Here is a 57,090-nt window from a genome sequence, read left to right as displayed (position 1 = left end):
TACCCGCGGCACACTGGATGCCGCTGCCCCCGACTTTTCCGATATTCTGCTCAGCGGTCTGGCTGGTGATGGCGGGCTCTACATGCCCGATCACTGGCCGCATATCCCCCGCGAGACCCTGACAGGCTGGCGCACCCTCTCCTATGCCGACCTTGCGGCAGAGGTCATCGGCCTGTTCACCGAGGGCAGCATAGACCGTGACACACTCCGTACCATGGCGCACGACGTCTACGGACAATTCGACCATGCCGCCGTAGCACCGCTGGTGGAAGTGGAGGATGGTCTCTTTTCGCTGGAGCTGTTCCACGGCCCGACGCTCGCCTTCAAGGACATGGCCATGCAGATGCTTGGCCGCCTCTTCGAACATGTACTGAAACAGCGCAACCACCATGTGACCATTGTCGGTGCCACATCGGGCGATACAGGATCCGCCGCCATCGAGGCCTTCCGTGGCCGGGAACATGTGTCCATCGTCATTCTCCATCCCCATGGCCGGACGTCGGAAGTCCAGCGCCGCCAGATGACCACAGTGCTGGAGGACAACGTCCTCAACATCGCCGTGGAAGGCGACTTTGATGACTGTCAGGACATGGTCAAAGCCATGTTCGCCGATGAATCCTTCCGTACGGACTGCGCCCTCTCCGCCGTCAACTCCATCAACTGGGCCCGCATTGCAGCCCAGATTCCCTATTATGTCCGCTCCGCCCTCGCTCTTGCTGGGCCGGACCGCCCGGTTTCCTTCGCCGTGCCAACCGGCAACTTCGGCAACATCCTGGCCGCCTGGGTGGCCAGCCAGATGGGGCTGCCTGTCGATCATCTCTGTGTCGGCTCCAACCGGAACGACATCCTGACCCGCTTCCTTCTGAACAACGACATGACGAAGCGGCAGGTGGAGCCGAGCCTCTCCCCCTCCATGGACATTCAGGTTTCGTCCAACTTCGAGCGTCTGCTGTTCGAGATGCTGGGCCGTGATCCCAACCGCTGCCGTGCCATCATGGAAGAATTCCGGCAGACGGGCTGCATGGCCGTGCCACATGACGCCTGGGAGCAGATCCGGGAAACTTTCCACGGCGTTGCCCTGAGTGACGAGCAGACGACCGCCACGATGAAGGCACTTTACGCTGAAAGCCATTATCTGGCAGACCCTCACTCCGCCATCGGCTTGGCAGCGGGGCGGCGCTTCCGTGAAGCAGGCGTGCCGATGGTGGCCGCCGCCACGGCCCACCCGGCCAAGTTCCCCGATGCCGTAAAGAAAGCAACCGGCATCCATCCGGAGTTGCCGCCGCATCTGGCAGACCTCTTCTCCCGCAAGGAACGTTATGAGGTTCTTCCCAACGACCTCGAAAAGGTCAAAGCGGCTGTCCGGGCGCATCGCGGACGCTGAGTCCTCCGCTGGCTGCTACACATGGGCAAAAGGGGATGGCCCTGTCAGGCTGTCCCCTTTTCCGTCTGCCCCGTGGAAAACGGGGACTGGAAAAAGACTCCCGGCACCCCATATTGCAAACACTTTCCGCTTCTTCTCACATCATGGACACGCAGAACTGCATGAGCGAACAGATCAGACGTACGACTCTTGAAAATGGCCTCAACATCGTGACGGAACGGATGGAGCGTGTCGAAACCGTCTCGTTCGGAGCCTATGTGGCTGCTGGCACCCGCCATGAAAGCGAAGCCACCAATGGAGCAGCCCATTTTCTCGAGCATATGGCCTTCAAAGGAACAGGGCGTCGTTCTGCCATCCGCATTGCCGAGGAAATCGAAAATGTGGGCGGTTATCTCAACGCCTACACGGCCAGGGAGAATACAGCCTATTACGTCAAGCTGCTGAAGGATGATCTGCCACTTGGCGTGGACCTCATCGGCGACATCCTCACCCACAGCACCTTTCTGCCGGAAGAAGTGGAGCGGGAACGTGGTGTCATCCTTCAGGAAATCGGTCAGGCGAATGATACGCCTGATGACATCGTCTTTGACCATTTCCAGGAATGTGCCTACCCCGATCAGCCCATGGGCCGCCCCATCCTTGGCACGGAAGATGGCATCGCCAGCATGAGCCGGGAGACGCTCATGGCCTACATGCATGAGCATTACAGCACGCAGAACATGGTCATCGCCGCAGCGGGCAATCTCCACCATGATGAGGTTGTCGACCTCGTCCGTACCCATTTTGCCGACCTGCCCACGCACACGCCACCACAGGCCGTACCGGGCCGGTATGTCGGCGGGATGAAGCAGACGGACCGCAAGCTGGACCAGGTCCACCTCCTGCTGGGTTTCCCCGCCCCCGGCTATCGGGAAAAAGGCTATTACAGTGCCATGATCCTCTCCACCCTGCTGGGAGGTGGCATGTCGTCCCGTCTGTTCCAGGAAATCCGGGAGCGGCGCGGGCTCGTCTACAGCGTCTACACCTTTGCCAGCCCCTTTGCGGACAGCGGCATGTTCGGCCTCTATGCCGGGACCGGGCCAGACAAGACGGACGAACTGATTCCTGCCGCCCTGACTGAGCTCAGCACCCTCCAGAAGGGAATCAGCAAGGAAGAACTGGACCGTGCCCGCACGCAGCTCAAGGCCTCGCTGCTCATGTCGCTGGAGAGCACAGGCAGCCGCTGTGCCCAGATCGCCCGCCAGATCCAGGTCCATGACCGCATCATTTCCACCAGCGACATGATCCGCAAGATTGATGCCGTAACGGAAGAAGACGTCCTGGCCATGGCCCGGACCATCTTCAACGGGGCTCCGACGCTGACCACCATGGGACCAGCCCGCAACATCCCCGGGCCAGATGCCATCCACGCCGCACTGAAATCCGCATGACCGATCTGCTCCCCCATCTTGAGGCCGCCCTGAAGTTTGCCCGCCAGCACGGTGCCGACCATGCCGATGCGGTCATGCTCCGTGGCCGGAGCCGCTCCGCCATGATCCGGCAGGGTCAGGCGGAAGGCCTCCGCCATGCGGAGAGCCTGTCCCTCGGGCTGCGTGTCTTCCATCAGGGCCGTGTGGCCACGGTCTCCGGCAATGACGTAACGCCGGAAGCCCTCTCACAGCTTGCAGAACGGGCCTGTGCCATGGCCAGGGTCGTTCCTCCATCCCCTGATGACGGTCTGGCAGACGAACCGCTCATGCCTGTTCCTGCCAGCACGATTGCAAAGCTCGACCTGCTCGACCCCTCTGGCACGCCGGATACGCCGGCCCTGCTGGACAGAGCCCGTGAGATGGAAGACGCAGCCCTCTCACATGCAGGCATCACCAACAGCAGTGGTGCCTCAACCAGCACGACCCTTCAGGACATCGCCCTGGCCACCAGTGCCGGCTTTGCCGGCCAGTATCAGCGCAGCGGCCACAGCTGTGGCGTCAGCGTCCTGGCGGGAACAGGAACAGGGATGCAACGGGATTATGCCCTGCACAGTGCCGTGCATCAGGCCGACCTAGAAAATCCTGCCCGGCTGGGCCATGAGGCGGCCCGCCGTGCCCTTGCCCGGCTGAACCCTACCCGCCCCAGAACGGGCCTCTATCCGGTCCTGTTCGACCCCCGCGTGTCCGGCTCCCTGCTGGGGCATCTCGCTGGGGCGATCAATGGATCCGCCATCGTGCAGGGGACTTCCTTCCTCAAGGACAGGCTGAATGAAGCGGTATTTGGGTCTGGCGTCACCATCACCGATGACCCGACCCTGCCCCGTCTTGCCGGTTCCCGCCCCTTTGATGGTGAGGGCACGGCCTGCCTGCCGCTGGACCTTGTAAAAGACGGGCAGCTTCGCCACTGGCTGCTGGACAGCCGCTGTGCCCGCAGGCTGGGTCTGCCCGCCAGCAATGGCCGGGCCAACCGGACCAGCGGGGGCAATGTCCACCCCGGTCCGTCCAGCCTGTTCCTTCATGCGGGCCCCCACTCCCCTGAAGAACTGAGACGTGATATCAGGGAGGGTGTGCTCATCACCGAACTGATGGGCAACGCCATCAACATGCTGACAGGCGATTACAGCCGGGGCGGTTCAGGCTTCATGATCCGCAATGGCGAGATTGCCGAGCCTGTATCAGGCATCACGGTGGCAGGTAATCTGCTTGACATGTTTGCGCGGCTCATCCCCGCCAATGACCTCAACCTGATGACGGGCCATCACGCCCCAACCATCCGTATTGACCAGATGAGTCTTGCTGGAGACTGACCAGATTATGCGTATTCGTCTTTTCCCCCTCGCAGCGGCAGCCCTGTGCCTGCCACTCTTTGCCCTTGCTCCGGCTGCCGATGCCAGAGCTGGCATGGGGTCTTCCCTGGGCAGCCGGGGCTCCCGCACCTATAGCCCCCCGCCCCGCACCAGCCTCACCCCCAACTGGACCCGGCCCATGGACCGCAGCATGACGCCCCGCACGCCGTCCTATGCCTCTCCGGCACCGGAGAGCGGCTTCAGTCGGCCAAACTTCGGCAACAGCATGCGACCACCCTTTGCCATGCGGCACCCCTTTCTGACCGGGCTGGCTGGTGGCTTCCTTGGGGCCGGGCTGTTCGGAATGCTGAGCGGGCATGGCTTCTTCAGCGGTTTCAGCGGAGGCGGCGGGTCCTTCTTCGGCTTCCTCATTCAGGTGCTGGTCGTTGCCTTCATCATCAATTTCCTCATCAAACTCTGGCGGAAACGGTCTTCCAACAACACCATGTCCAGCAATGCAGGTGGCTCTGGCCTGTTTGGTGCAGCCGGTGGCGCTTCCTCCCCCTTCACCAGCCAGCCGCAGCAGGCTCCTTCGCAGGGCGTGACCCTGACGCCTGATGATTACAGCACCTTCCAGCAGTTGCTGATAAACGTACAGGCTGCCTGGAGCGCACAGGACATGATGTCCCTCCAGCGCATGGCGACGCCTGAAATGGTCAGTTACTTCAACAACCAGCTTTCCGAGCTGACAAGCCGTGGTGCCCGCAACATCGTCTCTGATATCCAGTTCCTGCGGGGTGACCTTGCCGAAGCCTGGCGGGAAGGCACAATCACCTACGCCACCGTGGCCCTGCAATATTCCGCCATTGATGTCACGACCGACAGCATGGGCAATGTTCTGGACGGCAGCAAAACCGAACGCCAGACCATCACGGAACTCTGGACCTTCCTCCGTGCCGATGGCCGGGGCAACTGGATCCTCTCCGCCATCCAGCAGGCCGGGTGACCACTCCCCTGGGCGAGAGGCAGCCACCCTGCCTCTCAGCCGCCCTCACCTGAATGAAAAAACCCCGCTTGCCTGAACCTTTCATGGACAGGCAGGCGGGGTTTTTCTTTCCCATCTACGAGAAGACGTCACAGTCGGTACAAAGCCACCACGAACAGGGCCAGCGTGAAAAAGGAAAGCCCGAGAACGATGCCGAAGAGACGGCCCTGGCGGCGGGAAGGAGTGTTATGATCGCTCATGCCAGAAGAACCCTGTCAATCAGAAGGCCACAGAAGAGGAAGAACAGATAGGCCAGTGAATAGCGAAACGCATGACGGGCCGGTTTATCTTTCGTCAGGCTGTTCCCCTTCTCATCCTGTTTGTCGAACAGGACCCGCAGGCCGTAATAGATGAAACCGAGGTCCAGCAGGCTGGCACAGACCGTGTAGAACCAGCCACACTGCCCTACCACGCTCGGCACGAGAGACACGGCCCCCAGAATGAAAGTGTAGATGACGATCTGCCAGCGTGTATGGCGTGCGCCCTTCACGACCGGCAGCATGGGGATGCCCGCACTCTCGTAATCCTTGCACGCATAAAGGGAGAGCGACCAGAAATGCGGAGGCGTCCACAGAAAGACGATGGCGAACATCACCACCGGCAGCACGTCCAGCGATCCCATCGTCGCTGCCCAACCGATCATGGGGGGGAAAGCTCCGGCTGCGCCGCCAATCACGATGTTCTGCGGCGTGCTGCGCTTGAGCCACATGGTGTAGATCACACCATAAAAAAAGATGGAAAAAGCCAGAATCCCTGCCGCCAGCAGGTTGGTCGCCAACCAGAGCAGCACAACGGAGGCTACCGACAGCACAACCGCATAAACCAACGCACTCGTCGGTTCGACCCGCCCTCCGGGAACAGGACGGATGCGGGTCCGCTTCATGATCGCATCAATGTCACGATCATACCACATGTTGATGGCACCCGCCGCACCGGCCCCGATGCAGATGCAGGCAATGATAACCAGCCCGACAGGTACGGACGGCCATTTCGGCGCTACGGCCATGCCCGCCAACCCGGTGAAGACCACAAGTGAAATCACTCGTGGTTTGAGCAGCGCCACCCAATCTTGCAGAGCCGTATCACCAGCATGTCCCTCGACACGCAGCGCCCCCAGAAAACGGGCCAGTGGAGAGGCCGAAAGACCGGATGATGCCTGCATGGAAAAACACCTTACTCTTCAGGAAAAAGCCCCATTGTCCCCTGGGTCCGCTCTACCAGCAGGCCATACCAGACCATTCCGGCAGACAGGGCGAACATGAGCAGGCTGCAGCCCATCAACAGCACGGCAGGCACGACCAGCTGCGGCAGAATGGAACAGAGCGCCCCGACAAACGTGATGAAAGCATGAATCATGCCAAAAATGGAGAAAGATCGCCCCCACCGTGCCAGTCTGGCCCCGCACCAGCCATAGAAAGCTGCACTGAGAGCAAGAAGGCTGCCGAACATCACAAGCTGATGCCCTGCCGCCCCCAGAACGAAGGCCCCCGGCGGCACCCCCTGTATGCCCCAGACTGGTTCGGTCAGCATGGCGGCCCAGCCAGCAAGCAGCAATACAAGCCCACCGGAAGCCCAGGCCGCCACTGGCCCCGATGGCAGGGCAGTACGCCATATATCCCTGGCAAAGGCTACGAGAAGAACCAGACAGGGAACCCCTAGCCCGATGCTCAATCCAGCACTGTAAACCGATGACGGAAGCCCGCCGAAGAGATGGTCAGCCCAGAGCAGAACAGGCACCACACCCATGACGCCAAACGCATGGGGAGCACAGCGGGGTACCCACCCCTGCTCCTTCTGCCCGGGCAGAAGAGCAGCCATGATGATGCCAAGCGAAGGCACGCTCAGCAGGGTCATTTCCACACTGCCACGCAGAACCGTCAGAAGGGCTTCAGGCCCGGCACCAGCCAGACCACTCCGCAGCAGAAAAGCCAGCAGAACGGGAGCGATGATGAGCACAGACAGAGCATTGGCCAGAAACGCCCAGACCAGCGGCGGACAATCACGGAAGGGGATGGACCGCATCTCCAGAACCGTGGCCAGCACATTGAAAGCCAGCGCCAGCACGCCAATGCTCCAGAGAGCCAGCCCGACAGACGGCATGACCGGCAGCAGAAAGGCACCTACAGCCAGCACGCCAAAACCGGTACGGACCGCAAACGGCAGAGCCATGCCCTCGCCTTTCAGCAGGTCCGGCAGGAACCAGCGGGCCATCCCGCCCAGAAAAGCCGGACATACAACATAAAATGTCATCAGCACGGCATGGGACACAACGACACCAGGAGACGGATGCACATGCAGGAAAGGCAACCCCATGGCGCCCCCCAACATGCCAGCAAACAACGCCAGCAGAAAAAACGCCCCACCGCTTCTCCCATGACGGGATGAAGATACTGTCTGAAATAACGGCCTTGAAGTCACTCTATTCCGCCAGCCTGTTGCCACCATGAAACATCTGCCTTTCTCGGAGGCAGATGGGTTTCCCCCCTACTTAGTCTTCTCAGGCGGCAATGTCACGAGGGTAAACAGACCCGCCGGAGGGACGGGCACGATGGTCGCCCGGGCCATATCCTCCGGTGGAAGCAGGGATTCAATGGCAAAATCAGGATGCCAGCCCAGCGCACGGGAGGCCCGGGCCATGACCTTCTCCACCTTCAGCCGAAGGCCCCCACGGGCAAGGAAATGGTTGACAAAAAGGATGTGTCCCCCCGGTTTCACCACCCTCTTCAACTCTGCCAGAAGCAGGTCCGGATGAGGCACGACAGAGGCCACGAACATGCCGACGGCGATATCAAAGCTGTTATCGGCAAAGGTGGTATGTTCGGCGTCCATCACCATAAGTTCATCAACATTACGGAGACCTTCCCTCTTCACACGCTCCCGGGCAAGGGCCAGCATGTCTTCCGAGAGGTCGATTCCTGTAATGCGTTTGTCGGACCTGTAGGAAGGAAGGGCCAGCCCGGTTCCAACTCCCACCTCCAGCACACGCGTGCCCGGAAGCGCATTGACAGCCGCCACGGCCCGCCGTCGCCCGAAAGCAGATACACCGCCAAAAACCTTGTCGTACATGCGGGCCCAACGGCGATAGGCATCACGTACGCTGTCAGCATCGAGGGAAGAACGGGGTTTAAGGGAAGACACCATGAAAATGCAGCCTCAACTGTCTGCCCCCAACAAAGCGGGGAGCATTATCGCTACTGATACCGATCAGTCCGCCCCTTTCTTGCCCCCCAACGCCCTTGGCTGACAAGGTATTCTGACGATATTATGCGAAAAAATTTGGTCTACCTGTCCAGAACAGAACCAGAACTCATGACTGGATCACATGATGAAGCATCTCGATCTCATATTGGCCCTTCTCTGCCTGTTTTTCTGGGTGGCCCTTTATGTCGTCTATTACCATGAAAGACTGTTTCCATGGCTCATCAACAGGTTCAGCCGGGACAGACCATCCAGGGACCTGAAGGTGGAAAATGGATATTTCTCTGATGGCGTACCCATTCCATTCCGGGACAATCTCTATCCTTCCGACCCTGAAAAAGATGCCAGGACAGAGGACGGCTCCACATCACCGGAAGAGCCTCCCCACGAGACCGTAACACGGAAAACGGACCAGACACCAAACAGGTGAAAGGCCTGACCATAGGGCTAGGCCGCTTCCATGTTTCCTTTCAGGAAAGACGGGCCTCGATGCAGTCCCAGATCATCCCGGCACTGTTGATGCCATCAAAACGGTCCAGTTCCTGTAGGCCCGTCGGGGAGGTGACGTTGATCTCCGTCAGCCAGTTCCCGATCACGTCAATCCCCGTGAAAATGAGGCCATGTTCCTTCAGGTACGGACCAATGGTCCGGCAGATTTCCCTGTCACGGTCCGTCAGTTCCACACGCTCGGCACGGCCGCCGACATGCATGTTGGACCGGGCATCACCCTGCGCAGGAACACGGTTGATTGCCCCGATCGGCTCGCCATCCACAAGGATGATGCGCTTGTCCCCCAGCCGCACGGCAGGCTCGTAACGCTGCACCATCAGCGGTTCACGGGAGCGGGAGAAGTGCATCTCCAGCAGGGAGGAGAAATTCTCGTCATCCTCCTTCACCCGGAAGATGCCCGCTCCGCCATTGCCATAAAGCGGCTTCAGGATGATGTCCCTGTGCTTCTGCCGGAAAGCGGCAATCGCCTCCCGGTCCCACGTCACCAGCGTTGGCGGCATGAGCTGGGGGAAATGCGTGACCAGCAGCTTCTCCGGTGCATTGCGTACGGATACCGGATCATTCACCACGAGGGCCTGCCCCTCGCCCGTGCCATGAACATGCTCCAGCATGTGGGTGGCCGTGATGTAGCCCATGTCGAAAGGCGGGTCCTGCCGCATGAGCACGACATCACATGAGCCGATGTCCAGAACCTCCTCCGGGCCAAAGGCAGCATGATCGCCTTTCTTCCGCTGTACGGTCACCCTGCGGCTCCGGGCCTGAAGACGGCCTGCCGTGCCCTTTCCTTCCAGCAGGGACAGGGTGGTGGGATGATAGACATGCAGCTCGTGCCCACGACGCTGGGCTTCCAGCATCAGGGCAAAGGTGGAATCACCATCGATGTTGATGTCTTCCAGCGGGTCCATCTGCACGGCAACACGCCGCCGAGAGGAAGAGGACTGGACCATAAGAATAACTCCGCAAAAGCAGTTCAGGACCGAACGGTTTCTTTCAGGCCCCCACCATATCAGGCCGGGTCTGGATAGGCGATGGACAGCACTTCCACAAGGACAGGGCCGGATGGTGTCTGCATGGTGACCTCGTCATGCACGGCAGCTTTCATGAGAGCACGGGCCACCGGAGCCTGCAGGCTGACCTCCCCATGCTCCAGCCGGGACTCATCCACGCCAAGAATCGTCACGGTATAATGACGGTCCTCCTCATCCGCATAGCAGACGGTGGCGCCGAAGAAGACACGGTTCCGGTTGGTCTGGGCTGCCGGGTCCACAATCACGGCCTGATCCAGCCGTTTCGTCAGGAACCGGATGCGCCGGTCGATCTCCCGCAGGCGGCGTTTGCCATACTGGTAGTCCGCATTCTCCGAACGGTCGCCATTACTCGCCGCCCATGAGACGACCTCCACGACCTGCGGCCGCTCCTTCTGGGTCAGCTCTTTCAGCTCAGCCCGCATCCGGGCCGCACCCTGTGGGGAAAGATAACGGTGCAGGGCGATCTTCTCGGCGGCCATGCGGCGTCAGCCTTCCGCCGGACGACGTGAGACATCAGCACGGAAGCGGATCATGCCGCCAAGGCTCTGCCCCGGTGCCAGCACATGCACGCCACGCCCGGCGATCTCCGGCCTGTTGAGGGCATCCGTCATGCTCGTGACCGGCTCGATGGCCACATAGCCCTCCTCCGGCTGGGAGAAGACCACCAGATGCGAGAAAATCCGGTCCGCTTCCACCGTCAGGTCTGGCAGACCCCCGGGCTGCTCCAGCCGGGCCTGACCGGCAAACCCGGCAAACCCGTTATCCAGCTTCAGCTCCTCAAGGGCCTGCCCTGTCGAAAAATCCCACTCACCTTCGCAGGATTTTTTTTCGGTCGGCAGGCCGTGACCGTCCGTCAGCCAGACCGAGTCCGCTGCGAATTTCAGGCGGGATTTGGCCTCCGAATGGAAGAAAGGATGGAACCCCAGACCGACCGGCTGATCGACCGTATCGCTGTTCCGGATCACGATGGAGACATGCAGCCCGTCCGCCCGCAGCTCGTAGGACATGACGGCCCGATAGGCATAGGGCCATTCCCCCGACCGGCTTCATCATCAGAAGGCGTGTGATCGAAAGTCAGGATGGCGTGACTGTCCGTTCTGTGCGCCACCTGCCATTCATGCTCCCAGCCATTGCCATGGATGGGATGCGGGCAGCCCTCCATGTTGGGGACAAGCCTGTGCTCCTCTCCCCCGAAGGCAAAATGGCCGTCTGCAATCCTGTTGACATAGGGCAGCAGAGGATAGGCCCCCACGGCCACGCCCTTCTGGTTCCGCAGGGCCGGATTGGCGACCGGACGGAGCATCTCATGCCCCTGCACCTGCCACTGGCCAAGGGCAGCCCCCGTCTCCGGCAGGATGGTCAGGCTCTGCCCGTCTCTCTTGAGTTCCAGCATGGTCAGTCCTTCTTTTTCCGTCTGGTCGTCTTGCGTTGTCTGGCCTGCGAAGCTGCCGGGGCCGGAGCAATGAGGCCAATGTCGCTGGCCTCCCGCCGGTGAATCTCGTCCCGCAGGGCGGCGGCCTGTTCAAAGTCCAGCTCAGCTGCTGCTTCACGCATTTTCTTGCGCAGATCGTCAATGGTGAGCTGTGGATCAGACTCCGGCGGAGCTTCCTTGCCCGCCAGCTCTTCCTGAAAGAGCGTGTCGCTGATGCGGCTGCGGACCGTCTGCGGCGTGATGCCGTGCGCCTCGTTCCAGGCCATCTGCTTTTCCCGGCGGCGGGCCGTTTCCTCGATGGCGTAACGCAGGCTGTCCGTCTCCTTGTCCGCATAGAGCAGGACACGGCCATTCACGTTGCGAGCGGCTCGGCCGATCGTCTGCACAAGAGAGGTGCGGGACCGCAGGAAGCCTTCCTTGTCTGCATCGAGAATCGCCACAAGGGCACATTCGGGAATGTCCAGCCCCTCCCGCAGCAGGTTGATGCCCACAAGAACATCAAAGGCCCCCAGCCGCAGGTCCCGGATGATCTCCATGCGCTCCAGCGTATCAATGTCGGAATGGAGATACCGCACCTTCACGCCATGTTCGGAAAGATATTCCGTCAGGTCCTCAGCCATGCGCTTGGTCAGGGTCGTGACGAGGACACGGCCATTCTCGGCAATGGTTGCCCTGGCCTCATGCAGCAGGTCGTCCACCTGCCCTTCCACGGGTCGGATGATGGTGATGGGGTCTGTCAGGCCGGTCGGACGGATGATCTGCTCGGCAAACACGCCTTCCGTCTGTTCCATCTCCCACGGCCCCGGCGTGGCGGACACGAAGATGCTCTGCGGCCGGAAGGCATCCCACTCCGAAAAAGACAGGGGCCGGTTATCCAGACAGGAGGGAAGACGGAACCCGAAATCTGCCAGCGTTTCCTTGCGGGCACGGTCCCCCCGTTCCATCCCGCCAATCTGGGGCACGCCGACATGGCTTTCATCCACGATCAACAGGGCATCTTCCGGCAGATACTCAAAGAGGGTTGGCGGCGGATCACCGGGACGGCGACCTGAAAGATAGCGGGAGTAGTTCTCAATTCCCTTGCAGACGCCTGTCGTTTCCAGCATTTCCAGATCAAAATTGGTCCGTTGAAGGATGCGTTCTTCCTCCAGCGGCTTTCCCTTGTCCCTGAAATACTGGATGCGGTCCTGCAGTTCATCCTTGATGCTGACCATCGCCTGATTGAGCGTTGGGCGGGGCGTCACATAATGGGAGCTGGCATAGAGGCTGACCTCTTCCAGATCAGCCGTCTTCTCCCCCGTCAGCGGGTCGAATTCGGTGATGCTTTCCACCTCATCCCCGAAGAGCATGACACGCCACGCCCTGTCCTCGTTCTGGATGGGGAAAATGTCCACCTGCTCCCCCCGCACCCGGAATGACCCACGCTCGAAGGCCAGATCATTCCGCTGGTATTGCAGCTCCACCAGATGGCGGATCAGGTCGTCCCGATCGATGATCTCCCCCGGCACGAGGCGGATTTTCATGCGGGCATAGGATTCGGGCGAGCCGATACCATAAATGCAGGACACGGAGGCCACGATGATGACATCGTTCCTTTCCAGCAGGGCCTGCGTGGCAGCATGGCGCATCCGGTCTATGCGCTCGTTGCGCTGGCTGTCCTTCTCGATGAAGGTATCCGAACGGGGCACATAGGCTTCCGGCTGATAGTAATCATAGTAGGAAACGAAATATTCCACCGCATTGTCGGGGAAGAACTGTTTCATCTCACTATAGAGCTGGGCCGCCAGGGTCTTGTTGGGAGCCATGATGAGCGTGGGCCGCTGCGCCGCCTCGATCACCTTGGCCATGGTGAAGGTCTTGCCCGACCCTGTCACACCCATCAGCACCTGATCCCGCTCCCCGGCCTGCAACCCGTCCAGCAGGGCGGCAATCGCCTGCGGCTGGTCCCCGGAGGGTTCGTAATCCGATTTGACGACAAACCGGTTGGTCTTCGGTTTGGCGGGCTGTTTTTCAGGGAAAAAATCCGTCTGACGGGGCGCGACCGGTTTTTTCTTTTTGCGGGACGACGAAGAAACTGCCATGGCCCCTAGATGGGAGCATGTTCCTGCCACCACAAGATGCCTCTGACGGAATAAATGGAGCCACCCGTTTCCGGCTGTTCATTCCTCATAAAAAGACTGGCAGTTTTTACAGGGTCGTTTACCATCACACCGCCTCTTCACTGCCCAATGGGGCTCCACTTCCACAAAAAGGTCAGAACCTTATGGATATCGAACAGATCGAGCAGAGCTACACGCAGTTCCGCAACACGGCGCAGCAGGCCTTCCAGCTGATTGACCGGCTGATCGGCCAGATGCAGGATGCCTCGCAGAATGGCGACACACAGGCCGGGGAATGGGCTGCGAGCCTCCAGCAGATTTCCTCCATCTTCCAGAATGGCCAGGGCCATGCCGGGGACCTCGTCGGCCAGCTGGCCGGTCTGGTGAGCCATCTCGGCGAGAAAAACGGGGGCGAAAGCTCCGGTGAACAGGGCAGCGGCTTCGCCAGCTTCGGCAAGGCCCTCCAGCAGGACGTGATCCAGGAAATCGGCGGCAACCTGCTGAGCAAATTCTTCCGCTGACAGTTCCCTGCCCATCCTGACAGGCAAGGCCGGACCGGTATGCTCACCCGTCCGGCCTTTCCTTCATCTGGTGGGCTGGACCTGCGCCTTCCGCAAGGCATCCTTCTGCCGGGCCGCCAGAACATCCACATTGAAATCCTGCGTCAGCTCCATGAAGAGCCGGTGCCAGTTCACCCGTGCTCCCAGCCGCAGGAAGGCACTGCCCAGCCCGATGGCCGAGCGGTCCAGCATGACGAATTCCCGTGGCAGAGTGATGCCGCCCGTGCGCTTCAGCCCGTCATAGACATGCTCCAGCACCCGGCGGGCCTCCTGCGGGTTGTTGCTCTCTTCCACATTGCAGATTTCATCCGTCATAAGGGGACGATAGAAGAAGCGTGCCCACTCATTGAGCACGGCAGCCCGCTCCCGTGAAATGTCCCTGAAGCCCCAGTCATGATAGGCCTCGTAGGCCCGTTCCTCATCGCCATCCCGCAGGGCATCGAAGAGAGACAGGACACCACCGACAAACCGGGGCGAGAAAATGCGTACGGAACCGAAATCCAGCAGATTCAGCCCACCATCCTGCCGCACGGTGAAATTGCCCATATGCGGGTCACCATGCACGACGCCATAATGATAGACGGGCCTGTACCAGGCCTTGAACAGCGCAACCGCAATGGCGTTGCGCTCTTCCTGCGGGAGCTGTTCCTCCAGCACGGACTTCATGGAGCGGCCCCCCACCCAGTCCATCGTCAGCAGCCGTTCCGTGACCAGCCCGGGTACGGGGGCAGGCACGGTAACTTCCGGCACGTCCGCCAGCATGAGCCTGTAGAGCCGCAGGTGGCTGGCCTCCCGTGTGTAATCCAGCTCTTCCCGCATCCGTTCGGCCAGTTCGGCATAGACCTCATCCTGCCGGATGGCATTGCCCACGAGGCTGAACACGCCCAGACCCCGCTTCAGCTGCCGGAGGTCCTGCTCCATGGCTCCCGCCATGCCGGGATATTGCAGCTTGCAGGCCACCTCCCGCCCGTCGGCCAGAGCCGCACGATGCACCTGCCCCAGTGACGCCGCCGCCACGGCCTCATGGCTGAAAGACCGGAAGCGGGATTCCCACCCCGCCCCCAGCTCGGCCCTCATCCGCCGCTGGACGAAGTTCCATCCCATCGGCGGCGCATTGGCCTGGAGATGGGCCAGCTCCTCGGCATAGTCATCAGGCAGGGCACCGGGAATGGTCGAGAGAAGCTGGGCAGCCTTCATCATCGGGCCTTTCAGGTTGCCCAGAACGGCCCGCAGCTCCTCCGCATGGCTGGTCGTGTTGCTCCGCAGGCCCAGCTTGTGCCCGGCCATGCGGGCCGCAACACCCCCCACCATGCTGGAGGCCCGGAACATGCGCTGCATGTTATCGACAAAGCCCGTCCTGTCGATGTCACGTTCACGTGCCATGATCTCAACCCTTACCTGTTGCCCTGTCAGGCAGTGTGCCAGCCTGCATGGCGTGCAGGCCGGCTTTCATCCTCATGCAGCCGGTTCAGCCTCAAGCTGGTCGATCAGCCCGGAAATGACATCCAGACCACGGTTCCAGAAGGACGGATCACCGGCATTCAGCCCGAACGGTGCGAGCAGCTCCTGATGGCGCAACGTGCCACCGGCGGCAAGCATCTCCTTGTATTTTTCCGCAAAGCCTGCCGGGCTGTCCTGATACACGCCATAAAGCGCATTCACCAGACAGTCGCCAAAGGCATAGGCGTACACATAGAAGGGCGAGTGGATGAAATGCGGAATGTATGACCAGTAGAGGTCATAATCCGGGGTGAAGCTGAAGGCCGGGCCAAGGCTGCGTGTCTGCACGTCCCGCCAGATTTCACCAAGACGCTCGGCAGGGATTTCTCCCCTGCGGCGTTCATCATGCACCTGCACCTCGAACTGGTAGAAGGCGATCTGCCGCACGACCGTGTTCAGCATGTCCTCCACCTTGGAGGCCAGCAGATGATGACGGCGTTTCGGATCGCTCTCCGCATCCAGCAGGGACTGGAAGGTCAGCATCTCCCCGAAGACAGAGGCCGTCTCGGCCAGCGTCAGCGGCGTGTCGGAACGGAGATAGCCCTGCTTCTTCCCGGCCAGCATCTGATGGATGCCGTGCCCCATCTCATGGGCCAGCGTCATGACGTCACGGGGACGGCCATGATAGTTCATCAGCAGGTAAGGATGCACGGAGGGCACGACCGGATGGGCAAACGCCCCGGAAGACTTGCCCGGTACGGCTGCCGCATCGATCCACGGGCTGTTGAGGAACGTGCTGGCATGGCGGCCCATCTCCTCATCAAAATCCTGATAGGCACGCTGGACGATCGCCTTGCCCTCATCCCAGCTCAGCCGCCTGTCCTGCACATCGGGCAGCGGGGCATTGCGGTCCCAGTGTTCCAGCTTGTCCAGCCCCAGCCAGCGGGCCTTCATGCCGTAATAACGGTGGGAGAGACGGGAGAAGGACGACTGCACGGCATCCACCAGCGCATCCACCACCTCGTCTTCCACCATGTTCGCCCGGTTGCGACTGCTGACAGGCCGGGGGTAACCCCGCATGGTATCAATCGTGGCCTTGTCCTTGGCCAGCGTGTTGGTGATGCCCACCAGCAGCTTGTTGTTGGCTGCCAGCGTGGCACTGATGGCCCTGGCCGCCCCTTCCCGCTTTTTCCGGTCGCTGTCCGTCATGTAATTGAACACGTCGCCCAGCGGCTGCTCTTTCCCCTCGAAGGAGACCATCAGCCCGGCCATGGTCTCGTCAAACAGCCGCACCCACGCATTCCGGCCAGAGACGGCCATGTCCATCAGAACACGCTCAACCTCATCGGAAAGCTGATAGGGGCGGAAGACCCGCAGGTCCCGCAGATAAGGCTTCCATGAGGCCAGCTCCGCATTCTCGCTGAAGCCTTTTTCAAGGGCTGCATCATCCAGCCGGTTCAGCTCCAGCGGGAAGAACAGCAGGAAAGCTGAAATGGCGGTCAGACGTTCCCGCACGCTCTGGGCGAAACGGCCACAGGCAGGGTCGGTCGTGTGGGCTGCAAAGAGAAGCTGGGAATAGGAACCGATCTTCCCCAGCCCTTCCTCGATCACCTCATAGCCCTGGAGGGCATGGGCCAGATCGGCCGGAGAGGCCTTGCCCAGCGTACCCTTCCAGCGGCTTTCAAATGTCCGGGCCTCATGGTCCAGCCGGACGAAATCCGATTCAATGGCCGGGTCCTCCGGGGAGGCATAGAGGTCGGAAAGGTCCCAGCGGGGGGCAGCCACGGGCGCAGCCGCCTCACCTTCCGGGGCGGAAACCTGCCTGCCTTCCGGCAGACGGGCAAAGGAGCGTGTCTTGAGAAATGATGTCATCATCCCTGCAGACTAGCCAAGCGAGGAGGCTGTGAAAACTCTCTTTTCTGTCACGGTCCATCCTCCAGCCCCGCAGCCCTGCCCGGGTGGCCCCTGTCAGGCTGACAGGCTTCTGAGATCGGCCTCCTCATACCCGATGATGCGGGCATAATCCTTCGGCACGACATGCCAGAATTTCGGCAGAACCTCCTCCCAGTGGTGAAGAAGATCCGCCGCATAGGCACTGCCCGTCTCACGCTCGTGCCGCTCCACGAGGCCCCGCAGCTCATCTTTCCACCGTCTGGCCGTCACGGGCTGGCACATGACCGTGTCGTGATTCACCCGTTTCGGGAAGTCGCCATCACGGTCCAGCACATAGGCCGTACCACCCGTGAAGCCTGCCCCGAAATTGTCCCCGGCCTTGCCCAGAACAACGACCGTACCGCCTGTCATGTATTCGCAGCCATTGGAGCCACAGCCTTCCACCACGGCCACGGCACCGGAGTTCCGCACGGCGAACCGTTCCCCGGCCTGCCCGGCGGCAAAGAGTGCTCCCGCCGTCGCACCATAAAGCACCGTGTTGCCGATGATGGAATTCTTCTCCGTAGCGCAGGGTGTCGCACTGCTGGGCCGCAGCACCAGAGTGGCCCCGGAGAGCCCCTTGCCGACATAATCGTTGGCATCACCTTCCACCTCGATGCGCAGCCCCTGTACGGCGAAGGCCCCAAGGGACTGACCGGCAGACCCACGCAGGGAGAGCGTCAGATGCCCTTCCGGCAGGCTGGCCATGCCGAAGCGACGGGTGATGAGGGATGACAGCCTCGTCCCCACCGCACGATGCGTGTTGCGGACGATATAGTGCAGATGCAGCTTCTCCCGCCGCTCGAACAGCGGCTGCGCATCAGCGATGATCTGTGCATCCAGCGTGTCCGGGACCTCATTGCGGCCCTCCAGCGTGCAGTGACGGGCAAAGCCGCCCGTATCCGCCTGCACCAGCAGGGCGTTGAGGTCCAGATCATCCAGATAATCCGAGCCACGATAGACCTGATGGAGCAGGTCCGTCCGGCCGATGATCTCCTCAAGAGAGCGGTATCCCAGACGGGCCAGAATGTTGCGGACATCCTCGGCGATCAGCGTGAACAGGTTGATGACCTTCTCCGGCGTGCCCTCGAACTTCTTCCGCAGCTCCTCATCCTGCACGCAGACACCGACAGGGCAGGTATTGGTATGGCACTGCCGCACCATGATGCAGCCCATCGCCACGAGGGCCGCCGTACCAATGCCGAACTCCTCGGCCCCCAGCATGGCGGCGATCACCACGTCACGCCCGGTCTTGATTCCACCATCAACGCGCAGCTTCAGCCGATGACGCAGACGGTTGAGCATCAGCACCTGATGGGTCTCGCTCAGCCCCATTTCCCACGGCAGGCCGGCATAATAGATGGAAGACTGGGCACTGGCCCCCGTCCCACCGGAATGGCCGGAGATCAGGATGGCATCAGCCTTGGCCTTGGCCACACCGGCGGCGATGGTCCCGATGCCCGTCCGGGCCACGAGCTTCACCGTCACGGTCGCCTCCGGATTGATCTGCTTGAGGTCGTAGATCAGCTGGGCAAGGTCCTCGATGGAATAGATGTCATGATGCGGCGGCGGCGAGATCAGCGTGACGCCCGGCGTGGCATGACGGAGACGGGCGATCAGCTCCGTGACCTTGAAGCCCGGAAGCTGGCCTCCCTCACCCGGCTTGGCCCCCTGTGCGACCTTGATCTCCAGCTCCCGGCAATTGTTGAGATATTCCGCCGTCACGCCGAAGCGGCCGGACGCCACCTGTTTGATGGCCGAAGACGCATTGTCCCCGTTGGGCCGTGGTGTGGCCCGGGCCGGGTCCTCGCCTCCCTCGCCGGAATCGGACTTCGCCCCGATGCGGTTCATGGCGATGGCCAGCGTCTCATGCGCTTCCGGACTCAGCGCACCGAGGGAGATGCCCGGGGCAACCAGCCTGCGGCGGATCTGGGTGATGCCTTCCACGTCATCCACGTCAATGGACCGTGCGCTGGAACGGAAATCCAGCAGATCACGCAGGGCGACCGGCTCCTGCGCCTCCAGAGCGTCCGCATAACGGCGGAAGAGCCTGTAGCTGTTGGCCTGCACCGCCGTCTGAAGCATGTGGACCGCACTGGCCGAAAAGGAGTGCGCCTCCCCACCCGGGCGGATCTTGTACCGCCCCCCGATGGGCAGCGGAGACACGTTGGCGGGCTGCCATGCCTGCCTGTGCGCCTTGATGACGTTCCGGGCGATACCGGGCAGGCCGATGCCCGAAATGCGGGACGCCATGCCGGGGAAGAACTCGGCCACAAGCGCACGGGAGAGGCCGATCGCCTCAAAATTGTACCCGCCACGATAGGCCGAGACGACCGAAATCCCCGCCTTGGACATGATCTTGAGCAGCCCCTTGTCCACGGCCTTGCGGTACTGCTCCATGGCCTGCCGCAGGGTCATCTTTCCGAACAGCCCCCGCTGGAGACGGTCGGCAATGCTCTGCTGGGCCAGCCACGGATTGACCGTGGAGGCCCCCACTCCGACCATCACGGCGAGGCTGTGCACGTCCAGCACATCGGAGGCCCGGACATTCACGGAGGTGAAGGTCCGCAGGCTGTGATTGGTGAGATGGACATGCACGGCCGCCACGGCCAGCACCATGGGAACCGCCACACGGTCCTCCGTGGCGTGTTCATCGGTCAGGAAGAGATGGGCACAGCCACCCCGCACGGCATCCTCGGCCTTCTGGCATATCTGCGTCAGGGCCGCCCGCATCCCGTCCTCGCCCTCGGCCAGCGGGAAGGTACAGTCGATGACCTCACCCTGCCTGCCGCACATCTCCTGAAGACGGCTGAATTCGCCATTCGTCAGGATGGGGCTGGAAAGCTGGAGAAGCTGGCACTGGCCCGCTTCCTCGGCAAGGATGTTGCCCAGATTGCCCAGCCTCGTCACCAGGCTCATGGCCCGTGTTTCCCGCAGGCTGTCGATCGGCGGATTCGTCACCTGGCTGAATCCCTGCCGGAAATAGTGGGACAGCCCCCGATAATGCCGGGACAGCACCTGAAGCGGCGTGTCATCCCCCATGGAGGCCAGAGCCTCGCTGCCATTCTCCACCATCGGCTGGAGCGTGGCCTCCATGTCCTCATAGGTCAGGTTGACGGCCAGCTGGCGACGGCGCAGCGTCTCAGCGTCAATGCCGTCCGGTTCCGTCACCTGGGCCATCAGCGGCCCGACATCCTCGATGCCGTCCCTGATCCAGCTCTCATAATCCTGCCGGTTGATAAGCATGTCCAGCACGTCATCCGGCGTGTAGAAACGGGCTTCATCAAGGTCCAGCGCAAGGGTCTGCCCCGGCCCGAGCCGCCCACGCAGGGCGATGGCCTCATCCGGCACACGCACCATGCCCGTCTCGGACCCGACGATCAGCAGCCCGTCCTTCGTGATGCTGTAGCGCAGCGGCCGCAGACCGGCCCTGTCCAGACCGGCGATGATCCAGCGGCCATCCGTCCCGCACAGGGCCGCCGGACCGTCCCACGGCTCGATGACGGCATTGCAGTAGCGGTAGAATGCCTTGGCCCGGGCGGACAGGGAAGAATTCGCCCCCGCCGCTGCCGGGATCAGCAGGGCCTTGGCCGATGGTGCCGTCCGTCCAGCGAAGGTCAGAAGCTCGAAGACATTGTCCAGAGCGGCCGTGTCGGACCCCGCCACCTGCACGACCGGCTTGAGGGCCTCCATGTAGTCATCCAGCACCGGGCTGCTCAGCCGTGTCTCATGCGCCCGCATCCAGTTGACGTTGCCGGAGAGCGTGTTGATCTCCCCGTTATGGGCGATCTTGCGGAAAGGCTGGGCGAGCTTCCATTTCGGGAAGGTGTTGGTGGAATAACGCTGGTGATAGATGGCAAAACGGGAGACAAACCGTTCATCCAGCAGGTCCGGGTAAAAATCCGTCAGATTTTCCGCCAGAAACATGCCCTTGTAGATGAGGGAACGGCAGGACAGGGAGCAGATATACAGCTCCACCTGTGCCCGTGTCGCCGCCTGCTCGATCCGACGACGGATGACGTAGAGGTCCCGTTCCAGCGTTTCCTCATCACGCCCCAGCGTGTTGCGGATCATGATCTGCTCAATCTCGGGGCGGGTCTCGTTGGCCTTCTCGCCAATGCAGGCCGTATCAATCGGCACCTGACGCCAGCCATAGATGCCGTAGCCGAACCGCAGGATTTCCGTCTCGATGATCTGGCGGCAGCGTTCCTGCGCTCCCAGGTCCGTGCGGGGCAGGAAGACCATCCCGACGGAGATGCGTCCCTCGATCCGCAGGTCACCCGCATTATGGATGGCATCCTCAAAGAAATTCTGCGGGATTTCCACATGGATGCCAGCCCCGTCCCCCGTCTTGCCATCAGCATCGACGGCACCACGGTGCCAGATGTTGCCCAGGGCCTCGATGCCCGCCTGCACCACGGCACGGCTGGGCCTGCCATCCATCGCCGCCACAAGCCCCACACCACAGGCATCATGCTCCTGCGCCGGGTCATACAGCCCTTCCAGCCGTTCAACATTGGCCTGATAGGCCTTCACGAAGTCCCGTGCCGTTTCCGGAGCGGATGTCATGGTCGTGGTTTCGTTCATGGTGGTCATCAGGCACACTCCCCGACAGATGTTGCGGTCCGGGCAGCCCCGGCAGACAGATGGTTCATGATGGAATCGGCGGCGTCCCGCCCGTCCCGGATGGCCCAGACGACGAGGCTCGCCCCCCGGACGATGTCCCCACCGGCAAAGACACCCGGCAGGCTGGTTTCATGCCCGCTGCCGGAGACCTCCAGCGTGCCCCACCGTGTCACGGCGAGGTCGGGCCGGTTCCAGAGGTCCGGCAGGTCTTCCGGCTCGAACCCCAGCGCACAGATGACCAGATCGGCCTTCAGTTCACGAGTCGATTCCGTCGGCTCCACGGCCCGGCGGCCCGCCGCATCAGCTGCCCCGAGGCGCATCTCCCGCAGGCGGACGGCCTTCACCCTGTCATCGCCAAGGAAGGCCTCCGGTGTCAGCATCCACTCAAAGCGGGCTCCCTCTTCCTCCGCATTGAGAACCTCCTGACGGGAGCCGGGCATGTTGTCACGGTCCCGACGATAGGCGCAGACCACTTCCTTCGCCCCCTGCCGGATGGCCGTGCGGACGCAGTCCATGGCGGTATCACCGCCCCCCAGCACCACGACACGTTTGCCTTTCGCTGTCAGGCCAGCAGTCTCATGCTCCGTCTGGGAGGCCTTGAGGTAAGGAAGGGCCTCCACCACGTTGGCCAGACCGGCCCCCGGCCCCTTCACCTGCCGGGCACGATACACACCCGTGGCCAGAAACACGGCATCATGCCGCTGACGCAGTTCCTCCAGAGGCAGAGCACCATCGCCATGCCCGACGGACTGCCCCAGGTGGAAGATGATTCCCTGTTCCTCCAGCAGCTTCCAGCGACGTTCCACGACGCTCTTGTCCAGCTTGAAGCCCGGAATCCCGTACATCAGCAGCCCGCCGGGTTTTTCCTGCCGTTCATAGACGTGCACCTCATGCCCTGCGGCCCGCAGACGCTCGGCACAGGCAAGACCGGCCGGGCCGGACCCGACAATCCCCACGCTCTGCCCCGTTTCCTCGGCGGGCAGACGGGGCAGGACCCAGCCTTCCGCAAAGGCCGTCTCGGTAACATACCGCTCCACGGCCCCGATGGTCACGCTGCTGAAACCCGGACGGATGACGCAGTTCCCTTCACAGAGGCGGTCCTGCGGGCAGATGCGGCCACAGATTTCCGGAAAGCTGTTGGTGCTGGAGGAAAGTTCATAGGCTTCCTTCAGCCGCCCTTCCGTCGTCAGGCGCAGCCATTCGGGAATGACATTGCCCAGCGGGCAGTGGACCGTGCAGTACGGAATCCCACACTGGGAACAGCGTGACGCCTGCTCCTGCGCCCTCTGAGGGCTGAACCCGGCGTAAATCTCGCCAAAATCCCTCCGTCTCTCGGCAGCCGAGCGTTTGTCCGGGAGTTTCTGGGAGCAGTTTACGAACCGCAGCATCTGTTCAGCCATTATGACATCAATCCCTGTCTTGCCTGCACCGTGAAGCGCAGAATGGTCCTTGTCGCCCCAGCACTAAACAGCTCAGCCATAAAAGACCAGACAGTACCGCTTACCTAATGAGTGTCATAACATCCTGAAAATGCGCATGATTGTCATTTTCATTTTACAAAATAAGTCCGAAACGGACCTATTATCACCCTGACATCATTCCATTCGTTTTTTTTCAAAAGGATGCATTTTCCTCATTGACGTCCCCCCTCCTGCGCCGTAAAAGCATCTTCAACAGAGCTGAGGCGGCTTCCTCACGGAGACAGCTTCCTCTTACAGCTTTATGCCCAGATGGCGGAATTGGTAGACGCGCAGGCTTCAGGTGCCTGTGTCCGCAAGGACGTGGAAGTTCGAGTCTTCTTCTGGGCACCAAGGCTTTCTCCCCTGACATGCAGGGCAGAATTGTCCCCTCTCAGAAAATCCGGTGAATCTATGAGCACTCCGCGTAACGCCATTCATCTATATGAGGGCGACCTCCCGGACAATCTTGAGCTAGGCTCTTCCATCGCCATTGATACCGAGACCATGGGGCTCAACCCCCACCGGGACCGCCTCTGCCTCGTGCAGATTTCCGCCGGGGATGGTCAGGCGCATCTCGTACAGTTCGTGCCGGAACATCTGGGCGGGCGTGGCTACGGGCACTGCCCCAACCTCAAGGCGCTCCTTCAGGACAGTTCTGTCACCAAGCTGATGCATTTTGCCCGGTTCGACGTGGCCGTTCTCCAGCATTATCTCGGCATCACGCTGAATTCCGTCATCTGCACGAAGATTGCCGCCCGTCTTGTCTATACCTTCACGGACAGGCATGGCCTTGCCTATCTCAGCCGGGAGCTGCTGGGCGTCGAGATGTCCAAACAGCAGCAGAGCTCCGACTGGGGCAGCCCGACCCTGACAGAAGAGCAGCGCCAGTATGCAGCCTCCGATGTGCTGCATCTCCATGCCCTTTGGGAAAAGCTGGAAGCCATGCTCATCCGGGAAGGGCGGCGTGATCTTGCGCAGAGCTGCTATGATTTCCTCCCTGCCCGTGCAAAGCTGGATCTTCTGGGCTATGATGTGTCGGACATTTTCGCCCATCGTGCCTGACATAGCTGCTCCATGACCTCATCTTCCCTCTCGACCGCCTGCCGTGCCCTCCAGACAGAACGTCAGGGGCTTGAGCAGCTCGAGGCGTGCCTGCGTGGCCCCATGCAGGAAGGGTTTGAAGCCGCTCTCACTGCCATACTGTCCATGAAAGGCCGCCTCATCCTGACAGGGATGGGGAAATCCGGCCATATCGGTCGCAAGATCAACGCCACCCTGGCCTCCACGGGAACACCATCACTGTTCCTTCATCCTGCCGAAGCCGCCCACGGGGATCTCGGCATGGTAGAGGCCGATGATGTCATCCTCTATCTCTCCAATTCCGGCGAGACCAACGAGCTGGCGCCAGTCCTGCTTCATGCAGCCCGCCTGAATCTCACGCAGATCGCCTTTACGACACGGGCCTCATCGACACTGGCCCAGTCGGTGCAGATTCCCCTCATCCTCCCTGCCGCGCCGGAAGCCTGCCCGATGGGACTGGCCCCGACGACCTCCTGCCTGCTCCAGCTGGCCCTGGGGGATGCGCTGGCCATCGCCCTGCTGGAACGCCGTGGCTTCAATGCGCATGATTTCGGTCTCCTGCATCCGGCAGGGACGCTGGGTGCCCAGCTCCGCCCCGTCAGCAATTTCATGCATACAGGGCAGGACATGCCACTGGGCCATGAAAACATGTCCCTTCGTGCCGTGATTCTGGAAATCACCCACAAGAGTTTCGGCTGCATCGGCATTCTGGATGACGAAGGCCGCCTTGCCGGGCTCATCAGCGATGGTGACCTCCGCCCCGCTTTGGACCGTGATCTCGACAACACCACGGCCGTGGAGATCATGAACCGCACGCCCCTGACAGGCACGGCAGACATGCGGGCTCAGGACATACGGCACCTCATGAATGACCGCCCTGTCCCGGTGAACAGTCTTTTCATTCTGGATGAAGAGCGTCGCCCTGTCGGGATTCTTCATCTGCATGATCTCCTGCGGGCAGGTCTCTCATGAACGCACCGCAGCCCAACCGGGAAGATTTTGACCCGGACCGTCTGGAAAAGACCCGCCAGCTGGATGCCATGCGACAGGAAAGCATGGCCAGACGGCGCACGCCCCCTTCAGCCGAAGCCATGGCCAGACGGAGCCTGCTGCTGAAGCGGGCCAAATGGGGTCTCCCCGGTCTTGCGATGTTCCTGCTGTTCTCGGTCGCCATATGGCCGGAAATCAATCATCTGATCCACCAGAACAGCGCCATTCTGGCCAGCATGCGTCATGCCCATACGGATAGCGGCATGATGGAACATGCCGCCTACCACGATCTTGATTCGCAGGACCGCCCCTATACCATCACATCCCGCATTGCCCGCCAGAGCGAGCCGGACCGCATCGACATGACCGAGCCTGAAGCTGACATCCTGCTGCACAATCATCAGTGGGTCCATGCCCGGGCGGATAGCGGCATGTATCTCCAGCACGAACAGACGCTGACACTGAACGGCCATGTCGTGATCTACCGCAGTGACGGCGTCCTGCTGAACAGCCCTTCAGCCGATATTGACCTGCCCCAGCAGGTCATCGCCACGCATGACTGGGTCCATGCCGAAGGGCCCTTCGGCACGCAGGATGCAGAAGGCGCCTTCATGGACCAGCAGACAGGGACTCTTCAGTTCCTCGGTGCCGGACGTACGGATCATTTTGAGGATTTATCACCCGCCCCCTCTTCTCCCGCAACGCCGAAAAGCCCATAAAGGAAGCATGATGCGTCTCCCTGTTTTTTCCCGCCCTCATGCTTTTCTTGCCGCTGCCTGTTTTCTTCTGGCCGAGGCCCTGGCCCCCTCTCCCACTGCTCTGGCAGCCGACCCGACACCCGGGGATCAGGCCCATGGGCAGGTCGTCCATCTTTTCTGGAAGAAAGAAGAGATCTACGACCATAACCGCCAGACCGTTACCCTGACGGGAGGTGCCCGTGCCCAGCGGGGCGACATGACTGTCGATGCCGATACACTCATCGGTTATCTGCGCCCGAAAAAGCAGGCCGCAGGCACATCCAGTACTGATGAGAGCCAGAAAAATGGTGGCAGCAGCGACATGGAACTGTACCGTGTTGAGGCCTTCGGCCATGTCCATATCTACAATCTGGAAGATCAGGGCTGGGGCGATCACGGGCTGTACGATGTTGACAGGGCCGTCCTGCTGATGACGGGCAAAGCCATGAAATTCACTACGCCCCGTCAGCTCATGACAGCTCGGGACCTTGTGGAATATCACCCCCAGACCCATACCTCCATTGGCTGGGGAGAAGCGACCGTCAATACCAGTGACGGCAAACGCATCACCGCTGATGTCATGCAGGCTGTGGAACTTTCCGATGCCCAGAAAGCCGCCAACAGGGCCAGCCAGGCTGCTGGTGGGGAAAAATCGAAGAGTGGCAATCTGGACCGGGCCTATGGCTGGGGCCATGTGGTCATCCGTACGGACCGGCAGACCGCCACCGGGGACCGTGGCGTCTATCTGGCCGGACCGGAGCTGGCCCGGCTGATCGGCCATGTCCGTGTCACGCAGGGGCAGAACCAGAACAATGGTTCGCAGGCCATCGTGAACATGAAGACCGGCGTCTCCCATATGCTCTCCGGCTCCAGCGATCCCGTACAGGGGCTGATCGTCCCCAATGAGGCAGGCAAATGACCATGCAGGAAAATCAGGGGAAACCAGGCCTGGCTGCCCGGGGTATCGGCAAAAGCTACAAAAAGCGCACCGTCGTCCATGATGTCTCTCTCCACGTGCAGCGTGGCGAGGCTGTCGGGCTGCTTGGCCCGAATGGTGCAGGAAAAACGACCAGCTTTTACATGATTGTCGGGCTGGTGCAGACAGACATGGGCAGCATCACGCTTGATGGTGCCGACATCACCCCCCTGCCCATGTACCGGCGGGCCAGGCTGGGAGTCGGTTATCTGCCGCAGGAAGCCAGCATTTTCCGAGGGCTCAATGTCGAGCAGAACATCCTTGTTGCTCTGGAAGCCGTCGAGAAGGACCGGGACAGGCGGCAGGCCATGCTGGATGGCCTGCTGGCTGAATTCGGCATCACCCGTCTGCGCCACTCTCCTGCCCTGGCTCTCTCGGGGGGTGAACGCCGCCGTCTCGAGATCGCCCGCGCCCTGGCAAGCCAGCCAAACTACATCCTTCTGGATGAGCCACTGGCCGGGATCGATCCCATTGCCGTCAGCGAGATCCGTGCCCTCGTCTCCCATCTGAAGGACCGTGGCATCGGCGTTCTCATCACGGACCACAACGTGCGTGAAACGCTGGAGGTCATCGACCGGGCTTACATACTTCATGGCGGCCGTGTCCTGATGGAAGGAACACCGGAAGCCATCGTCGCCAACGAGGACGTGCGCCGGGTCTATCTGGGAGAGAATTTCTCCCTGTAAAGAGAAAAAACTCTTTCACACCCCTGCCATAATGAGCTGCCAGTATCTGTCAAGAAAAGTGGATGTGCCCATGTCCACTCCGGATGCTGGGGAGGCCATGAAAAAAATCCTGTTCGAAGGTTCACAGACCTGCTCTTTCGTCACGTGCAGCATGATCTCGGACCGTACCTCCCACCAGCTGAGCCTCTACTGGGGCATCGGACACAGTGACCTCCTCGACCTCGCCTGCATGGTCGTCATAGTCCTTCCCCTATGGCTGCTGTTGGACTGGATTCAGACACGTTGCCGCTCGCAAAACAGACGATGATCCAGCCTTCCCTCCGCCAGGAAAGGGCAGCCCCACGGCTGGCCCTTCATTGCAGGAAGGTCGGCACCATGTCCTGCTCCAGGATGGCATCCACGGCACTGTCCTCATCCTCGGCAATGCCGACCGGGGTGCCGTCCGCTGCATGAATGGCCACCAGCGTGGCCCCCTCATGCGTAATGGTCCGGAAATAGGCGACCTCCTTCATCCCCCAGTCCCGCAGCTCCGCTCCCGTCATCGCCCGGGCACGCTCCTGCATGTCTCCCGCCAGCCTGCCGCTGGCGGAAGCTCCCCTCTCATCATTCCCGGCCAAAAGGCTCCTCCTCTGCGACAGGAGGAAGATCACGGGCCAGCTCCACATCACGGGCTGGTGGTGCCGGGGCCCGTACAGCTCCCCCGGAACTGCCCTGCTGGATGGCAATATGCTTCACCCGCACCTCCGGCTCCGGGCGATGAAGGTCGATGTGCAGCAGGCCGTTATCCAGCCAGGCTCCAGCAATCTCGATTCCCTCTGCCAGAACAAAGGCCTTGTGAAACTGCCGTGCTGCAATCCCACGGTGCAGGAAAACGCGCCCCTGCGTGTCATCCGCCTGCCGCCCACGAATCACGAGCTGGTTGTCTTCCTGGGTGATCTGGAGATCATCCATGACAAAACCTGCAACAGCCAGCGTGATGCGGAGTGCCGTGCGGCTCAGCTGTTCGATATTGTAGGGCGGGTACCCATCCGATGCTGTTTTTGATGCCCGTTCAAGCATTTGTTCCAGATGATCAAACCCCAGAAACATGGGGGAAGTGAAAAGACGTCCAGACGACATGGCTCTAAAATGCCTCCTCAGGGAGCGAGACGTGAATGAAGACGAACGACCCTACACAAGGCATCGCTCGTCCCCGCTGATATGAGGATGGAAAGACGATGATGCAAGGCCCGCCATGCCCCGGCCTGCCGCATCAAAGAACAGGCTGGCATTACACACAGCCAGCCGCTAACATGCCTGCCATGAAAAATTTAGAGTTTCTCGACCGGCTTGATGACATCGCCCCGACATCAATCCTTGTTGCCCCCCAGCCCGTGCTGAGCCAGGTGGCCCATGAGGTCCGCCCGGAAGACATGACGGCCCTCCGTGAGGCCCTGCCGGGCATGTTCTCCGCCATGTACAAGGCCCCCGGCATCGGTCTGGCCGCCCCGCAGGTGGGGCTCAGCCAGCGTTTCGTGCTGGTTGATGTCGCCCGGGAGGATGAACCCCGCCGACCGATGGTCCTCATCAATCCCGAGATCATCGAGTCCACCGAGACCTTGGCCGTGCGGGAGGAAGGCTGCCTCTCCCTCCCCAACCAGTATGCCGAGGTCATCCGGCCGGAGTCCATCCGTGTCCGCTATCGTGACCTGGACGGCCAGACCATCGAGCAGGATGCGGACGGCCTGCTGGCCACCTGTATCCAGCACGAAATCGACCATCTTGATGGCATCCTGTTCGTCGATCATCTGTCCTCCCTGAAGCGCAACATGATCATGCGCCGTCTGGCCAAGGAACAGAAGCGGAGACGATAACCCATGCGCCTCGTTTTCATGGGATCGCCGGATTTTTCCGTCCCGGCCCTGCACGGCCTGATCGAGGCCGGGCATGAGATTGTCGCCGTCTATACGCAGCCCCCCCGTCCCGCAGGCCGGGGCAAGGCCCTGCGGCGTCAGCCCGTTCATGAGGCAGCCGATGCGCTCGGCATTCCCGTGCGGACCCCGGAAAAACTGCGCCACAATGATGAGGAGCTGGCCTTCTTCCAGAGCCTGAAGGCCGATGCCGCCATCGTGGCTGCCTACGGCCTCATCCTGCCGGAAGCCATCCTGAAAGCTCCCCGGCTGGGCTGCCTGAACATCCATGCCAGCCTGCTCCCCCGCTGGCGGGGGGCCTCGCCCATCCAGTCCGCCATCCGGGCCGGAGATGCCGAAAGCGGCGTCTGCATCATGCAGATGGACAAGGGGCTGGATACCGGAGCCGTCCTTCTCTCCGAGGCCACCCCCATCACACCCGAGGACACGGCAGGCAGCCTGCATGACCGGCTGGCTGGGATCGGTGCCCGGCTGGTCGTCCGCACGCTGGAGGAACAGCCAACTGCCGTTCCACAGGATGATTCCCGGAGCTGCTACGCTCCAAGACTGGAACGCAAGGACGGGCAGATCGACTGGGGCCGTTCTGCCGTGGAGATTGAACGTCAGGTACGGGCCTTCATTCCGTGGCCCGGCAGCTACACGCTGCTGGAGGGGCAGACCTACCGCATCGGAGCCGTCAGCCTGCCTGACGAGGCCGAAACTGCCGCCCTCATGGCCTCGGCTCCCGCTCCGGGCACGGTTCTGGATGACAGGCTGACCATTGCCTGCGGGACAGGCTGCCTGCGGATCGAACGCATCCAGAAACCGGGCCGGGCCATGATGGACCGGGAGGCCTTCCTCCGTGGCACGAAACTGGACAAAGGGATGCGCCTTGACTGACGCCGCCCCGCCCGGCATCAGCCGCTGGGCCATCCGCATCGAATTTGACGGGCGGCCCTATGTCGGCTGGCAACGCCAGAAAAGTGGCCTTTCCGTCCAGCAGCTCATCGAGGAAGCCGCCGAACACCTCACGCAGGGCCGCAGGGTCAGCAGCGTGACGGCGGGCCGGACCGATTCAGGCGTCCATGCCGCCGGACTCGTGGCCCATCTGGACTTTCCCGATGATGCCCCCCTCAGCCGCAAGGCCGTGCGGGACGCCATCGGCTACCATCTGAAGCCCCACCCCATTTCCATTCTGGAAGCCGCTCCGGCCCCCGAGGGCTGGAACGCCCGCTTCTCCGCCACATGGCGGCGTTACCGCTATACCATCCTCAACCGTCCGGCCCGTCCGGCCATGCAGGAAGGGTTCGTCTGGCACATCCGTGCCCCGCTGGATGTCGAGGCCATGCAGGAGGGAGCCAACCATCTGCTGGGCGGGCATGACTTCACCTCCTTCCGGGCGGCGGCCTGTCAGGCCCGGGACGCCCTGCGGACGCTGGATGAACTCACCATCACCCGCTCCGGCGACCATGTCCATGTGGACGTGCAGGCCCGGTCCTTCCTGCACCATCAGGTCCGCAACATGGTCGGGACGCTGGCTCTGGTCGGCCATCACCAGTGGCACCCGGACCGTGTGAAAGAAGTACTGGAAGCCCGGGACCGCTGCAAGGCTGGCCCCACGGCTCCCCCCGACGGGCTGTGCCTGATGAATGTCGGCTACCCGGATGATCCTTTCCGGCCATAAACTCTGCTGGTTTTCATATGATCCGTACCGACTTCGGGTTCATGCTTCTGTCCCTCCAGAATGCACCCCCAGCAAGACGGTTCACGACATCGGGTGGCAATATGAGAGGATGCTTCTGGGGCTCCACCTTATGGGCAATTTCATGCAGGCCCGGCGTTTCCAGAGCCTTGTCGTATGCCGTAGGAGGCGTGTAACGGACATTGTTCATGTCGTAAGTTGCAGCAGGAACGTTCAGTTCCTTTTCCAGAAGACGCATGACGGACAGGGGCTGTGTCACCAGGCTGTCATAATCAACCAGTACCAGTTTGGACGAAAACTGTCCGAAAAACGCCTCCTGCAAGGCCTGATACGCAAAACCGAAAGCCCCCACAGGAGACAGCAGATAATTCACCCGCTGATGAAGCGTGGCCCGATGTTCCACGGGCACGAGATAGGATGAAAGCATCGGGTCCCTGCCAATGATGCGCTCAAAGGAGTTGATCACCCAGACAGGATCACGCACACAGCAGATCACTTTTGCATCAGGGTAGAGATAGTCCAGAAGCTGAAGCTTGCTGCACCAGGCCCGGTTATTGTCAATGACCAGATTCGGCCTTGATGGCATGTCGTGATATGTATCCATTGTCTTCTTAAGAAGATTCATGACCTTTTCATCGCTGAATTCAGTTTTATATTCACCTTCTGAAATAACGGAAAGCATCTTTGTCATGAGAGAACAGACAGGCGTTGAATATTCTGCACAGTAAATGTCAGGATGCTGCCCTAAAAGAACACTAAGAAGGGTACTTCCTGAGCGGGGAAGACCGGATATAAAGTGAACATGACGAGACATTACGTACTTCCCGGCCCTGTTTTTTTTGTTTCAGTCTGTATTGCATGAGTATGTGTCATAATTATCACTGTCAACTTCAAAAATGTATAAAAATTTATTTATTATGCCACAGACCCTCTTCCGGGCTGGATAAGACCCTTTCCCTGACGACAGAGTGGTAAAAACATCCTAAACTTTCCTCTCCAGACATGAGGCCACGGACGCTGCCGAACGCCACTCACGGGCAGTGCTGTCTCCTGAAGGGAGGGACGTTTTTTGACTGACACGCTGATTGACGGTGCCATCACCATTCTGGGTGATCTGCTGCTGGACCAGTACATCACCGGGGATGTCACCCGCATCTCGCCGGAAGCCCCCGTCCCTGTCCTGCTGAGCAGCCACCAGCGGTCCACGCCCGGCGGAGCCGCCAACGTGGCCGTGAACGTGGCCGCCCTCGGTCATCCGGTCCATCTGATCGGCGTGGTGGGTACGGACCAGGCGGCCGGGACGCTCCGTCAGGCCCTTTCGGTATGGCAGGAGATCAGGCTGGATGGTCTGGTCGATGATGCCAGCTGGACGACCATCACGAAGACCCGTGTCCTCAGCGGGCGGCAGCAGATCGTCCGGCTGGACAATGAAAAGCTCGTCCCTTTCTCCAGGGCCACCGAGGAGGCCCTCATCGCCTCCACCCTGAAGGCACTAGAAACATCCCGGATTCTCATCTGCTCCGACTATGCCAAAGGTGTCCTCTCCGACCGTGTCCTGCACGCCGTCATGGAGGCCGCCCGCAGCCGGAACATTCCCGTTCTGGTGGACCCCAAGCGGGCCGATCTCTCCGCCTATCGGGGGGCCAGCCTGCTGACACCCAACCGGCAGGAACTCGGCAAGGCCCTTGCCGCCTCCGGCATCGCCCACCCGGCAGGCCGCCCGTGGACACTGACGGATGATACAGAGGTGGAACAGGCCTGCGCCGCCGTCGCCCCGCTGACGGGCGGCGACATTCTCCTCACACGCTCCGAAAAAGGCATGACGCTCTGGCAGCAGAAGGCCGCCCCGCTGCACTGCCGTGCCCATCCTTCAGAAGTCTATGACGTCTCCGGGGCCGGGGACACCGTCATCGCCACGATCGCCTGTGCTCTGGCCAGTGGCCGCTCCCTGGCCAGCGCCGTGACCATGGCCACCACGGCCGCCGCCATTGCCGTCAGCAAGCTGGGCACGGCCTTTGTCACCCGGGACGAACTGCACCAGAAGCTGCTGGAAGAAATCGCCGACAGCGGAGCCTGCCTTCCCCTGCCCGACGCCTGCGCCATCGTGGAGAACTGGAAACGGCACGGAGCCTCCGTCGTCCTGACGAATGGCTGTTTCGACCTGCTCCATCCCGGCCATGTCTCGCTCATCCAGTTTGCCGCCAGCCAGGGTGACAAGCTGATCGTCGCCCTCAACACCGACGCCTCCATCAGGCGGCTGAAAGGCCCCCGCCGCCCGCTCCAGACCGAACAGGCCCGGGCCACGGTCATCCGTGCCCTGCGGCATGTCGATCTGGTCGTCCTCTTTGATGAGGACACGCCACTGGACATCATCTCCGCCCTGAAGCCCCACGTCCTCGTGAAAGGGGCCGATTACCGGGAAGATGAGGTCGTCGGGGGGGATGTCGTCAGGGAACATGGCGGGCGTGTCTGTCTGGCCCCGCTGCTGGACGGACATTCCACAAGCCGCATCGTGCAAACGATGGATGACAGCCACCCGGCAAAGGACACCCAACAATGACATACAGACAGACATGGCAGGACTGGCTGCTCCACAAGGCTCTGCCCCTCTGGTCCCAGGCCGGTTTCGACAGGGATGCAGGCCTCTATCACGAACGGCTGACCTTTGAGGCCACCCCCATCACCCTGCCCCATCGCCGCCTGATGGTGCAGGCCCGGCAGATCGCCACCTACTGTCAGGCCGCCCTGAACGGCCATTACGACGCCGGGGAGCAGGCCCTGACGGTGCTGGACCATGTCACGCAGCGATATCACCGGGCTGATGGCAGCGCAGGCTGGGTCTTCGCCCTTGGGCCTGATCTGGCCCCTTCCGACGCAAAACGGGACCTGTACGGCCACGCCTTCATCCTCTTCGCGCATGGATGGGCCTACCGTCTGGGCAAAGACCCCGCCCTGCTGCACAGGGCAGAGGCCAGCCTAGCCGAAATCGACCAGCTCTTCCCCTCCGCACATGGCGGATACCGGGATGTCCTGCCTGCCACATCGGACCGGCACTCCCAGAACCCCCACATGCATCTGCTGGAAGCCTGTCTGACACTTTTCGAGGTCTCGGGTCGGGAGGTGTTCCTCCATCATGCCGACGCCATCCTGAAACTGGCCCTACAGTCCTTCATCCCGGCCGGAATGGATGCCCTGCTGGAATTCTTCACGCCGGAATGGAAGCCGGAACGGCCTGCGGGCCAGAACCGTGTCGAACCCGGCCATCAGGCGGAATGGTGCTGGCTACTGGGCGAGTATCTCCGTCTTGCCCCCGATGGCAGGCACGCCGCTGCTGCCCGTCAGGCGCAGCAGCGCCTCCATGACCGCCTTCAGCAGACCGCTCCCGGCCCTCTCCTGCCGGATGCCCTGCTGGATGATGGCTCGATGCTGGAAGCCTCCACACGCATCTGGCCCCAGACCGAAATGATGCGCCTTCTGGCCCAGCATGGTCCGGCGGATCTCCAATCCCGGCAGGAACGGCTCGCCACCATGAGCCAGCTCTTCTTCACCCATTATGCCCCGGCCCCGCTCAATGGCGGGTGGATCGACCGGCTGGATGAGCAGGGAAAAACTGCCACGGACCACATGCCCGCCAGCAGCCTCTACCATATCTACAGTGCCGGGCAGGCCATCCTCGGCACCACTCCATAAGTCCGCTTCACCGGGGACGGACCATCACACGGAAAAACGTCCATCCCCGGCAAGGTCCCGGCGGCTGCGCTCCAGCTCCACGGCGTAGCAGCGCAGCGTATGCCGTTCGCTCAGCTGCCCGACAAGCTGGCGGGACTGACGGTCTTCCACCACGGCCAGCACGTCAGCTTCCGCCTCTGCAAACAGGTCGGCTGCCTCACGGATGGTCATGTACGGCTCAAGCATGATGTCCCGATAGCAGGCCAGACTGGAGACAGGCTCCTCGCCTGCGCAGGCCGCCGTGATCTCGGACACCAGGACAATTCCCTGATACCGGCCCTCCTCATCCACCAGCACGAGCCGCTCCTCAATCCCCAGCGTCAGCTGCGCCTGTGCCTGCCGGATGGTCATGGCCGCCGGAAAGCTGCGGACCTGTGCCCGCATCAGCTTCTGCACGGTCAGGGTACGGAAGCGGCCCACATCCACGGCAGAGCGGATGGTCTCTCCCCGCAGGTGAAAACGCCATGTCGCAAAATTGTATCCGAAGAGCCGCCGGACCGTCAGCAGGGACAGGGTGGCCGACAGCACCACGGCACTGCTGAGCGGCATGATCCCCGTCATTTCCAGCACCATGCAGATCATCGTCATGGGGCCTCCAATGATGGCCGTGGCCATGGCCGCCATACCGAGCACGGAGCAAACATGACCATCCACCGGGGCCAGACCGTAAGGAGCCAGCAGAGCCCCGAACGCCTCACCGGCCAGAACACCCAGAAACAGCGAGGCAAAAAACAGCCCGCCCCGGAAGCCCGACCCGATGGACAGGCACGACGCCACCGCCTTGAGGACCAGCAGCAGAAGAGCCAGGGACGGCACGATCTCCCCCTTCAGCACCAGCCCAACCCCACCATGCCCGGCCGACAGGACCGAGGGGAAAGGTGCCGCCAGACAGGCCACGAGCAGACCACCAGCGACAGGCCGCAGCCAGACCGGTGCAAGCAGCTTCTGGAACACCACCTGGGTCTGCGTCACGCAGTACATGATGAGAATGGCCACGAGGGCGCACAGAATGGCCAGCAGGCTGACCCCGGGCACATCAGCCCAGCCCATCTGCCAGCGGGTCACCAGTGGTGGCAGGCCGCCATCCATCCGCATGAGATGCCGGACACCCAGCCCGGCCATGGCCGCCAGCGCAATGGGAAACAGGTTGGCAAGACTGTACGTTCCCAGCACCAGCTCGAACGCATAGAAGGCTCCGGCAATCGGAGCATCAAACCCGGCACTGACAGCCCCGGCCGCCCCGGCCCCCACCAGAATCCGCATGTCCTCCCGCCGGACATGGAAGACCCGCCCCAGCCACGAACCGAAAGCAGCAGATATCTGCACATAGCCAGCCTCCAGCCCGGTGGAGGCCCCCACGCCATTGGACAGGACCGTCTGCACGGCAAGACTGACACTGTCCCGGACTGACATGCGCCCGCCATGCAGGGCATTGGCCTCCACCGGGTCCACCGGGCGCCGCTTCATCCAGCGGCGCAGCAGGGCACTCAGCCCGCCAACCGCCAGACCACCACCGCCCAGCACCAGCAGACAACGCCATAGTGGCAGTGCAGGCAGTTCCGACAGTCTGCCACCGTTATGCAGGCCATAGAACACGACATGCAGGCCGAGGGTCACGACATTGATCAGCAGGACACAGCAGCCCGCCAGTCCCCCCGTCAGCAGGGCCAGCAGGAACAGCCCCAGCCCGTCACGCCGGACGAAGGACCGCAGCATGGCAGGAGCCAGCAGTCTCATCCGTGATGACCCGTTCCCTCTGGACATGCGGGGCTCTCTCCTCTTTCCAGTATCGGCCGTGCTACAGAGTCCCGCCCTGTATACAGAAAACCCGCCTCAGACGGGCGGGGTTTCCCAGACATCCATCATTGTGAAAGAAGCTCAGACACCAAAACGCTGCATGAACTCCAGATAAACCTGTGTCAGCTGCTCCACGGAGGCCAGAGACACATGCTCGTCACGCTTGTGCATGGTGGCCCCCACAAGCCCGAACTCCGCCACGGGGCAGCAATGCGTGATGAAGCGGGCGTCGGATGTTCCCCCGCCCGTGTCGAGCTTTGGCGTCCTCCCCGTCACGGCCTGCACGGCCTGGGAGAGTTTCTCCACCTCGGCACCGGGTTCCGTCAGGAAAGATTCCCCGCTGACAGCCACATCAAGATCAGCCTCCGGCGCATGGCAGGCAACGACATCCTCAATCCAGTTGCGCAGGCTGCCGCTCGTATGAAGGTCATTGAAACGGATGTTCACCCGGGCCTGTGCCGTGGCGGGAATGACGTTGGTGGCCGGATTCCCGACATCCACACTCGTGATCTGCAAGGAAGACGGAGCAAACCAGTCACTGCCGTGATCCAACGTGCGGGATGTCAGATCATGCAGGATCGACACAAGGCGGTGAATGGGATTGTCTGCCAGATGCGGATAGGCCACATGCCCCTGCGTGCCCTTGACGGTAATCACCACATTCATGCTGCCACGGCGGCCGATCTTGATGACCTCGCCCATTTCAGCCGGATTGGTCGGCTCGCCCAGCAGGCAGAAATCCGGGGCCTCGCCCTGTTCTTTCATCCATTCCAGCACGGAACGGGTGCCATACCGGGCCGGTCCTTCCTCATCCCCCGTTATGAGGAAGGCCAGACTGCCCTTCAGCGGTCCGGCCTCCAGCCTGCGGGCTACGGCAGCCAGAGCAGCGGCGACACCGCCCTTCATGTCTGCCGTGCCACGGCCGTAGATATGCCCGTCCCGGATGTCTCCAGCGAAAGGGTCGCAGCTCCAACCCTCACCGGGAGGAACGACATCCGTATGCCCTGCGAAGCAGAGACAGGGACCGCCCTGTCCCAGCCGGGCATAGAGGTTGGGCGTCTGCCCGCCTTCGGGACCGAAGGCAAGGCGTGTGACCTCAAACCCCATCATCTCCAGCGACCGGGCCACGACGCCCAGTGCCCCGTCATCCGCCGGAGTGACGGAGCGGCACCGCAGAAGGTCCTGCAACAGGGCGACGGGATTGGAAGGAGATGATGGATGGCTCATGAGGTCACTCAGTCACGCAGCAGCTCATTGATGGATGTCTTGGAGCGTGTACGCTCGTCAACACGCTTGACGATCACGGCACAGGCCAGGGACGGCCCGCCCGGGGTCTTCGGCGGCAGGGTTCCCGGCACGACCACGGAGTAGGCCGGAACACGCCCCATATGGATCTCACCCGTCGTACGGTCCACGATCTTGGTGGAGGCCCCAAGGAACACGCCCATGGAGAGGACTGAGCCACGCTCCACGACCACGCCCTCGGCCACCTCGGAACGGGCACCGATGAAGCAGTCATCCCCGATGATGACCGGTGCGGCCTGGAGCGGCTCCAGAACACCGCCGATCCCGGCACCACCGCTGATATGGCAGTTCTTGCCGATCTGTGCACAGGAGCCGACCGTGGCCCATGTATCGATCATCGTGCCGCTCTCGACACGGGCACCCAGATTGACGAAGCTCGGCATCAGCACGACACCCGGAGCGATGTAGGCGGAACGGCGGACGACAGCCCCCGGAACGGCCCGGAACCCGGCCTTCTCGAACTCTGCCTTGCCCCAGCCGGCGAATTTCAGCGGCACCTTGTCAAAACCCGGAGCCCCACCGCAGCCATTGGCCATCGGCTCGGATTCATACAGGCGGAAGGACATGAGGACGGCCTTCTTCAGCCATTCATGCACGACACGTCCATCTTCCTGCTGCTCGGCAACGCGGAAGGTCCCGTCATCCAGCCCGGCAAGAGCGGCTTCCACGACATCACGGGCCTGACCCTGCGTCTGCGGGGACAGGCTGGCACGGTCTTCCCAAAGGGTTTCAATCTGCTTGCGAAGCTCTGCGTGATCCATAAAACGCTCCTTATTCTACAACCATAATCCAGGCAGGCTGCCCTGCCCCATCTCTCAGTCCGCCTTGATGAGCGTACCCTGCCCTGCCCTGGTGAAGAGTTCCAGCAGGCAGGTATGTGGCACCCGACCATCCAGAATGACGGCCGCCTTGGCCCCGGCCTGCACGGCCTTGAGGCAGGTCTCCACCTTGGGAATCATGCCGCCCGTGATGTGCCCCTCCCGGATGAGACGGCGGGCTTCCTCGGCTGTCAGCTCCTCGATGCGCTGGCCATTCTCATCCAGCACGCCGGGAACATCCGTCAGCATCAGCAGGCGGGAGGCCCGCACGGCACCGGCAACCGCACCAGCAGCCGTATCCGCATTGATGTTGTAAATCTCACCTTCATCCCCAGCCCCGAGCGGCGCCACGACCGGGATCAGGCCAGCCCCCAGCAGGGCATACAGCACCCGGGGGTCCACATGCTCCGGCTTGCCGACAAAGCCCAGATCGACCGCTTCCCGCCCGTTTCCTTCCGTCCGGTGATAATGGACAAGACGGCTGGCCTGGATCAGACGCCCATCACGCCCCGAAATGCCCACGGCCAGCGCTCCAGCGTGGCTGATGAGATCGGCCACCTGCTTGTTCACCGTGCCGGAGAGAACCATCTCGATCACGTCGATCATCTCACGGTCCGTGACACGAAGGCCATCAATGAAGCGGGACTCAACACCAAGCCGCTTCATCATGCTGTTGATCTGCGGACCACCGCCATGCACCACGATCGGATTGATGCCCACCAGCTTGAGCAGGGCAATATCCCGGCCAAAGGTGGCGGCAAGGCTGTTCTCGACCATGGCGTGACCACCATACTTCACCACGATGGTGTCGCCAGCATAACGGCGCAGATAAGGCAGCGCACCGGCAAGGACGGCAGCCTGCTGCTGGTCGCTCAGCAGGCCACCATGGGCCATCAGGGCATCCGGGAAAGCGGTAGAAGAGGTATCAGAAGAAGACATGGGCATTTCACTATACAGAAAAACTTTTCAGGGCCGTGTACCGGCGGGCTCGGCAAAGCGGGCCATTATGCCACGCAGCTCGGCAATCCCCAATGATGTCGTGCTGCTTGTTGCCACAATATGCGGGAAAGCCGCCGCATGAGTCTTTGCCAAAGCCTCCACCTCTTTCTGCCGTGTGGCCAGAGCGGAAGCCGACAGAGCATCACATTTCGTCAGTACAATCTGGAACACCACAGCGGCCCTGTCCAACAGGTCGCAGACCTCCCTGTCGGAAGCCTTGAGGCCCACACGCCCGTCAATCAGCAGGATCACGCGGGCCAGATTCGGCCTGCCCCGCAGATAGGCGAACATCGTCCTCTGCCAATCTTCCTTCACCGCTTTGGAGGCCTTGGCAAAGCCGTAACCGGGCATGTCCACGAGGGAGAGCCTACCCCCCAGATTGAAGAAATTGAGCTGCTTGGTCCGCCCCGGCTCGGACGAAGCCCGGGCCAGAGCCTTCCGGCCTGTCAGCGCATTGATGAGGCTGGACTTGCCCACATTGGAGCGGCCAGCAAACGCCACCTCCGCCCGGTCGGGCGGGGGCAGCTGCTCGATTGTCTGCGCCCCGAAGAAGAAATCACAGGGACCTGAAAAAAGTCTGCGTCCTTCCTCCAGCTCATCCTCGCTGGGCAGGACTGTCTGCATCTGCTCCATCACGAGCCTTTCTTCTTCTCACCGCCCTTGCGCGGTGCCTTGCCTTTGCGACCGATCAACGGCACGGGCAGGCTGGTCCGACGCTCGATGTAATGCTGCTGAAGGAAAGTCAGCACGTTGTTCCATGTGTAGTAGACCAGCAGGCCCGCCGGGAAGCTGGACATCACGAAGACATACACGATGGGCATGAACTGCATGATGCGGGCCTGGGCCGGGTCCATGCTGACCATGCTGTGCTTCTGGAGCAGCCAGAAGGTGATGCCCAGTGCCGCCCCCCAGATGCTGAGATGCAGGAAGGAGAAGATGTGCGTGGGATCAAACGGCAGCAGTCCGAACAGATTGAACAGATTGGTCGGGTCCGGTACGGAAAGGTCCTTGATCCAGCCAAAGAAGGGCGCATGGCGCTCATCGATGCTGAGATTGAGCATCTTGTACAGGCAAAAGAAGATCGGTGCCTGGATCAGCATGGGCAGACATCCACCTGCCGGGTTGATCTTCTCTTCCTTATACATGGCCATGACCTTCTGGTTCATGGTTGCCGGATCATTCTTGTATTTTTCACGTATCTCCGTGACCTTCGGCGCAATCATGCGCATGCGGGCCGAAGACTGCGCCGCCTTGGAGGCCAGCGGGAACAGGACAATCTTGACGATCAGCGTCATGGCCATCAGCCCAAGGCCGAAATTGCCGATATGCGCATAGAGCCAGTGCAGCAGAAACAGGATCGGCTTCGTCAGGAAGCTGAACCAGCCGAAGTCGATGCTGTCATCAAAACGGGGCAGCCCCAGCTTGCGACCATAATAGCGCAGCAGGCCCGGCTCCTTGGCCCCGGCAAACAGGTAACTGCCCTGCCCGAGGCGGGCCCCGTCCTGAATGACCTGCGGCTCCTGCGAAGTGAAGGTCACACGATAGGACCCGTGCTCTTCCGGCAGGTAGCTGTACCGGATGCGCACGTTGGCAGACGCATCCGCCCCAACGGCTGTCAGCCAGTACTTATCCGTGATGCCACCCCAGCCGCCTTTTCCGGCGTCTGTCCATGACACATGGTCCGGGCCGTTGCCATCAGTCCGCAGGGACTTGTACCCCTTGTCCGCCAGACGGCCATTCATGACGGCGATTGGCCCCTCATAAGCCGTGAAGGAACCGGTATCCTCCGGCAGATAGTCACGCTGGACACGCTGGAACGGATAGACCGACACGGGTTGGCCGGAATGGTTCTCCACCTCCTGCCGCACCGTCACCATGTAGTGGTGGTCCTGCTCCAGATGAATGAGGAAGCGGACCCCTGCCCCATTGTCCCAATGCAGGCTGACCGGGGATTCCGGCGTCAGGCTGGTCTGCTCCCCATCAACCTGCCAGAGGGAATGGTCATTGGGTAGACGGGTGGTGAACCCGGCAGCATTTTCCCAGCCAATGAGCAGATAGGTCGGCTGGGCACTGCCTGCCCTGTCCAGCAGACGGACCAGAGGGCTGTCCTTGGCAATCGTCTCACGATAGCGGGTCAGCTCCAGATCATCCAGCCGTGCACCACGAAGGTTGAAGGAACCCTGCACATCCGATGACGTAACCTTCAGCCGATGTTCCTGGTGATCATCCGCCTCATCCACAGGGCCAGCAGGCGCCGGAGATGCCAGAGCGGGTTGCTGCACGGCAGACGCTGGTGCCGGAGCAGACCCCTGATCCTCCACCGGTTTGTGTCTGTCCGGCGGAAGGAAGATGTTGAAACCGATCAGGATCATGGCCGACAGGATGACGGCCAGAATAATACGTTTGCTACTTTCCATCGGGCTGGAGCCGCTCTTTCTTCATGCTGGAAGGGTAGATTGCCTCTTCACTGGCGTAAAATCGTCCTCAAAACAATAGCCACGCCATTTTTTTTACATTTTCTGCCAGAGCATCAGAGGCGGATCAGGGGGGATAGTCCACGCCACCCGGATGAAAAGGATGGCATCTGCAAATGCGGCAAAGTGTCAGCCACCCACCCCGCACAGGACCATGACGGCGGATGGCTTCCTCGCCATAAACGCTGCAACTGGGATAAAAACGGCACTGCCGTCCCATGAATGGACTGAGGAACAGGCGATAGAGCCTTATCAGCCCCAACAGAAGAAGCGAAAACAGCCCGCTGGCCGCCCTCATTCTGCCTCTTCCCGGCCAAGGGCCTGCAGAACCCGACGCACGTCATGCTTCAGAAGGGGGAAAGGCCGCTTTCTGGTTGCGGCGCGTCCGATCAGGACGAGATCACCAGAGGAAGAACAGCCTTCCTCTTTCACCACCAGGCGGAGAGCCTCCCGCAGGCGGCGACGGGTACGGTTGCGCACGACAGAATTACCGACCTTCTTGGTCACGGTAAAACCGGCCCGTACCGTCACGTCCCCCGGCTCCGGCAGAACCTGGCCAATCAGCCCGGGAGACACGACCTTATGGCCCTTGCGGGCCACACGCAGAAACTGCGACCGCTTCTTCAGGCGGTCAGGCTGTTTCATGCTCAGGCAGAAAGTTTCTTGCGGCCCTTGGCGCGACGGCTTGCCAGAACACGACGACCACCAACAGTAGCGGAACGCGTGCGGAAACCGTGGCGACGCTTACGAACCAGACGGGAAGGCTGATATGTGCGCTTCATCTTTTCAATCCTCTAATCTCAACAACACACCTGTGAAGGCGTGTATCAGAACAGGACGCACCCAGTAACGCCCCTCCACTCAGGGAGTGGCTTTTAAGGGGATGGCCCTGCCCTGTCAATCCTGCAATTCCATCCAGAGCGGACAGATCCCGAAGCTGTACCCGGCTTTTGAGCTCAGGCGTCCTTCTTTTCAATCAGCTCGATCTTGTAGCCATCAGGGTCCTGCACGAAGGCAATGACAATACCCGTATTGCCCATCGGTCCGGCCTCACGGGTGACACGCCCACCGCCCTGGCGGACCACGTCCACGGCTGCTGCGACATCACGCACGCCAACAGCAAAATGCCCGAAGCCTGTCCCGTGTGTGTAATCCTCGGTCTGATCCCAGTTATAGGTCAGTTCGATCTCGGCCTCACCACGGGCATTACCCTCATAACCAATATAAACCAACGTGAAACGCCCCTCCGGCACCTCCAGCCGACGGAGTTCACGCATGCCCAGAAGGTGATAAAAAGCCAGACTGCGATCAAGGTCCCGCACACGGACCATCGTATGAAGATAGATGCTCATATATCTTTATGTCCTTTTGTCAGAAAGGAAGTCTGGTCCCAGCCCGTAGAGAAACAGTCCCAGACGATCCGCCTCCTTTATACAGCGATCTGGCTCCATGACCAAGGTAAGCCGTGCGGGAAAGGCGATCCCCCGCAACCCGGCTGCTGCCGCATTCCTGATAGTGACCGGCCCAATGGCAGGCATGTCCGCCCGCAGCTCCTGTCCTGCCTTTGGCATTTTCACGAGCACCCCACCAGCCACCCCATCCTGCCGCAGACCTCCACAGCGATGCAGCATGGCATCCGTTCCTTCAAGGGCCTCAACAGCCAGTGTCAGGCCATTCTGCACCACACATCCCTGCCCTATGTCCAGAGGCCCCATGACAGACAATATGCGCACGGCCTGATGAATGTCGGCCATGGCCTGACGGTCAGGGGGAACCCTGCCCCATGCTCCCCAACGATTGCTCTCCGTATCCAGGAATTCATGCGCTCCCCGCACCCGGAAGCCTTCTTCTTCCAGCAGCCGGATGATGGATGCCAGCAGGCCGTCATCACCGGCAAACAGGGCACGCCCAAGCCGGGCCAGCAGGCGCACCCCCTCCGCATCTGGCCGCAGAGACCGCCATGAAGGCCGGCGGACAGGTCCTATCAGGACAAGTTCGGAACATCCCTGCCGACGCAGAGACCGAAGGATCGCACCGGCCGCTGCCAGACGGATCATTTCATGAGAATAAGGGGCCAGCAGGGCTTCATCAGCAAAACCCTGGAAGCCTATAAGAAAAGGCTCCCGCCCTCTTTTCCTGAGAGCCTCTGCCACCTGGGCTGGAAGCGGCCCGCCACCGGCCAGGATCCCAACCCGTGCAGGCCTGCTCACCTGTCAACATCCCTGTCACTGCCAGCCTGTCCCGGCCGCGTCAGCCCACGGCGGCTGGGAGCCTCCATGAAGCGTAGCATTTCCCGTACACGCTCAATGTGACCATAACGCTGACGCACCTGGTCCATGCGTTCTCCCAAAAGCGGCCCACCACGGCCAGACCGTGGATAAAGCTCCCGGAACGCCAGACGCATCTGCTGGATCTCACTGGCCTCCACGCCAGACCGCTTGAGACCGATCCAGTTCAACCCAACCAGCCTGGCCCGGTTACCCAGGACGCTGCCGTACGGGATGACATCCATCTCCACACCGCACAGCCCTCCGACAACAGCCCCATGCCCGATGCGGACAAACTGATGCAGGGCCGCAGAGCCCATGATCCTGGCATTGTCCCCGATCAGGACATGCCCCCCCATGACTACGTTGTTGACGATGATGACACCATCACCCAACACACAATCATGAGCGATATGGGCATTGGCCATGAGCAGGCAGCCCCGGCCAATCCGGGTTTCTCCCGTGCCTTGTGCCGTGCCCCGATGGATGGTCACATTCTCCCGTACAACCGTCCCTGCACCAATATGGCACCTGGTCGGCTCTCCAGCATATTTCAGGTCCTGCGGGGGATAGCCTACGGTCGAAAAGGGGTAAACCTCCACCCCATCCTCCAGCACCGTATGCCCGTCCACCATGACAGAAGCGTGCAGCCGGACATGATCTCCCAGCCGCACATCCGCACCGACCATGCACCAGGGACCAATCCTCACTCCCTGACCGAGGGACGCCCGTGGATCCACAAGAGCCGTGGGATGAATCTCGGTTTTTCCAGGGCGCTGTCCCGGTTCTGGCATCAGGATCAGTCCACGATCATGGCGCTGAAAGATGCTTCCGCCACCGTGGTTCCATCAACCTTGGCAACCCCACGGAACCGCCAGACCGTTCCACGGGCGCGTTCCTTGTTGACATGAATGCGCAGCTGATCCCCCGGCCCGACCGGGCGACGGAATTTTGCATTCTCCACCGTCATGAAATAGACCAGCTTGCCCTCGAAGGCCTTGCCCAGTGTCAGCACGACAAGCGTGGCCGCCGTCTGGGCCATGGCCTCAACGATGAGCACACCCGGCATGACAGGGCGTGCCGGGAAATGCCCCTGGAAGAATGGCTCATTGACTGTCACGTTCTTGATGCCAACGGCTGATTCCGCCGCCTTGATCTCTTCCATCCGGTCCAGCAGGAGGAAAGGATAGCGATGAGGAATCGCCTTCATAATCTGCATCACATCTACGCTCTCAGGCACCTGATGTGTCTGCCCAGCAGCATCACCCACTTATCTCATCTCCCGGTTTTTTTTTCAACAAAATGCAACCGTCCGCCCCTGTCCCCGCGGGGAGAGGCAGTCAATGTCTACACCTTATTACCAAAAAAAATCCCGAAACACCAACTGGATCATCTTACTTGCGCGAAAGCTTACGCAAAGTCGCCACATTTCGGAAGAATTCCCTGAACGGCATGGCCGGGCTGCCGATGACATCAGCCCCGGCTTCCACATCATTCATCACGCCACACTGCGCCCCGATACGGGCCTTGCTGCCAATGTGAATATGACCGATGAGCCCAGCCTGGGCTGCAATCGTCACGAAATCCTCAATCTCGGTGGAACCTGAAACACCAGCCTGCGATACCACGATGCAGCACCGACCCAGACGGGCATTGTGACCAATCTGCACCAGATTATCGATCCGGGTCCCGGCCCCGATGACCGTATCCCGCATGGAGCCTCGGTCAATCGTTGAATTGGCACCGATCTCCACACCATCCTCAAGGATGACACGCCCCAGCTGGGGAACGGTCTCAAATCCGTCAGGCCCCACCGCAAAGCCGAAACCATCCTGCCCGATCCGGGCCCCGGGATACAGGATGACCCGCTCCCCCAGCAGAGCATGAGTGAGAGTTACATGCGCCCCGATCCGACAGCCATCTCCCAGCACGACATGGTCCCCCAGCATGGCATGAGGCCCAATGACACAGCCATCACCAATCTGCACGCCATCGCCGATGACCGCAAAAGGACCTATCTCCACCCGGTCACCAATGACGACATTCTCACCAATGACAGCCGTCGGATGCTGGCTGGCCCGTGCAGGCGGAAGAGGATGGAACAGACGGGCAACCCGGGACCATGCCAGATAGGGCTCCCGACTAACCAGAGCGGCACAGCCTTCTGGCACCTTGTCCGCAAAAGCAGGGGCCAGCACGACGGCGCCAGCCTTCGTCTCCTTGAGAAGGGGCAGATAGCGGCGGTTGTCCAGAAAGGAGATGTGCTGCGGGCCAGCAGCATGAAGCGGGGCCACGCCCTCGAAAGACGCCCCCATCTCAGCGCAACCTGCGGCCTCCGCTCCCGTTACTTCCAGAAGGTGCTTCAACGCAAAAGGGCCACACCGCCTGAAAAAACGGGAATCACCCGGGAGCTGGTCCGCCACCATCGCCCTTCCCCTTACTTCTGGCGACGCAGGCTGGACCCCTTGGCCTGTGCCGGAGCCTCGGCAGGCTGCTGCGGAGCCGCCTGATTCATCAGGCGTTCTTCATCAGCCGTTGTCGGCATCTTCCCGGATTTTGCCAGAACCTCCGGGTCCACCCCGTCATCCGGAATGAAGACATGCGGCAGAACCTTGTTCAGACGGTCTGCTACCTCCTCGGTTATGTCCTGACCATCCACATGCAGGACAGCCTGCTCGGCATGCAGAACAAGATTCATGCCATGGGCCGCAGCCACCTTGGCAATGATTCCATCACGCTGCTCCAGCACACGCTCGATCTGATGGAATGCCACCTGATAGGCTTCCTGAATGATCCGGGCCTTGTTGCTGAAATCCCTCTGATCCTTCGCACGCCGCTCCTGCAGATGACGGACACGGAGCTGGAGCTGGTCGGATGTCAGGGTGCGAGCCTGAACCTGAAGCTTCTGCTGCTCTTCCCTCCAGGCGCCCTCTTCCTTCTGCACCGCACGGGCCAGACGGTCACGACGCTCACCAAGCACCTGCTGCATTTCCTGCGCAGCCGTGGAAAGCTGCATCACACCCTGAACGCTGATGAGGCCAAGCACAACCGGCGGCGGGGCATCTTCCTTCGGAACAGCCGGAGAAGACGGTACAGACGGCAGAGGCAGCACGGGCGCTGCCTGCTGCTGGCCTTCCCCATCCGGAGCGCCAGCATCACCACCGTCATCCAGGCCTGCCATGTCCGGTACGGCAGCCGGAGCAGGAGCAGCAGCCGGAGCCGCATGATGATGGGAGACGGCTGGAGCCGATGGCTGGGCCGTTTTCGGAACAAACCAGGCACCGTTTCCATCATTGCCATCAGCAGCCACGGAAGAACCAACCGCCATGAAAGCCAGAGCACTCGCGGTCATCAGGGTCAAAGGCAGTGAAAAACGTGACATGAAAAACCTCTTTATGAAAATGGGCATCCCCCAGGTCACCCTGCCAGCCCGGAATGAAGCCGGCATCGTGGCCTGCACCTTTCCTCAGAACTGCTGCCCGAAGCCAAAGCGAACCGGATAAAGCCTGTCCCCATGCTCACGATGGATCGGGACCGCACCGTCAATATTGACCAGGCCGAAGGGGCTCTTCCAGGAAATACCAAGACCACCAGAGACACGGGGCGTCATGGTGCTGCCGCCAATCGGCGTATAGTACGGGTCGTTCCAGTTACGGTAATGGTTGCGGTCCTTCACACGCTTGCCGGAAAGACTACCGGCATCGATGAAGCCACGCCCGGAGATGCCAAGGCTGTCACCCATCGGCAGCGGGAAATTCAGCTGGACAGATGCCGTGTACATGAAAGTACCACCGATCAGGTCCTCCTGTCCGGCACCCGGGCAGTAGCCATTACGGGCCTGCCCCAGCGGCGTATTGGCGGCACCGCTGTGGCAGGGCGCCTTGTAATGACTGCTGCGGGGCCCGACACCACCCTGGAGGAACCCGCGCAGGTTCTGACCACCGAGGTAGAAGTTGTCGACGATGTTGCGGTCGCCGCTGGAGCTCCAGTCATGCATGTAGCCAACACCGCCCTTGAACTGGAAGCCCCAGCTGTGGCTGCCTGTCAGGTCATCCAGCGGCAGATAATAGCTGCCATTGGCTTTGACACGGTAATATTTCTCGTTGCCACCCAGACCGGCAAAATCACCTCCGACACTGAGAACGTAGCCAGACCGTGGATTCATGCGGTTGTCACGACGGTCATAAGTGATGTTCGTGCCAATCTGGGAAAGGAGCGACCAGCCTGCGGCATCACGCACATAAACGGACGGCGTGTCATCTTCCCACCCCGGATACTGCGACCCCGGCACACCGTTACCCACGTGACGGTCCACGACCGTATAGGTCCAGGACTGGGAAAGATACCGGTTATAGGCATAACCAAGCCGGACAGACGCACCATACTGGCCTTCATTATAGCTCTGATACGTCTGGTAATTGTTCTGGATCGTATAAATGTCGAACCCGGCCACGAAATTGCGCCCGAGGAAGTATGGGTCCGTCACGGACAGGTCGGCCTGTTTCTCATAATAGGCAACCGTACCGGAGAACCCGGCATCAATCCCGGTCCCCAGCAGGTTATGCTGCTTCAACCCGAGATTCCCCATGATACCGGCATCGGTCGAGTACCCACCGCCGAGGGAGAACTCGCCGGTTGGCTTCTCCACCACATTGGCACTGACATTGACCTTGTCCGGCGCAGACCCCTGGGACTGGTCCACATTGGTGCTACTGAAATACCCCATATCCTGAAGGGCCAGCTTGGAATATTTGCGGTTGAACGGCGTATAGGCATCGCCCTCGACCATCGGCAGGTTGCGGCGGATCACATGGTCACGTGTGATCGTATTGCCGTTGATGTCGATCCGCTCCACATAAACATGCGGCCCCTCGACAATATCAAACAGCAGGTCAACGACCTTCTTTTCAGGATTGCGGGCAATCTCAGGCCGGACCATGGCAAACGGGTGCCCGTTGGCCTGGAGCCACTCCTGCATGTCCGTCGCATTGTCCTGCACGGCCGTACCGTCATAATACTGGTTCTTGTAAACCTCGATGTGCCTCTTCATCGTGTCAGCCGTGACATGATGCACATTGGAACGCACACCAATCTTGCCCAGACGGTACCGTGGCCCTTCATGCAGGGTGTAGGTGACGTAGAAGCTCTTGTGGTCCGGAGAGAGCTCACCCGTGGCATCCACCATGTGGAAATCCACAAAGCCGCTATGCAGATAGAAACGTCTCAGCAGTTCCGCATCGTAGCGGATACGCTCCGGGTTATATTCATCCGAGGAAGAAAAAAAACGGTACCAGGCATGTTCCTTGGAAGACACGACATGAGACAGGGCAGCTTCGCTGAAACTGTCATTGCCAACAAAAGCAATCTTCCGGACCAGTGTCTGCTGGGATTCATTGATGTTGAAGATCACATCAACACGATTGTGGGACAGACGGATGACCTGCGGCACCACCGTGGCCCCATAGCGGGCACGGGCCGCATACATGTTCAGGATTTTCTGCCTGTCCACAGCCACGGTCTGGGCCGAAAAGACGGCACGGGTCCGCAGGCTGATCTCCTTCATCAGGTCCTTGTCCTTGAGGGCATGGTTCCCCTCGAAGACAATCCGGTTCACCACGGGATTTTCCGTCAGCTCCACCAGCAGGGTGCTGCCTTCACGCCTCAGCGTCACATCCCTGAAGAGACCTGTAGCGTAAAGTGTCTTCAGCGAACGGTTCAGCGCATCACGGTCAAAACTGTCGCCCGGCTGCACGACCATGTAGGAAAGGACGGTACTGGTCTCGATCCGGGTATTGCCGTGGACTTCGATGGCCTGGATCAGACCACCGGCCGGCGCATAGCCATCCCCCGCAGACCGGCGGGCATGATGGATGCTGCGCCCCTTCTGGGGGGCTGCCTCTGCCGCACAGAGCAAAGCCGGTGCCGTACAGACAGAAGCCAGCAGAGCCAGTCGAACGGCCATCGGCCGGAACCTTTTCGTACGCAATCCTGACAAAACCGGTATTCCTCGTCCCAAATTTCTACGAACGGCCATCCCGCCACACAACCCTGATGCAGGAGGTCCAGACAGTCCCATACGCACAACCGCACCAGACAGACTCCCACGACATCACAATGAAGGGAGCTGCCTGTTTCAGTTATATACTCTACCCTAGAAGGTCTTTTCCATCATTGGAGGGGGAAAGATCAACCCCCATGTGCAAACAACCAGTGAAAAACTCCCAACCCTCTGAGATCATTCACCGTTGAGAAAATGAAAAGCCCCACGACCAGCAGCAGCCCGAACTGGAGGGCATAGCTCTGTGTCCGCTCGGAGAGAGGCCGCCCCAGAACTGCCTCAAAAGCATAGAAAAGCAGATGGCCGCCATCCAGCATCGGCACGGGGAACAGGTTCAGCAGGCCAAGATTGAGCGACAGGAGAGCCACGAACCCCAGCGCACTGGCCACGCCATAATCCACGGCCTGCCCGGACATGTGAATGATGCCGATGGTCCCGGAGAGCTGCCTGGCGCTCCGCTGCCCGCTGATGATCTGCCAGATTCCCTCCAGCATGTTGCCGCACATGTCCCACGTCTGCCCGATGGCCGCCGGAACAGCCTTGTAGACAGGCAGGGGCGCACTGTGGCTGACGGCAAAACCGACCCCCAGCCGACCGACGTCATGCCCCCCCTGCTGGATACGGTCCAGCGTGACCGGAAGCTCCAGGCTCTGCCCCTTCCGCAGCAGACCAACCTTCATGACCTCACCCGGATGGGCCGCCACCTGCGCCTGGATGTCGCCAATGCTCAGGATGTGATGCCCGTCCAGACGCTGTATCTCGTCACCCACCTGAAGCCCGGCCTTCATGGCTGCACCATTCGGGGCCAGCGTGCCGATGTCGGGCCGGGCCTCCGGCCTGCCAAAGCAGGACAGCAGCACCACGAACAGAAGGATCGTCAGCAGGAAGTTGAAGACAGGCCCCGCCACCGTCACGATTGCCCGCGAGAGGACAGACTTGCGGTTGAAGGCATTCTCGTCACCTTCTTCCCGGGGCGCATCGGGACGGTTCTCAAACCCGTGGAGTTTGACATACCCTCCCAACGGCAGCAGGCTGATCTGCCAGCGTGTTCCGACCCGGTCCTTCCATGATGTCAGTGCAGGACCGAACCCGATGGAAAAGACGGTCACCTGCACACCACGCCAGCGTGCGGCCAGATAATGGCCCAGCTCATGAATGAAGACGACGATCCCGAAAACGGCCAGACCGGCAAGGATACTCTGAAGACTATGCATGGCCGACCATCCGCTTCATCTGTGTCCGGGCCAGCTCACGCCCCATTTCGTCCCAATGATAGACATCCTCCAGAGATGTCGGCACCGGGTTTTCCGGCATGGCCTGAAGGCTGGCATCAATCAGCTCACCAATGCCAAGGAAACGGATCTTCCCGGCGAGGAAAGCCTCCACGGCAATCTCGTTGGCAGCGGAGAACACGGTCGGGGCCACGCCACCAGCCCGCAGGACCTGACGCGCCAGACGCAGCGGGATGAAGCGGTCCTCATCCACTGCCTCGAAATTCATCTGCCCGAGCTTCACGAAATCCAGACGCTCGCATCCCGTCTGCATCCGGGTCGGGGCGGCCAGCGTGTGTGCGATGGGAATCCGCATGTCCGCCGTCCCCATCTGGGCCACGAAGCTGCCATCACGGAAACAGACCATGCCATGCACGACTGACTGCGGGTGAACCAGCACGTCTATCTGATGTTCCGGCAGATCGAACAGGCGGGCGGCCTCGATGACCTCCAGCCCCTTGTTGGCCATGGAGGCGGAGTCAATCGTGATCTTGGCCCCCATGGACCATGTGGGATGCTTCAGGGCCTGTTCGGGCGTGGCTTTCGCCATCTCCTCCTTCGTGGAGCAGCGGAACGGTCCGCCAGAGGCCGTGAGGACGATCTTCTCCACGAGGGACATGTCCGCTCCGCCCAAGGACTGCACGATCGCATTATGTTCGGAATCAACAGGCAGCAGCTCGGCTCCGGCATCACGCACAGCTTTCAGCATGACGTTGCCAGCACAGACGAGAGCTTCCTTGTTGGCCAGAGCCACCTTGTGCCCGTTGCGGACGGCTTCCAGCGTGGGGGCCAAGCCGGCAGCCCCAGTGATGGCGGCCATCGTCCAGTCCGCTTCCAGCGCACCGGCCTCGATGACAGCCTGCCGTCCGGCAGCTACCTTCACGCCGGTGCCAGCGAGACGCTCTTTCAGCTCCTCGTAATGCTGCTCATCATTCAGGACGGCCAGCTCGGCGTTCAGCTCACGGGCCTGTTCGGCCAGAAGGGCAGCGTTCTTTCCCCCCACGAGAGCCCGCACCTGGATGGAGTCTGCCTGCTGCTTCAGAAGATCGACTGTCGAGACACCAATGCTGCCTGTACTGCCAAGCACGCTAATGCGCCGACGCCCGGAACCTCCCCCCATGGAATACCTCTCCCTTGATGATTTCAACATGATACGTGATGGCGGGTCTGCCTCATGACAGACCTATAGCAGAGACTGCCGCTCCAGAATAAGACTTAACGGAAAAGCTGCCAGAATGGCCCCTCTCCGGCCATGAGGGCCAGGATGGCTGCAACAGGGGCCGCCAGCAGGAGGGCATCCAGCCGGTCCAGCAATCCCCCATGACCGGGGATGAGCCGCCCGGAATCCTTGACGCCCAGACGCCGCTTGAAGGCACTCTCCAGCAGATCGCCTGCCTGGGCCGCCACGGCAATCACTCCACCCGTCAAGCAGGCAGAGAACGACCAGCCATGACCCGACCAGTGCCCGACCAGCCCGCCGAGGATCACGGCTCCCACGATGCCCCCCAACGAGCCAGAAATGGTCTTGCCGGGAGAAATGGCCGGGGCCAGTTTCGGCCCGCCAATCAGACGCCCGGTGGCGTAGGCGCAGCTGTCACTGGCTATGACGGCGAAAATGACGAAAAAGGTCTCCCAAAAACCGTCAGGCCGCCCCCGCAGCCAGAGCAGGGAAAAACCACCCAGCATGGCCACCAGAACCGGACCGCAGGCCCGCCTGCCAAACAGGACGCTGGACACCAGAAGGTAAAAGGCCGCAAACCACTGCCCTTTGATGGCGATCAGTCCACCACAGAGAGGCCAGAGCAGAAGCAGAGCACCCCGCAGACTTTTCATCGGCTGGCCAAGCAGGGTTTCCCCTTCCCAGACAATCCCGACCATGACGAGCAGCACCAGTACCCGATAGGCCCATCCACCAAACCAGAGACAGAGGAGCACCACCGGAACAATCACAAGGCTGGAGAGGATGCGTTTCTGCAACTCTGTCATTCTGGCCGCCCACCGAAACGCCTCTGACGGCGCATGTACCGCATCATGGCCTCGGCAAAATCCTTCTCACCGAAATCCGGCCAGAGCACGTCAAGAAACACAAGTTCTGCATAGGCGGATTGCCAGAGCAGGAAATTGGAAAGTCGGCTCTCCCCACTCGTCCGCATGACAAGGTCGGGGTCGGGCATGTCATGCGTCTGGAGGGCACTGGCGAACAGGGCTTCGTCAATCTCATGCGGCTCCAGCGTGCCCGCCCGGACCCGTTCGGCCAAATGGCGGGCACTTCCGGCAATCTCCGCACGACTGCCATAGGAAAGAGCCAGAGCCAGAGTCAGCCGGGTATTGTGGCGTGTCTTTTCCTCTGCCCGACGCAGCTCCCGGCAGAAAGACACCCCGAAACGTTCAGGATCACCAATGATGCGCAGCCGGACACCCTGCTCATCCAGCTCCCGGAAACGATGCCGCAGATAAAACTGCATCAACCCTGTCAGGTCGCTGATCTCCTCACCGGACCGGCGCCAGTTCTCTGATGAGAATGCATAGAGTGTCAGATAATCCACCCCATGCTCCATGGCGGCACGGACGCAACGCTGCACGGCCTCGCCTCCCTCACGATGGCCCTGTGCGATCGGTACGCCGCGTGCTCTGGCCCAGCGTCCATTGCCATCCATGATGACGGCAACATGACGTGGGAGTGTGCCAGCCGGGCGGGAAGAAGGGTGAAGTTCCGACAATGTTCTGGCGATCAGACCTGTTTGATGTCCCGCTCCTTGTCAGCCAGCAGGCTGTCCACACGACCGATATGCTCATCTGTCAGCTTCTGGATGGCAGCCGTCCAGACCTTCATGTCGTCCTGACTGATATCGCCATTCTTTTCCAGGGCCTTGGCCTTGTCCATGCCATCCCGGCGGACACCACGCACGGCCACACGGCCACCTTCGGCGTAACGGGCAGCGGCCTTGGCCATCTCGTTGCGTCGTTCCTCTGTCAGCTGCGGGATGGGCACACGGATGGTCTGCCCTTCAGCAGCAGGGTTCAGCCCCAGCCCACTGTCACGGATGGCTTTCTCAACAGAGGAAACAACACTGGCATCCCAGACAGAGACCGTCAGCATCCGGGCTTCCGGCACGGCAACGGAACCAACCTGGGAGAGGGGCACCACGGAGCCATAAGCCTCCACACGTACCGGCTCCAGAAGGTTCGGGCTGGCACGGCCGGAGCGCAGGCCAGAGAGATCACGGCGCAGGCTCTCCAGCGCCCCTTCCATGCGACGTTTGAGGTCATCAAGCAGGTCGTTCAGTTCTGTGCTCATGGCAAATCACTTCCTCAGTAATCGTTCCGTTCGTCAGCCGGTGCGGGCTGACATGGTAATCTGGTCGCTCGCTCTCAACCCTCAACAATCCGGGTGAAGCGCCCTTCACCTTTCATGGCTGCCGCAAAAGCCCCCGGCGCATGCATGTTGAACACGATGATCGGCAGAGCATTCTCCCGGGCGAGACTGACAGCTGCTGCATCCATGACCTTCAGATTGCGGGCCAGGGCATCCATGTAGGTCAGCTGTTCATAACGCTCGGCATCGGGATTCAGGCGAGGATCATCGGAATAGACACCATCAACCTGCGTCCCTTTGAAGAGGGCATCGCACTCCATCTCGTTCGCCCGCAGGGCAGCAGCCGTATCAGTTGTGAAGAACGGATTGCCCGTACCGGCTGCGAAGATGACCACACGGCCCTTCTCCATATGACGGACGGCCCGGCGGCGGATATAAGGCTCGGCAATGGAGGCCATGTGGATGGCCGTCATCACCCGGGTCTCCACATGACGCTTCTCCAGCGCATTCTGGAGCATCAGGGCATTGATGACCGTTGCCAGCATCCCGGCATAGTCCCCCTGCACCCGGTCCATTCCCTTGGCGGCAGCGGCCAGTCCACGGAAGATGTTGCCTCCTCCCACGACGAGACAGACCTGCCCGCCCAGAGCGGCCACACCGGCGATGTCCGCAGCCACCATGTCCACCATCTCCGGGTCAACACCGGCAGTTCCCTTGCCCATCAGCGCCTCGCCAGACACTTTGAGAAGGACCCGTTTATAAGGGAAGTTCGGCTCTTGGGGGGCGGTGCTCATGATCGTACCGGCTCTCTGGTTGATGATGTCCTGAAATCTGTCTGCTCCCTCATACAGAGCTACCCCTGCATGAACAAGCGAAACTCGTGCGCTTCAGCCATAATCTGCAAGACCGAGGGCCCGCAGGCGGGCTGTCTCCTTGTCCCACGCAGCCCTCTCCTTCACATTGAGGAAAAGATGGCAGGGAGCATCCAGAAGGCCTTCCAGCTGTTTCCGGGCCCGCATCCCGATCTCCCGGATGCGCTGCCCCCGCTCCCCGATGAGGATGGCCTTGTGCCCTGCCCGTGACACGTAGATCGTCACGTCGATGCGGATGGATCCGTCCTTGCGTGTCTTGAAGGATTCCGTCTCCACCGTGGCATGGTAGGGAATCTCCTCATGGGTCTGGAGGAAGACCTGCTCCCGCACGATTTCCGCTGCCAGCAGACGGTCTGGCAGATCTGTCAGATCATCTTCAGGGTAATGGTAAGGCCCAACGGGCATGGCCCTGGCCAACCCGTCCAGCAGGCCCTCAACCCCATCACCGGACCGGGCACTGACCATATAGACCTCTTCCACCGGCAGGAGGTCCGTGATGGCCTTCGTCAGGGGCAGAAGCTGATCCCGCTGGATGAGGTCTGTCTTGTTCAGCACCAGCCAGACAGGCCGCTTCCCCTCTTTCAGTCGAGCGATGATCTCCCTGATCTCGTCTGTCAGACCGATGCGGCTATCCACCAGCAGCAGGTTGAGGTCA

55 protein-coding genes and 1 tRNA gene (2 of these 56 running past the window's edge) are annotated in these 57,090 nt (G+C 61.2%); 18 read left to right on the top strand and 38 right to left on the bottom strand.

The window, feature by feature from the left end:
* The 4 genes from thrC to DTQ13_RS07745 all read left to right on the top strand — a co-directional run.
* Window positions 1-1,384 carry the 3' portion of a threonine synthase gene (thrC, locus tag DTQ13_RS07760; RefSeq protein ID WP_248460488.1) on the top strand. It extends 14 nt beyond the left edge of the window, so the window shows 1,384 of its 1,398 coding nt (coding positions 15-1,398); its start codon lies off the left edge, out of view; its stop codon occupies window positions 1,382-1,384.
* A gap of 161 nt (window positions 1,385-1,545) precedes the next feature.
* The gene (locus DTQ13_RS07755; protein WP_086431190.1) at window positions 1,546-2,814 is read left to right on the top strand and encodes a pitrilysin family protein; all 1,269 of its coding nucleotides are present in this window, start codon (window positions 1,546-1,548) and stop codon (window positions 2,812-2,814) included.
* A complete protein-coding gene (locus DTQ13_RS07750) occupies window positions 2,811-4,160 on the top strand; it encodes a TldD/PmbA family protein (protein ID WP_248460487.1) in 1,350 nt (449 codons plus the stop codon). Before DTQ13_RS07755 ends, DTQ13_RS07750 begins: the two co-directional genes overlap by 4 nt.
* A gap of 7 nt (window positions 4,161-4,167) precedes the next feature.
* A complete protein-coding gene (locus DTQ13_RS07745) occupies window positions 4,168-5,145 on the top strand; it encodes a TIM44-like domain-containing protein (protein ID WP_043560579.1) in 978 nt (325 codons plus the stop codon).
* 235 nt (window positions 5,146-5,380) lie between these two features.
* On the opposite strand, the gene DTQ13_RS07740 is transcribed toward DTQ13_RS07745, so the two are convergent.
* The 3 genes from DTQ13_RS07740 to DTQ13_RS07730 form a co-directional block, all read right to left on the bottom strand.
* Window positions 5,381-6,346, bottom strand: a complete 966-nt coding sequence (locus DTQ13_RS07740; RefSeq protein ID WP_248460485.1) for a heme o synthase — start codon at window positions 6,344-6,346, stop codon at window positions 5,381-5,383.
* Window positions 6,347-6,357: 11 nt separating this feature from the next.
* Window positions 6,358-7,497, bottom strand: coding sequence for a hypothetical protein (locus DTQ13_RS07735; protein ID WP_248460484.1), 1,140 nt, complete (start codon window positions 7,495-7,497; stop codon window positions 6,358-6,360).
* Between the two features lie 171 nt (window positions 7,498-7,668).
* Complete coding sequence (locus DTQ13_RS07730; protein ID WP_103765432.1) at window positions 7,669-8,325, bottom strand: class I SAM-dependent methyltransferase; 657 nt, start codon at window positions 8,323-8,325, stop codon at window positions 7,669-7,671.
* Between the two features lie 181 nt (window positions 8,326-8,506).
* Between DTQ13_RS07730 and DTQ13_RS07725 the strand changes: the two genes are divergently transcribed.
* Complete coding sequence (locus DTQ13_RS07725; RefSeq protein WP_248460483.1) at window positions 8,507-8,812, top strand: hypothetical protein; 306 nt, start codon at window positions 8,507-8,509, stop codon at window positions 8,810-8,812.
* A gap of 40 nt (window positions 8,813-8,852) precedes the next feature.
* On the opposite strand, the gene gshB is transcribed toward DTQ13_RS07725, so the two are convergent.
* From gshB to uvrB, 5 genes are read right to left on the bottom strand one after another with little or no spacing between them, the layout of a single operon-like run.
* Window positions 8,853-9,839 carry a glutathione synthase gene (gene gshB, locus DTQ13_RS07720; protein WP_081563030.1) on the bottom strand — a complete coding sequence of 329 codons (987 nt, stop codon included), beginning with the start codon at window positions 9,837-9,839 and terminating at the stop codon, window positions 8,853-8,855.
* A 59-nt stretch (window positions 9,840-9,898) separates the two neighbouring features.
* Window positions 9,899-10,399 (bottom strand): transcription elongation factor GreB, encoded by a 501-nt coding sequence (gene greB, locus DTQ13_RS07715; protein ID WP_043560592.1) that lies wholly within the window; start codon window positions 10,397-10,399, stop codon window positions 9,899-9,901.
* A gap of 6 nt (window positions 10,400-10,405) precedes the next feature.
* The gene (locus DTQ13_RS09225; protein WP_256462229.1) at window positions 10,406-10,927 is read right to left on the bottom strand and encodes a hypothetical protein; all 522 of its coding nucleotides are present in this window, start codon (window positions 10,925-10,927) and stop codon (window positions 10,406-10,408) included.
* Complete coding sequence (locus tag DTQ13_RS09220) at window positions 10,882-11,313, bottom strand: hypothetical protein (protein WP_256462228.1); 432 nt, start codon at window positions 11,311-11,313, stop codon at window positions 10,882-10,884. Before DTQ13_RS09220 ends, DTQ13_RS09225 begins: the two co-directional genes overlap by 46 nt.
* Before the next feature lie 2 nt (window positions 11,314-11,315).
* On the bottom strand, window positions 11,316-13,433 hold the full coding sequence (gene uvrB, locus DTQ13_RS07705) for an excinuclease ABC subunit UvrB (protein WP_052349096.1): 2,118 nt from the start codon (window positions 13,431-13,433) through the stop codon (window positions 11,316-11,318).
* A gap of 182 nt (window positions 13,434-13,615) precedes the next feature.
* Between uvrB and DTQ13_RS07700 the strand changes: the two genes are divergently transcribed.
* A complete protein-coding gene (locus DTQ13_RS07700) occupies window positions 13,616-13,972 on the top strand; it encodes a hypothetical protein (RefSeq protein ID WP_248460481.1) in 357 nt (118 codons plus the stop codon).
* A 63-nt stretch (window positions 13,973-14,035) separates the two neighbouring features.
* On the opposite strand, the gene DTQ13_RS07695 is transcribed toward DTQ13_RS07700, so the two are convergent.
* From DTQ13_RS07695 to DTQ13_RS07680, 4 genes are all read right to left on the bottom strand, one after another.
* Complete coding sequence (locus tag DTQ13_RS07695) at window positions 14,036-15,394, bottom strand: AarF/ABC1/UbiB kinase family protein (RefSeq protein WP_248460480.1); 1,359 nt, start codon at window positions 15,392-15,394, stop codon at window positions 14,036-14,038.
* Window positions 15,395-15,466: 72 nt separating this feature from the next.
* A complete protein-coding gene (locus DTQ13_RS07690; protein ID WP_232086314.1) occupies window positions 15,467-17,326 on the bottom strand; it encodes a M3 family oligoendopeptidase in 1,860 nt (619 codons plus the stop codon).
* A 93-nt stretch (window positions 17,327-17,419) separates the two neighbouring features.
* The gene (gene gltB / locus DTQ13_RS07685; RefSeq protein ID WP_408863025.1) at window positions 17,420-21,979 is read right to left on the bottom strand and encodes a glutamate synthase large subunit; all 4,560 of its coding nucleotides are present in this window, start codon (window positions 21,977-21,979) and stop codon (window positions 17,420-17,422) included.
* Window positions 21,979-23,409: an NAD(P)-dependent oxidoreductase gene (locus DTQ13_RS07680; protein ID WP_248460479.1), complete on the bottom strand. Its 1,431-nt coding sequence runs from the start codon at window positions 23,407-23,409 to the stop codon at window positions 21,979-21,981. Before DTQ13_RS07680 ends, gltB begins: the two co-directional genes overlap by 1 nt.
* 324 nt (window positions 23,410-23,733) lie before the next feature.
* Here DTQ13_RS07680 and DTQ13_RS07675 point away from each other — a divergent pair.
* From DTQ13_RS07675 to DTQ13_RS07645, 7 genes are all read left to right on the top strand, one after another.
* Window positions 23,734-23,820 (top strand) — tRNA-Leu (locus tag DTQ13_RS07675).
* Between the two features lie 60 nt (window positions 23,821-23,880).
* Entirely contained in the window at window positions 23,881-24,531 is a 651-nt protein-coding gene (locus tag DTQ13_RS07670) for a ribonuclease D (protein WP_043560607.1), read from the top strand.
* Window positions 24,532-24,543: 12 nt separating this feature from the next.
* Window positions 24,544-25,521 (top strand): SIS domain-containing protein, encoded by a 978-nt coding sequence (locus DTQ13_RS07665; protein ID WP_043560609.1) that lies wholly within the window; start codon window positions 24,544-24,546, stop codon window positions 25,519-25,521.
* Window positions 25,518-26,258, top strand: coding sequence for an LPS export ABC transporter periplasmic protein LptC (gene lptC / locus DTQ13_RS07660; RefSeq protein WP_043560612.1), 741 nt, complete (start codon window positions 25,518-25,520; stop codon window positions 26,256-26,258). The genes DTQ13_RS07665 and lptC overlap by 4 nt, the downstream gene beginning before the upstream one ends.
* A gap of 7 nt (window positions 26,259-26,265) precedes the next feature.
* The gene (locus DTQ13_RS07655) at window positions 26,266-27,195 is read left to right on the top strand and encodes an LptA/OstA family protein (protein WP_248460478.1); all 930 of its coding nucleotides are present in this window, start codon (window positions 26,266-26,268) and stop codon (window positions 27,193-27,195) included.
* On the top strand, window positions 27,192-27,938 hold the full coding sequence (gene lptB / locus DTQ13_RS07650; RefSeq protein ID WP_043560625.1) for an LPS export ABC transporter ATP-binding protein: 747 nt from the start codon (window positions 27,192-27,194) through the stop codon (window positions 27,936-27,938). Before DTQ13_RS07655 ends, lptB begins: the two co-directional genes overlap by 4 nt.
* 70 nt (window positions 27,939-28,008) lie before the next feature.
* Window positions 28,009-28,245 (top strand): hypothetical protein, encoded by a 237-nt coding sequence (locus DTQ13_RS07645; protein ID WP_248460477.1) that lies wholly within the window; start codon window positions 28,009-28,011, stop codon window positions 28,243-28,245.
* A gap of 46 nt (window positions 28,246-28,291) precedes the next feature.
* Here the strand turns inward: DTQ13_RS07645 and DTQ13_RS07640 are convergent, their stop codons facing one another.
* The gene (locus tag DTQ13_RS07640; RefSeq protein WP_227449646.1) at window positions 28,292-28,555 is read right to left on the bottom strand and encodes a DUF1150 family protein; all 264 of its coding nucleotides are present in this window, start codon (window positions 28,553-28,555) and stop codon (window positions 28,292-28,294) included.
* On the bottom strand, window positions 28,542-29,057 hold the full coding sequence (locus tag DTQ13_RS07635) for an Hsp20 family protein (RefSeq protein ID WP_043560630.1): 516 nt from the start codon (window positions 29,055-29,057) through the stop codon (window positions 28,542-28,544). The genes DTQ13_RS07640 and DTQ13_RS07635 overlap by 14 nt, the downstream gene beginning before the upstream one ends.
* Before the next feature lie 182 nt (window positions 29,058-29,239).
* Here DTQ13_RS07635 and def point away from each other — a divergent pair, with 182 nt between their 5' ends.
* Genes def through truA form a run of 3 tightly spaced genes read left to right on the top strand, consistent with a single transcriptional unit; the run spans window position 29,240 to window position 31,511 of the window.
* Complete coding sequence (gene def / locus DTQ13_RS07630; protein WP_052349200.1) at window positions 29,240-29,791, top strand: peptide deformylase; 552 nt, start codon at window positions 29,240-29,242, stop codon at window positions 29,789-29,791.
* Window positions 29,792-29,794: 3 nt separating this feature from the next.
* Complete coding sequence (gene fmt, locus DTQ13_RS07625) at window positions 29,795-30,727, top strand: methionyl-tRNA formyltransferase (RefSeq protein WP_248460476.1); 933 nt, start codon at window positions 29,795-29,797, stop codon at window positions 30,725-30,727.
* Complete coding sequence (truA, locus tag DTQ13_RS07620) at window positions 30,720-31,511, top strand: tRNA pseudouridine(38-40) synthase TruA (RefSeq protein WP_248460475.1); 792 nt, start codon at window positions 30,720-30,722, stop codon at window positions 31,509-31,511. Before fmt ends, truA begins: the two co-directional genes overlap by 8 nt.
* A 13-nt stretch (window positions 31,512-31,524) precedes the next feature.
* Here truA and DTQ13_RS07615 read toward each other — a convergent pair whose 3' ends face one another.
* Window positions 31,525-32,343: a sulfotransferase gene (locus tag DTQ13_RS07615; RefSeq protein WP_248460474.1), complete on the bottom strand. Its 819-nt coding sequence runs from the start codon at window positions 32,341-32,343 to the stop codon at window positions 31,525-31,527.
* 255 nt (window positions 32,344-32,598) lie between these two features.
* Between DTQ13_RS07615 and rfaE2 the strand changes: the two genes are divergently transcribed.
* Together rfaE2 and DTQ13_RS07605 are read left to right on the top strand one after the other, a co-directional pair.
* The gene (gene rfaE2, locus DTQ13_RS07610; RefSeq protein ID WP_248460472.1) at window positions 32,599-34,089 is read left to right on the top strand and encodes a D-glycero-beta-D-manno-heptose 1-phosphate adenylyltransferase; all 1,491 of its coding nucleotides are present in this window, start codon (window positions 32,599-32,601) and stop codon (window positions 34,087-34,089) included.
* Entirely contained in the window at window positions 34,086-35,219 is a 1,134-nt protein-coding gene (locus DTQ13_RS07605; RefSeq protein ID WP_248460471.1) for an AGE family epimerase/isomerase, read from the top strand. The genes rfaE2 and DTQ13_RS07605 overlap by 4 nt, the downstream gene beginning before the upstream one ends.
* Window positions 35,220-35,243: 24 nt before the next feature.
* On the opposite strand, the gene DTQ13_RS07600 is transcribed toward DTQ13_RS07605, so the two are convergent.
* The 23 genes from DTQ13_RS07600 to era form a co-directional block, all read right to left on the bottom strand.
* Window positions 35,244-37,022, bottom strand: a complete 1,779-nt coding sequence (locus DTQ13_RS07600) for a chloride channel protein (protein WP_248460470.1) — start codon at window positions 37,020-37,022, stop codon at window positions 35,244-35,246.
* Between the two features lie 114 nt (window positions 37,023-37,136).
* Window positions 37,137-38,282: a succinyl-diaminopimelate desuccinylase gene (dapE, locus tag DTQ13_RS07595; RefSeq protein WP_086441232.1), complete on the bottom strand. Its 1,146-nt coding sequence runs from the start codon at window positions 38,280-38,282 to the stop codon at window positions 37,137-37,139.
* Window positions 38,283-38,290: 8 nt separating this feature from the next.
* Entirely contained in the window at window positions 38,291-39,121 is an 831-nt protein-coding gene (gene dapD, locus DTQ13_RS07590) for a 2,3,4,5-tetrahydropyridine-2,6-dicarboxylate N-succinyltransferase (protein WP_081563016.1), read from the bottom strand.
* Between the two features lie 54 nt (window positions 39,122-39,175).
* The gene (gene argB / locus DTQ13_RS07585) at window positions 39,176-40,072 is read right to left on the bottom strand and encodes an acetylglutamate kinase (RefSeq protein ID WP_043561420.1); all 897 of its coding nucleotides are present in this window, start codon (window positions 40,070-40,072) and stop codon (window positions 39,176-39,178) included.
* Window positions 40,073-40,144: 72 nt separating this feature from the next.
* A complete protein-coding gene (gene yihA, locus DTQ13_RS07580) occupies window positions 40,145-40,810 on the bottom strand; it encodes a ribosome biogenesis GTP-binding protein YihA/YsxC (protein ID WP_373364570.1) in 666 nt (221 codons plus the stop codon).
* Window positions 40,810-42,594 (bottom strand): membrane protein insertase YidC, encoded by a 1,785-nt coding sequence (gene yidC, locus DTQ13_RS07575; protein ID WP_248460468.1) that lies wholly within the window; start codon window positions 42,592-42,594, stop codon window positions 40,810-40,812. The genes yihA and yidC overlap by 1 nt, the downstream gene beginning before the upstream one ends.
* Before the next feature lie 124 nt (window positions 42,595-42,718).
* The gene (yidD, locus tag DTQ13_RS07570; protein WP_284438452.1) at window positions 42,719-42,871 is read right to left on the bottom strand and encodes a membrane protein insertion efficiency factor YidD; all 153 of its coding nucleotides are present in this window, start codon (window positions 42,869-42,871) and stop codon (window positions 42,719-42,721) included.
* Window positions 42,872-42,945: 74 nt separating this feature from the next.
* Entirely contained in the window at window positions 42,946-43,296 is a 351-nt protein-coding gene (gene rnpA / locus DTQ13_RS07565) for a ribonuclease P protein component (RefSeq protein WP_043560650.1), read from the bottom strand.
* Window positions 43,297-43,298: 2 nt separating this feature from the next.
* Window positions 43,299-43,433, bottom strand: a complete 135-nt coding sequence (gene rpmH, locus DTQ13_RS07560; RefSeq protein ID WP_081563011.1) for a 50S ribosomal protein L34 — start codon at window positions 43,431-43,433, stop codon at window positions 43,299-43,301.
* Window positions 43,434-43,607: 174 nt separating this feature from the next.
* Window positions 43,608-44,003, bottom strand: coding sequence for a lactoylglutathione lyase (gloA, locus tag DTQ13_RS07555; RefSeq protein WP_043560652.1), 396 nt, complete (start codon window positions 44,001-44,003; stop codon window positions 43,608-43,610).
* Window positions 44,004-44,009: 6 nt separating this feature from the next.
* Window positions 44,010-44,861, bottom strand: coding sequence for an LpxI family protein (locus tag DTQ13_RS07550; protein WP_043560655.1), 852 nt, complete (start codon window positions 44,859-44,861; stop codon window positions 44,010-44,012).
* Window positions 44,858-45,712: an acyl-ACP--UDP-N-acetylglucosamine O-acyltransferase gene (gene lpxA, locus DTQ13_RS07545; protein WP_086431108.1), complete on the bottom strand. Its 855-nt coding sequence runs from the start codon at window positions 45,710-45,712 to the stop codon at window positions 44,858-44,860. Before lpxA ends, DTQ13_RS07550 begins: the two co-directional genes overlap by 4 nt.
* A gap of 5 nt (window positions 45,713-45,717) precedes the next feature.
* Window positions 45,718-46,137, bottom strand: coding sequence for a 3-hydroxyacyl-ACP dehydratase FabZ (fabZ, locus tag DTQ13_RS07540; RefSeq protein ID WP_154981692.1), 420 nt, complete (start codon window positions 46,135-46,137; stop codon window positions 45,718-45,720).
* 175 nt (window positions 46,138-46,312) lie between these two features.
* The gene (lpxD, locus tag DTQ13_RS07535) at window positions 46,313-47,344 is read right to left on the bottom strand and encodes a UDP-3-O-(3-hydroxymyristoyl)glucosamine N-acyltransferase (RefSeq protein ID WP_043560663.1); all 1,032 of its coding nucleotides are present in this window, start codon (window positions 47,342-47,344) and stop codon (window positions 46,313-46,315) included.
* Between the two features lie 11 nt (window positions 47,345-47,355).
* Window positions 47,356-48,300: an OmpH family outer membrane protein gene (locus DTQ13_RS07530; RefSeq protein WP_408902116.1), complete on the bottom strand. Its 945-nt coding sequence runs from the start codon at window positions 48,298-48,300 to the stop codon at window positions 47,356-47,358.
* A gap of 84 nt (window positions 48,301-48,384) precedes the next feature.
* Window positions 48,385-50,880 (bottom strand): outer membrane protein assembly factor BamA, encoded by a 2,496-nt coding sequence (gene bamA, locus DTQ13_RS07525; RefSeq protein WP_248460466.1) that lies wholly within the window; start codon window positions 50,878-50,880, stop codon window positions 48,385-48,387.
* Between the two features lie 224 nt (window positions 50,881-51,104).
* Entirely contained in the window at window positions 51,105-52,190 is a 1,086-nt protein-coding gene (gene rseP, locus DTQ13_RS07520; protein ID WP_103765399.1) for an RIP metalloprotease RseP, read from the bottom strand.
* The gene (dxr, locus tag DTQ13_RS07515) at window positions 52,183-53,367 is read right to left on the bottom strand and encodes a 1-deoxy-D-xylulose-5-phosphate reductoisomerase (RefSeq protein ID WP_248460465.1); all 1,185 of its coding nucleotides are present in this window, start codon (window positions 53,365-53,367) and stop codon (window positions 52,183-52,185) included. Before dxr ends, rseP begins: the two co-directional genes overlap by 8 nt.
* 95 nt (window positions 53,368-53,462) lie before the next feature.
* On the bottom strand, window positions 53,463-54,233 hold the full coding sequence (locus tag DTQ13_RS07510) for a phosphatidate cytidylyltransferase (protein ID WP_248460464.1): 771 nt from the start codon (window positions 54,231-54,233) through the stop codon (window positions 53,463-53,465).
* A complete protein-coding gene (gene uppS / locus DTQ13_RS07505; RefSeq protein WP_227449647.1) occupies window positions 54,230-54,967 on the bottom strand; it encodes a polyprenyl diphosphate synthase in 738 nt (245 codons plus the stop codon). The genes DTQ13_RS07510 and uppS overlap by 4 nt, the downstream gene beginning before the upstream one ends.
* 11 nt (window positions 54,968-54,978) lie before the next feature.
* Complete coding sequence (gene frr / locus DTQ13_RS07500) at window positions 54,979-55,545, bottom strand: ribosome recycling factor (RefSeq protein WP_043560677.1); 567 nt, start codon at window positions 55,543-55,545, stop codon at window positions 54,979-54,981.
* Between the two features lie 74 nt (window positions 55,546-55,619).
* On the bottom strand, window positions 55,620-56,357 hold the full coding sequence (pyrH, locus tag DTQ13_RS07495; RefSeq protein ID WP_043560680.1) for a UMP kinase: 738 nt from the start codon (window positions 56,355-56,357) through the stop codon (window positions 55,620-55,622).
* Between the two features lie 93 nt (window positions 56,358-56,450).
* Window positions 56,451-57,090 carry the 3' portion of a GTPase Era gene (gene era, locus DTQ13_RS07490; RefSeq protein ID WP_052349102.1) on the bottom strand. The gene runs 287 nt beyond the window's last position, so only the last 640 of its 927 coding nucleotides appear in the window; the start codon falls outside the window, past its right edge — the gene reads right to left on this strand; its stop codon occupies window positions 56,451-56,453.

It is taken from the genome of Parasaccharibacter sp. TMW 2.1888 (genome assembly GCF_023167265.1).
GTDB classification, from domain to species: Bacteria; Pseudomonadota; Alphaproteobacteria; order Acetobacterales; family Acetobacteraceae; genus Bombella; species Bombella apis.
Note: the sequence above shows the minus strand (reverse complement) of the source record. Positions and strands in the feature narration are given on the sequence as shown.

Coding starts and splice junctions, on each gene's coding strand:
- DTQ13_RS07755 (WP_086431190.1), top strand. CDS start 1,546: ATGAGCGAACAGATCAGACGTACGACTCTTGAAAATGGCCTCAACATC.
- DTQ13_RS07750 (WP_248460487.1), top strand. CDS start 2,811: ATGACCGATCTGCTCCCCCATCTTGAGGCCGCCCTGAAGTTTGCCCGC.
- DTQ13_RS07745 (WP_043560579.1), top strand. CDS start 4,168: ATGCGTATTCGTCTTTTCCCCCTCGCAGCGGCAGCCCTGTGCCTGCCA.
- DTQ13_RS07740 (WP_248460485.1), bottom strand. CDS start 6,346: ATGCAGGCATCATCCGGTCTTTCGGCCTCTCCACTGGCCCGTTTTCTG.
- DTQ13_RS07735 (WP_248460484.1), bottom strand. CDS start 7,497: ATGGGGTTGCCTTTCCTGCATGTGCATCCGTCTCCTGGTGTCGTTGTG.
- DTQ13_RS07730 (WP_103765432.1), bottom strand. CDS start 8,325: ATGGTGTCTTCCCTTAAACCCCGTTCTTCCCTCGATGCTGACAGCGTA.
- DTQ13_RS07725 (WP_248460483.1), top strand. CDS start 8,507: ATGATGAAGCATCTCGATCTCATATTGGCCCTTCTCTGCCTGTTTTTC.
- gshB (WP_081563030.1), bottom strand. CDS start 9,839: ATGGTCCAGTCCTCTTCCTCTCGGCGGCGTGTTGCCGTGCAGATGGAC.
- greB (WP_043560592.1), bottom strand. CDS start 10,399: ATGGCCGCCGAGAAGATCGCCCTGCACCGTTATCTTTCCCCACAGGGT.
- DTQ13_RS09225 (WP_256462229.1), bottom strand. CDS start 10,927: ATGTCCTACGAGCTGCGGGCGGACGGGCTGCATGTCTCCATCGTGATC.
- DTQ13_RS09220 (WP_256462228.1), bottom strand. CDS start 11,313: ATGCTGGAACTCAAGAGAGACGGGCAGAGCCTGACCATCCTGCCGGAG.
- uvrB (WP_052349096.1), bottom strand. CDS start 13,433: ATGGCAGTTTCTTCGTCGTCCCGCAAAAAGAAAAAACCGGTCGCGCCC.
- DTQ13_RS07700 (WP_248460481.1), top strand. CDS start 13,616: ATGGATATCGAACAGATCGAGCAGAGCTACACGCAGTTCCGCAACACG.
- DTQ13_RS07695 (WP_248460480.1), bottom strand. CDS start 15,394: ATGGCACGTGAACGTGACATCGACAGGACGGGCTTTGTCGATAACATG.
- DTQ13_RS07690 (WP_232086314.1), bottom strand. CDS start 17,326: ATGATGACATCATTTCTCAAGACACGCTCCTTTGCCCGTCTGCCGGAA.
- gltB (WP_408863025.1), bottom strand. CDS start 21,979: ATGACCACCATGAACGAAACCACGACCATGACATCCGCTCCGGAAACG.
- DTQ13_RS07680 (WP_248460479.1), bottom strand. CDS start 23,409: ATGGCTGAACAGATGCTGCGGTTCGTAAACTGCTCCCAGAAACTCCCG.
- DTQ13_RS07670 (WP_043560607.1), top strand. CDS start 23,881: ATGAGCACTCCGCGTAACGCCATTCATCTATATGAGGGCGACCTCCCG.
- DTQ13_RS07665 (WP_043560609.1), top strand. CDS start 24,544: ATGACCTCATCTTCCCTCTCGACCGCCTGCCGTGCCCTCCAGACAGAA.
- lptC (WP_043560612.1), top strand. CDS start 25,518: ATGAACGCACCGCAGCCCAACCGGGAAGATTTTGACCCGGACCGTCTG.
- DTQ13_RS07655 (WP_248460478.1), top strand. CDS start 26,266: ATGATGCGTCTCCCTGTTTTTTCCCGCCCTCATGCTTTTCTTGCCGCT.
- lptB (WP_043560625.1), top strand. CDS start 27,192: ATGACCATGCAGGAAAATCAGGGGAAACCAGGCCTGGCTGCCCGGGGT.
- DTQ13_RS07645 (WP_248460477.1), top strand. CDS start 28,009: ATGTCCACTCCGGATGCTGGGGAGGCCATGAAAAAAATCCTGTTCGAA.
- DTQ13_RS07635 (WP_043560630.1), bottom strand. CDS start 29,057: ATGTCGTCTGGACGTCTTTTCACTTCCCCCATGTTTCTGGGGTTTGAT.
- def (WP_052349200.1), top strand. CDS start 29,240: ATGAAAAATTTAGAGTTTCTCGACCGGCTTGATGACATCGCCCCGACA.
- fmt (WP_248460476.1), top strand. CDS start 29,795: ATGCGCCTCGTTTTCATGGGATCGCCGGATTTTTCCGTCCCGGCCCTG.
- DTQ13_RS07615 (WP_248460474.1), bottom strand. CDS start 32,343: ATGTCTCGTCATGTTCACTTTATATCCGGTCTTCCCCGCTCAGGAAGT.
- DTQ13_RS07605 (WP_248460471.1), top strand. CDS start 34,086: ATGACATACAGACAGACATGGCAGGACTGGCTGCTCCACAAGGCTCTG.
- DTQ13_RS07600 (WP_248460470.1), bottom strand. CDS start 37,022: ATGTCCAGAGGGAACGGGTCATCACGGATGAGACTGCTGGCTCCTGCC.
- dapE (WP_086441232.1), bottom strand. CDS start 38,282: ATGAGCCATCCATCATCTCCTTCCAATCCCGTCGCCCTGTTGCAGGAC.
- dapD (WP_081563016.1), bottom strand. CDS start 39,121: ATGGATCACGCAGAGCTTCGCAAGCAGATTGAAACCCTTTGGGAAGAC.
- argB (WP_043561420.1), bottom strand. CDS start 40,072: ATGGCCCATGGTGGCCTGCTGAGCGACCAGCAGCAGGCTGCCGTCCTT.
- yihA (WP_373364570.1), bottom strand. CDS start 40,810: ATGGAGCAGATGCAGACAGTCCTGCCCAGCGAGGATGAGCTGGAGGAA.
- yidC (WP_248460468.1), bottom strand. CDS start 42,594: ATGGAAAGTAGCAAACGTATTATTCTGGCCGTCATCCTGTCGGCCATG.
- yidD (WP_284438452.1), bottom strand. CDS start 42,871: ATGGGACGGCAGTGCCGTTTTTATCCCAGTTGCAGCGTTTATGGCGAG.
- rnpA (WP_043560650.1), bottom strand. CDS start 43,296: ATGAAACAGCCTGACCGCCTGAAGAAGCGGTCGCAGTTTCTGCGTGTG.
- rpmH (WP_081563011.1), bottom strand. CDS start 43,433: ATGAAGCGCACATATCAGCCTTCCCGTCTGGTTCGTAAGCGTCGCCAC.
- gloA (WP_043560652.1), bottom strand. CDS start 44,003: ATGAGCATCTATCTTCATACGATGGTCCGTGTGCGGGACCTTGATCGC.
- lpxA (WP_086431108.1), bottom strand. CDS start 45,712: ATGCCAGAACCGGGACAGCGCCCTGGAAAAACCGAGATTCATCCCACG.
- fabZ (WP_154981692.1), bottom strand. CDS start 46,137: ATGCAGATTATGAAGGCGATTCCTCATCGCTATCCTTTCCTCCTGCTG.
- lpxD (WP_043560663.1), bottom strand. CDS start 47,344: ATGGTGGCGGACCAGCTCCCGGGTGATTCCCGTTTTTTCAGGCGGTGT.
- DTQ13_RS07530 (WP_408902116.1), bottom strand. CDS start 48,300: ATGTCACGTTTTTCACTGCCTTTGACCCTGATGACCGCGAGTGCTCTG.
- bamA (WP_248460466.1), bottom strand. CDS start 50,880: ATGGCCGTTCGACTGGCTCTGCTGGCTTCTGTCTGTACGGCACCGGCT.
- rseP (WP_103765399.1), bottom strand. CDS start 52,190: ATGCATAGTCTTCAGAGTATCCTTGCCGGTCTGGCCGTTTTCGGGATC.
- dxr (WP_248460465.1), bottom strand. CDS start 53,367: ATGGGGGGAGGTTCCGGGCGTCGGCGCATTAGCGTGCTTGGCAGTACA.
- DTQ13_RS07510 (WP_248460464.1), bottom strand. CDS start 54,233: ATGACAGAGTTGCAGAAACGCATCCTCTCCAGCCTTGTGATTGTTCCG.
- frr (WP_043560677.1), bottom strand. CDS start 55,545: ATGAGCACAGAACTGAACGACCTGCTTGATGACCTCAAACGTCGCATG.
- pyrH (WP_043560680.1), bottom strand. CDS start 56,357: ATGAGCACCGCCCCCCAAGAGCCGAACTTCCCTTATAAACGGGTCCTT.